The sequence below is a fragment of the Nocardiopsis sp. CNZ308 genome (assembly GCF_004217075.1).
The window spans coordinates 1,326,004-1,383,174 of record NZ_SHKJ01000001.1; the positions used below are offsets into that span (position 1 = coordinate 1,326,004).

Sequence of the window (57,171 nt, forward strand, 5' to 3'; positions counted from 1 at the left end):
CGGACCCCGCCGGACACGGCGGGGGTCCCGTTCGGCCGCGGGCCGGGGCCGACGTGGCCGCGCCAGGACATTGTCACCGCATCGGACCGCGATTTCGGTCACGTGGCGGTACCGGATACGGCTCAGGATGGCACCGCCCGCGCGGAACCCCCGCGCAGTTCACGGCGTCATAACAAGGAGAGGGACAGGCAAAGAGGAGGACAACACGCCGGGGGTTGACATCCCGCGCGCTTCGGCGAATCGGGTGACAACCTAGGGATAAGGACACCGTTGACCGGTTGGGACGGGGACGCCGATGAGCGATGACAGAGCGGGACGGCAGGGACCCGCGGAGGAGTTCCGCCGCCAGCGCTCACAGCCCCTCCCGCCCGAACGCTCCCCCAGGTCCGGCCGGGTGACCGTGCCCAGCGCCGCCACCCGTCGGCGCCGTACCGGCCTGCTGGTGATGAGCGCGCTGTCGACGCTGGTCCTGCTCGCCTCGGGCACCTCGTGGGCGCTCACCGGGTGGATGTCGGGGACCCTGAACCGGTTCGACGTGTTCGGCGGCCTGTCCGAGGAGGGCCGCCCCGAGCAGACCGGCGGCCTGACCTTCCTGGTGATCGGCTCCGACAACCGCGACGAGATGAGCGCGGAGGCCCAGGAGGACCTGAGCGTGGGCTCCACCCCGGGCCAGCGCTCCGACAGCATGATGCTGGTGCGGCTCAACCACGACCGCGACCACCTCACCGTCGTCGGCATCCCCCGGGACCTGTGGGTGGACGTCCCCGGCCAGGGCCCCGACAAGATCAACGCCGCCTACGCCCACGGCGGCCCCCAGCTGGCCGTGCGGACCGTGGAGTCGGTGACCGACGTGCGCGTCGACCACTACGTCGAGGTGGACTTCAACGGCTTCGTGGACGTCGTGGACGCCCTGGGCGGCATCGAGGTGTGCCTGCCCGAGGCGATCCACGACCCCAAGGCCCAGCTGGACATGGAGGCGGGCACGCACCGGGTGGACGGGGCCGAGGCCCTGGCCTTCTCCCGCACCCGCGCCACCTCGCGCGGCGACCTGGACCGGATCGAGCGCCAGCAGCAGGTCCTGTCCGCGATGCTCGACCAGGCGATGAGCACCGAGACGCTCTCCGACCCGGCCAAGCTGACCGACTTCCTGGACAGCGCCCTGTCGTCGGTGACCGTGGACCAGGGGCTGGACACCAGCACCATCAACGAGCTCGCGTACCAGATGCGCGACATCGACCTGGGCGAGGTCACCTTCACCCAGGTGCCCATCGCCGACATGGAGTACTGGACGCCGCGCGGCGACGTCGCCGTGCTGTGGGACGAGCCCGCCGCCCGCGAGCTGTTCGCCGCGGTCCGGGCCGACCGGCCGGTGGACGGCTCCGGGGAGGAGCGGGCCGGGTCCGAGCCGGAGCCCGGCGACATCCGGGTCCAGGTGTTCAACGGGATCGGCACCGCGGGCCTGGGCGCGCAGCTGGACGCCGAACTGGCCGCGGCCGGGTTCCAGGTGGCCTCCCCGGCACGGAACTGGAGCAGCCTCGACGTCGCCACCACCCAGGTGCGCCACGGCCCCGACGACGCGGCCGCGGCCGAGTACGTGGCCGGGATGATGCCGGGATCGCAGACGGTCGAGGACGACGCCCTGGACGGGGGGCTCCAGATCGTGATCGGGTTCGACTACACGGCGTTCGAGGCCCCGCGGACCGCGGACGCCACCCCGCGGGAGGAGCCCTCGGCCGCGGAGGAGACCGGTTCGGTCTCGACCGCGCGGGAGAACGTCTGCGAGTGACGCGAGGGAAGGAATCACCGTGCTGCACCATCTGGTAGGCCTGCTCGGCGGCGTCGCCCTGGCCCCCGTGCTGTGGGTCGCCGCGGCCTGGTCGTCCGGCCTGCTCCCCCGGTTCGCCGAGGGGGAGGTGACCGTGGCGACGGTGTCGTCGGCGGTGGTGCTGGGGGCGCTGGGGGCGGTGTGCGCCTACCTGGTGGCGTCCCGGCTGTCGCCGCTGGTGGCCGGTGCCAGCGGGGCCCTGCTCACGGCGCTGAGCCTGTGGCCGGTCGCGCACCCGGCGTCCATGGGGGCGGCGCTGTCCTGGCTGAACGAGGACAGCTTCCTCTACCCCTCGGGCGCGGGACTGGCCGTGGCGCTGCCGCTGGGGACGCTGCTGCTGTTCTCCGCGGCGATGCCCCTCCGGTGGCGTGCCGCGAACGAGGGGGCCCCGCCCTCCGAGCGCCGGGTCGTGGCCCGCGCCAGCCGGGAGGAGTACCGGCGCGGGGCGGTCGGTGACACGGTCCCGGACGCGGTCCCCGGCGTCCCGGACCCGGCGTGGCCCGCCGACGACCCCGCCGCCGGTCCCGGTGACGGGTTCGGTGACGGCCCCGGCGGTGGTCCCGACGGCTTCGAGGGCGACCCGGACAAGACGACCACGCCCTTCCGTCGCGGGGAGGACGGCTCCGGGTGGACGCCCCTGGACCGGGGCGGGCGCGGGCCGAGATTCGGTCGCCGACGCTGAACACGCCCCTGTGGCCGATACGCCGGACCCACCGGTAACCTGAGCGCCTGACTGTTCACGCGGCGTTCGGTCGTGCGCCACGCCCCGGCGCGTAAGGTGATGCATCGCGCCCCGGGCACACCCGTAGGCTGAACAATGTCCGTTTTCTGCCCTCAAGCAGGGTGTTGACCGCCTCCAGCGGGCACAACCAGCGAAACGGGAGCGGACGAAAGCGAGGAAGGACACCACCAGTGGTCGAAGCGGACCGTATGCGCGTCTCCGTCATCGGTACCGGGTACCTGGGTGCCACCACCGCGGCCTGCCTGGCCGAGATGGGGTTCGAGGTCCTGGGGCTCGACGTCGACGAGGCCAAGATCGACATGCTCCGCTCCGGCAGGGTCCCCTTCTTCGAGCCCGGGCTCGAAGAGCTGCTCACCGCGAACCTGGGAACCGGCCGCCTGCACTTCACGACCTCCTTCGCCGAGGTCGCGGAGTTCGCCGACCTGCACCTGATCTGCGTGGGCACCCCTCAGCGCGACGACTCCGGCGCGGCCGACCTGCGCTACGTCAACGCCGCGGTGGACCAGCTGGCCCCGCACCTGACCCGCCCCGCCGTGGTCGTGGGCCGCTCGACCGTTCCGGTGGGCACCGCGGCGACCCTGGCCGCCCGGCTGTCCGCGCTGGCCCCCGTGGGCGAGGAGGCCGAGCTGGGGTGGAGCCCGGAGTTCCTGCGCGAGGGCTTCGGGGTGGAGGACACCCTGCACCCGAACCGGATCGTGATCGGCACCGACTCCCCCCGGGTCGAGAAGGCCGTGCGCGCCCTGTGGCAGCGCCAGATCGACGACGGCGTCCCCTTCCTGCTGACCGACCTCCAGACCGCCGAGCTGGTCAAGGTGTCGGCCAACGCCTTCCTGGCCACGAAGATCTCCTTCATCAACGCCATGGCGGAGGTGTCGGAGGTGGCCGGGGCCGACGTCATCCAGCTGGCCGAGGCGCTGTCCTACGACGACCGCATCGGCGGCAAGTTCCTCGGCCCGGGCCTGGGCTTCGGCGGCGGCTGCCTGCCCAAGGACATCCGCGCGTTCATGGCGCGCGCCGACGAGCTGGGCGTGGAGCCCGCGCTGTCCTTCCTGCGCGAGGTGGACGCGATCAACCAGCGCCGCCGCGCGCGCACCATCGACATCGCCCGCCAGCTGATCGGCGGGAGCTTCGCCGGGCGCACGGTGACCGTGCTGGGCGCGGCGTTCAAACCCAACTCCGACGACATCCGCGACTCGCCCGCCCTGGACGTGGCCGCCACCATCGCCTCCCTGGGCGCACAGGTGACGGTGTACGACCCGCGGGCGCTGGAGCGGGCGCGCGAGGCGCACCCGGAGCTGAACTACGCCGACTCCATGCTGGCGGCGGCGCGCGGCGCCGACGTGGTGCTGCTGCTCACCGAGTGGGCGGAGTTCCGCGAGGCCAACCCGGAGGAACTGGCCGGGGTGGTGGCCCGCAAGCGCATCGTGGACGGGCGCAACGCGCTCGACCCCACCTACTGGCGCGCCTCGGGCTGGACCTACCGGGCGCTGGGCCGCCAGTAGTCCCTCCCCCTCGTCACGCACCACGGCCGGGCCCGCGCGGGCCCGGCCGTCCGCTTTTTCGGCCGGAACCCCGAGCGTGACGCGTTGACCGTGGTTGACTTCACTCCGTAGTTGCCTGTGTACGCCCGGCACCGTGCCGGGCGTCCGAGGACGGACGGAGTCCCACCCGTGAAGCTTTCCGTGACGGTCGGCACCGCGCTGGCCCTGCTCATGGCGGCCCAGCCCGCCCACGCGGTGCCCGCGCCCCCCGCGCCGTCGGCGCCGTTCGCGCCGCAGGAGGCGCGGTGCCCGGTGCTCGACCCGCCGCCGAGCGAGGAGGACCTGGAGCGGTACCTGTGCGGCGACCCCCGCCTGGGCCCCGCCGACCTGCCCGAGGACGGGCCGGTCGGCGCGCTGCTGGAGGGGTACGAGCGGCTCGGCGGCCTCTCCCCCGACGCGTTCCTGGACCGCTGGGCCACGCCCGAGGGCTGGGACTACCCCGACCACATGGGCTTCGTGGTGGAGGACGGCGAGCCGGTGACCGAGCTGCGGGTCCTGCCCGAGGGGTGGATGCTGGACCGCTTCGGGTCCCCGCGCGGCACGTTCCTGGCCCCGGCGGGGGCTCCGTACGAACGGCGCGCCCTGCCGCCGGACTCGTTGAACACGTGGCCGGACGGGCCCGAGCACAACTACAACTGCTACGAGGTGACCGAGGAGTTCACCGCGCTGGTGGGACCGATCGCCCCGCACTTCGAGCAGCCCGGCGGCGGCGAACAGGTGCTCGTCCCCGCCGAGGGGGTCGTGGAGGCGCCCGAGGCGGAGTACGCCTCGGTCAACCAGCTCATGGAGGGCGGCCACCTGGAGCAGCGCCCGGTCGGGGAGTGCGTCCTGGCCGAGGACTCCGCCGGCCGCCTCGGCACCGCGGCGGGGTGAACGGGCGCCGGTGCGCCCGAGCCCCACGGGGGCGGGCGCACCGGCCCGGCGCCGCTCGCGACCGGTGCGGCCCCTCGGTGGGAACGGCGGTCGGCGCGGAGGGAGGTCGGGGCGCAGGGCGGTCCGGTCACGGACGGGCCGGGACTCCCCCGGCCGGGGCGGGTGCGCCGGGCTCCTCGCCGTTGGCGGGGGGCGGCTTGCGCAGGGCGACGGCGACCAGGAGCGCGACCGCGGCCAGGACCCCCGCGCCGATCAGGGCGGCGGTGTTGACCCCGGCCGTGTAGGCGGCGAAGGCCGCGTCGATCAGGGCCGCGGGGTCCTGTTCCCGGGGGGCGGCGGCCAGGGCGCCGGTGACGGTCTCGGCCGCGGCCCCGTCCACCGAGGGCAGCGCGTCCGCCACGGACGTGCGGTAGACGGTGCTGGCGGCGGTGCCCAGGACCGCGATGCCCAGGGTGGCGCCGAACTCGGTGCTGGTCTCGGAGATCCCCGCGGCGGCTCCGGCGCGCTCGCGGGGGGCCGTGGCCAGGACCAGGGTGTTGGCCAGGGTTCCGACGACGCCGGTCCCGAAGGTCAGCAGGGTGTAGCCGCCGAGGAACACCGCCAGGTGCGTGTCGGTGCCCACCAGGCCCACGACCGCGAACCCCGCCGCGCTGAGGGCCAGCCCTCCCGCCATGAGCGCGCCGGGCCTGGCCCGGGGCGCGAGCGAGCCGGCCAGGACCGCGCCCAGGACGGTGCCCAGGATCGTGGGCAGCGCCCACAGGGCCGCGTGGAGCGGGCTCAGCCCGTGCACGGTCTGGAGGAAGGTGAAGGTCAGGAGCCCCATCCCCCCGGCGGCGAAGGACAGGACCAGGTTGCTGCCGATCGCGGCGGTGAACGCGGGGCGGGCGAGGAGCGAGACGTCCATCAGCGGGTGCGCGGCGCGGCGCTGGCGGAGCACGAACAGCGCCAGGAGGGCCGCTCCGGCCGCCAGGGCGGTGAGGGCGTGGAGGTCGGTCCCGTGCTCGGCCAGGCGCTTGGCGGCGTGGACCAGGCCGAGGACCGCGGCGAGCGAGAGGACCGCGCCCGGCAGGTCGAAGCCGGAGGCCTCCGGGTCGCGCGACTCGGGCACGAGCAGGGGCGCGGCGGCCACCAGCACGACCATGAACGGCAGGTTGACGAGGAAGGCCGAACCCCACCAGAAGAACTCCAGGAGCAGTCCGCCGAGGATCGGCCCGGCGACGGCGCCGCCGGTGAAGGCGACGGTCCAGGCCCCGACCGCGGCGCCGCGCTGGCGGGGGTCGGTGAACATGTCCCGGACCAGGGAGAGCGTGGAGGGCGCCAGGGTCGCCCCGGCCACGCCCAGCAGGGCCCGCCCGGCGATGAACAGCTCCGGCGAGGTCGCCAGCGCCAGCAGCGCGGACGCGGCGCCGAAGAGCACCCCGCCGGTGAGCAGCAGGCGCCTGCGGCCGATCCGGTCGCCCAGGCTTCCCATGGTGATGAGCAGTCCGGCGAGTACGAAGCCGTAGACGTCCATCATCCACAGCCACTGCGCGGACGTGGGCCGCAGCGCCTCGGCGATGGCGGGCGCGGCGACGAAGAGCACCGAGATGTCCATGGACACCAGCAGCGCCGGGATCAGCAGGAGGACCAGTCCGGCCCAGGTGCGGGCGGTGGCGCGTTGAGGGTTCATGGCCGTGATCGTACGTACGTCAAAAACAGGTGTCAATATGTACGTACGTCCAGATGCTAGGATCACGGGCATGAGCCAACGCGACGACCTGCTGGCGGGCGCCAGGAAGTGCCTGGTGGAGAAGGGCTACGGCAAGACCACGGCGCGCGACATCGCCGCCGCCTCCGGAGCGCACCTGGCCTCCATCGGGTACCACTTCGGGTCCAAGGACAACCTCATGAACACGGCCGTGATCGAGGCGACCGGGGAGTGGGGCGACACCTTCGAGGCCGCCATCAGCGCCTCACGCGCCGGGGCCCCGGCCGACAGGCTGCGGGTCCTGCTCGACGCGCTCTTTCGGACCCTGCCCGAGGAGCGCGACCTGCTCGTCGCCAGTGTCCAGGCCTACGCGCAGGCCCAGTTCGACGACGGTGTCCGCGCCGTCCTGGCCGAGGGCCTCCAGGGCGCCCGCCGGGGGCTGGCCGCGCTCCTGCTCGACCTGGAACCCGGGGAGGTCGATCCCGCCGTCGAGGCCGGTCTGGGTTCCATGGCCTACAACTTCGTCACCGGCTACGTCATCCAGTACCTCATCGACCCCGAGATGCTGCCGACAGTGGACCAGGCCGTCGAGGGCCTGCGCCTCCTCCTGCCCGCCGAGGACCGAGCGGGCACGCCAGGGCCCCGGCACCCGTGACGGGTACCGGGGCCGTTCAAGCGCGGGAGGGCTAGGGCCTGTTCTTCGAACCGGTCTCAGCTTGTGGGGGGTTCGTTCGGGCGCCCACGGGGTTCTGGAGGGGCCGGAGACGGGTTCGCTCGGTCCTCGCGAACCCGCCGTAGGCGCCACTGTGCCTGCGGCGACCCCGTTCCCGTGCTCCGGGCGCCCGGACAGACGCAGCGGAGCGGAGGTCCAAAAAACACCGCCTAGCGGCCGAAGCCGGTGGGCCTGCCCCCGTTCTCCACCTCGCGGCGCAGTCGCTCGCCCTTGGCGTGGGCCTGCTCCTTCAGCTCCTCCTGGAAGCGGGCCATGCGCTCGGTGAGCGCGGGGTCGCCCGCCGCCAGCATCCGCACCGCCAGCAGACCCGCGTTGCGGGCCGCGCCCACGGCCACGGTCGCCACCGGCACCCCGGCGGGCATCTGCACGATGGACAGCAGCGAGTCCATGCCGTCGAGGTACTTGAGCGGCACCGGGACGCCCACCACCGGCAGGGTCGTCACCGAGGCCAGCATGCCCGGCAGGTGCGCCGCCCCGCCCGCGCCGGCGATGACCACCTTCAGGCCGCGGCCGGCGGCCTCGGCTCCGTAGGAGATCATCTCGTGCGGCATGCGGTGCGCCGAGACCACGTCCGCCTCGAAGGGGACGTCGAACTCGCGCAGGGCCTCGGCCGCCTCACGCATCACCGGCCAGTCGGAGTCCGAGCCCATCACGATGCCCACCACGGGGCCCCTCGCGTCCCGCCCGTTGGCGCTGTCGGTCACTGTTCGTCTCCTCGCAGGTAGGCGGCGGCGTCTCGCGCGCGCGCCAGCAGGTCACGGTAGTCCTCACCCATCACGGTGACGTGCCCGATCTTGCGGCCCGGACGCACGTCCTTGCCGTAGAAGTGCACCTTCACCTCGGGGTCCTTCGCCATCACGTGCAGGTAGCGGCGGTAGACCTCGGGGTCCTCGCCGCCCAGCAGGTTGGCCATGACGGTGTAGGGCGCGTTGGTGCGCGGCGAGCCCAGCGGCAGGTTCAGCACGGCCCTCAGGTGCTGCTCGAACTGGGAGGTGCGCGCGCCCTCGATGCTCCAGTGGCCGGAGTTGTGCGGGCGCATGGCCAGTTCGTTGACGACCACGCCGTCGGCGGTCTCGAACAGCTCCACGGCCAGGACCCCGGTCACGTCCAGCGCCTGGGCGATCTCGATGGCCAGCTGCTGGGCGCGGGTGGCCTTGTCCTCGGACAGGCCCGGGGCGGGGGCGATCACCTCGTGGCAGATGCCGCCGCGCTGCACGGTCTCCACGACCGGGTAGACCGCGACCTGCCCGTGCGGGGACCGGGCGACCTGCACGGCCAGCTCGCGCGAGAAGTCCACCTTCTCCTCGACCAGGAGCGGCACCTCCTCGGCGGCGGCGCGGTCCACGACCCCGCGGGCCTCGTCGGCGTCACCGGCGACCCACACGCCCTTGCCGTCGTAGCCGCCGCGGGCCGCCTTGAGCACGACCGGCCACCCGGTCTCCCCGGCGAAGGCCGTGACGTGCTCCAGGGCGGTGACGGCGCGCCAGCGCGGCGAGGGCGCGTCCAGCTCGGCCATGCGGGTGCGCATGCGCAGTTTGTCCTGGGCGAAGCGCAGCGCGTCGCGGCCGGGGCGCAGCAGGCCCCCGGCCTCCTCGACCGCGCGCAGGACGGGCTCGGGCACGTGCTCGTGGTCGAAGGTGACCACGTCGTGGGCCTTGGCGAAGGCCAGGACGTCGTCGAGGCCGCGGTCGTCGCCCAGGGAGACGTCACCGCACACCAGCGCGGCGCTGTCGGTGGGGCTGGTCGCCAGGACCGAGAAGTCGACCCCCAGGGCGATGCCCGCCTGGTGGGTCATCCGGGAGAGTTGGCCCCCTCCCACCATTCCCACGCGCGGGACGGTGCGGTTACGCTCGCTCACAGTTCCTCAACTCACATGCTGCTCGTCAACCGCGGTGACGGGGCGGCCCCGCGCGGCGGGACCTGGCCGGATCGGCTCGGAACCCGCGGCCGGGGTCCTGGTGCGACCCCCGGCTAGAGTCTAGGGCGTGCGGACGCGACGGATCCGAGCCCCCTCCGCCCCTGGTCGGCGGCCCGGCCGGGACGGGCCCGCGCGGAGGCGGATCCGACCACCCCGACCACAGGACCGGAGGCGCAGAACGTGCGCGACTTCCTCTCCCGCCGTCCCGGGATCGCCAAGCTCGTCCGGGAGGTGGGCAAGTTCGGCTCCGTGGGCGCCGTGGCCTACGCGGTGCAGCTGGGGACGACCAACCTGCTGTGGAGCGCGGCCGGGGCGGGCCCGCTCACGGGGCAGGTGATCGGGACGCTGTGCTCGATCGCGGTGGCCTTCGCGGGCAACCGGTTCTGGACCTTCGGCGACCGGGCCCGGACCGGCTACGGCCGAGAGACCGCGCTGTTCCTGCTGATGAACGGCGTCGGCATGCTCCTCCAGCTGGCCTGCCTGGGGTTCTCGGTCTACGTGCTGGGGTTCGACGGCCCGCTCGCGAGCAACATCGCGGGCAACGTGGTCGGGGTGGGCCTGGGCACGCTCTTCCGGTTCTTCTCCTACCGCACGTGGGTCTTCCCCGAGCAGGGCGGCAACGCGGTCCGCGAGCCCGCGGAGGACCCCCCGGGCGAGCCGGTCGCCGGGCCCGGAGCCGACGGGCCCTAGATCGTTGATGGGAAAATGTGTCCTGGTCAGTGGTCGTAAGCGATCAACGACCGCTTGACCGGGGCACCCACCAGCCAGTTGTGCCAGATCGCCGCGTTCAGCGCCAGAACCCGCTGGCACACCCGGGCCCAGAGCCCCTCGCTGGTACGGGCGTTGTGACGCTCCAGCCCGAGCTGGTTCTTCAACGTCCAGATGATCGCCTCCACCCGCTGACGCAACCAGGCCGGGAACACCCCGGTATCGGCCTCGTCCCTGCGCGCCGGGCGCACGAGCACATGCCCCAGGTCCGCCGCGGCCTTTTCGATACCGGCCCCGGCGAAACCCTTGTCGCACACGATCGGGCACGGCCCCTGCGCGCACCGCTGGACGTGGAGCAGGTGCAGGGCCTGCTTGCGCTCGTCCAGCTCCTTGGGGTTGGCCAAAGAGAAGGAGACCACCGCCCCGTCGGTGGTGGTGATGAGCATCAGCTTGGACCCCCAGTAGAACCGGTGGTGGGAGGCGTCGCGCCCGTAGCCGCACATCTCGCCCAGGTTCGAGCGGTCCACGGTGGTGCGCGAGGCCCCGCACGGCACGGGGGTGCCGTCCATCAGCCGCAGTTTCTCGTGCCAGGTGGGGGTGTGGCGGGCCAGCCAGCCCGCGGCGGTGAACAGCAGCGGGGCCAGGTGGGTCAGGCGCCGGTTGTACTCGGACTGGTGCGGTAGGCGGCCGAAGAGGTGACCGATCCGGGTTGGTGCCAGACGCAGCCAGCGGCGCTCGTCGTCACAGCGCAGCAGTACCTGGGCGGTGGCGACGCAGATGAGTTCGGCGTCGGTGAGCAGGGGTGGGCGGCCCGGGCCGGTGCGTGAGTTGGCCGAAGGGATCACGTCATCGTCCAGATGGACGTAGAGTGCTGTCAGAAGGGCGTCAAGGTTGGTCGTCACACACCGATCCTCGACGCCCTTCGTCATGGGCGCAGGCGTTTCAGGAATTTCCCATCAACGATCTAGGGCCTGTTTTTTGAACCGGTCTCAGCTTGTGGGGGGGGTGGTTCGGGCGCCCACGGGGTTCTGGAGGTGGCGGAGGCGGGTTCGTGAGGAACGAGGGAACCCGCCGGAGACACCGAAGGTTCCCGTGCTCCGGGCGCCCGAACACGGACCGAAGCGAAGCGGAGGTCCAAAAAAACACTGCCTAGCGGGTGGCGGCCGCGCTCCTGCGCCGCACGCCGCGGCGGCCCGCCAGCCACACCACCGCCAGCACGTACAGCCCCACCTGGATCAGGGTCAGCACCAGCACCAGCGGTGTGCCCGCGCCCAGGGGCAGGCCGGCGCCGACCATGACCCCCGTGCCGATCTGCTCCATACGGCCCTCGAACACGCACAGCGTGAACTGCACGAGGCTGTTGACCACGTGCAGGCTGATCGCCGCCTCCAGGCCGCCGGTGCGCCAGGTCAGCCAGGACATGCCCAGCCCCATCACCGCGAGCGCCGCGGTCGTCCACGGGTCGCCCGGGTGCGTGGCCAGGTACAGCGCCGCGAACAGGGTTCCGCTGGCCAGGATGGCCGGGCCCGGGGAGCGCAGGACCCGCGAGACCGCCGACCGGCCGCGCCGCTCGTCGGGACGGGCGCCGAGCGCGCCCACCAGCTGCATGAGCATGCCGCGCAGGGTCAGCTCCTCGGCCGCCGACTGCAACGGCACCAGCAGCACGATGGCGGTCATCGCCGCGGCGAACACCTCGGTTCCGCCGGAGGCCTCGCGGGGCACCAGGTCGGGCTGGAGGAGTTCGGCCAGCGGCAGGAAGGCCACGACGCACAGGGCGACCGGGACGACCGCCACCGCCGTGCAGCGGACCAGCCACCCCCAGCGCAGCCGTCCCTCGACGGAGAACAGGGAGCCGGTCCGGCGCCACTGCACGACGCGGACCAGGAAGAGGACGATGGGGATGAACAGCGCCGACGACAGGAGCCCGAAGGCCATCTCGGCGATCACGCTCAGGGTCACCGAGTCCGGGGCCAGCCCGCTGCCGTTGACGATCGCCACGATCGTCACCGACAGGATGACGGCCATCCACAGGAAGAAGAGCAGCACCGCGAGGACGGCCAGGGTGAGCGGCGTGAACCACCAGCGGAAGCGGGACGTGCGGCCCAGCCTGTGGTAGGACTCGTCCGCTGGGAGTTCCGCGCGGGCGAAGTGGTTCCTGCGCACCGGCCTCGGCGGCGGCCAGGCCCACACGTCCGGGTCGGTGGCGGCCACGGCGTAGCCCCCGGGCGGCGTCGGCCTCCCCCCTCCGGGAGGATCCGCCCAGGTCTGCTCCTGCGTGTAGGCCCCGACAGTCCGCCCCTCCGGCCCCTCGGGCGCGGCGGGCCAGGACGAACCAGGCGGTGGCGGCACATTTCCCATCGTGGGCCGAGACTACTATCCGGGCATGTATTGCCAGCGTTAAGGCCACGCCGTTATCGCCTGGTCACGGCACGCACAGGGTGGTGCGCACGGCGCCGGACGACACCCTCCCCGCTCCCCTCTCCTCCGCGACATCCCTCACACCTTTCTCCCCGGCCCCTTCCGCGGTGCCCTCAACGCGCCGCCTCGGCGGCGGCGCGCGGCACGGGCCCGCGGGGACGCGGAATGCGCGGCGCGGCGCCCTCGTTGAACGAGGTGGCCCGCGGGAGCGATCCGGCAGGCCGCCGTCCCGTCCCGCTGACCTACGATTGAGCACATGTCCTCCACACCATCCACCGAGCAGGTGCACAAAGCCCTGGCCACGGTGCAAGACCCGGAGATCCACCGCCCCATCACCGATCTCGGCATGGTCAAGAGCGTCGACGTCGCCGACGACGGTGCCGTGAGCGTCGGCATCTACCTCACGGTGGCCGGATGCCCGATGAAGGGCCGTATCGAGAAGGACGTGACCGCCGCGGTGACCAAGGTCGCCGGGGTCACCTCCGTGCGCGTCGAGCTCGACGTGATGAGCGACGAGCAGCGCAAGGAACTCCAGACCAAGCTGCGCGGCGGCCAGGCGGAGAAGGAGATCCCCTTCGCCAAGCCGAACTCGCTCACCCGCGTCTTCGCCGTCGCCTCCGGCAAGGGCGGTGTCGGCAAGTCCTCCGTCACCGTGAACCTGGCCGCGGCCATGGCCGCCCAGGGCCACAAGGTCGGCGTCGTGGACGCCGACATCTACGGCCACTCGGTGCCCCGCATGCTCGGCGCGTCGGACTTCCCGACCAAGGTCGAGGACATGATCCTGCCGCCCACCGCGCATGACATCAAGGTCATCTCGGTCGGCATGTTCACGCAGGGCAACCAGCCGGTGGTGTGGCGGGGCCCGATGCTGCACCGCGCCCTCCAGCAGTTCCTGTCGGACGTGTTCTGGGGCGACCTGGACGTGCTGCTGATGGACCTGCCCCCGGGCACCGGCGACATCGCCATCTCCACCGCGCAGCTGCTGCCCAACGCCGAGCTGCTCGTGGTGACCACCCCGCAGCAGGCCGCCGCCGAGGTCGCCGAGCGCGCGGGCGCCATCACCGCCCAGACCCACCAGCGGATCGCCGGTGTGATCGAGAACATGTCGTACTACCTGCCGCCGGACGGCGGGGAGCCGATCCACCTGTTCGGCGAGGGCGGCGGGCGCACGGTCGCCGACGCCCTCACGCGGACGCTGGGCACCGACATCCCGCTGCTGGGCCAGGTGCCGCTGGACACCCGCCTGCGCGAGGGCGGCGACGAGGGCAAGCCCCTGGTGCTGACCGAGCCCGAGGCCGAGGCCAGCAAGGTGATCGCCTCGATCGCCGACACCCTGGTCGGCAAGCCCCGCGGACTGGCCGGCATGCAGCTGGGCATCTCCCCGGCGGGCCGCTAGGCGGTGCCTCCCCGGGCCCGGCCCTTCGCCGCGGCCCGTGTCCGGCACGCCCGGACGACACCTCGTACGGGGCTCGCGGCCCCGAACGGCGACGAGGCCCCCGAGCTCCGTGCTCGGGGGCCTCGCCCGTGTCCGGGGCAGTCGTGCCGGTCAGTCCGACGAGCCCAGCGTGACCGTGGCGGTCTCGCGCCGGCCGTCGCGGTCGTACTCGACCTCGACCTCGTCGCCCGGGCTGCGGCTGCGCAGCATGGCGAGCAGCTCCTGGCCCGAGTTCACCGGCCGCCCGTCCAGGGAGAGGATGACGTCGCCCGGTTCCAGCCCCGCCTGGTCGGCGGGGCCGCCGCTCTCCACCGCGCCCCCGCCGTCGGCGATGACCGCGCCCGCGACCGGGCTGTCCAGGTCGATCTCGGCCCCGATGTCGGCGTAGCTGGTCTCGCCGTACTCGACGAGGCGGTTCACGACGCGTTCGGCCTCCACCGACGGGATCGCGAAGCCCAGGCCGATGTTGCCCGTGGGCTCCCCCATGGAGCTCATGGTGACGATCATCGAGTTGACCCCGATGACCCGGCCCTCCAGGTCCACCAGCGGACCGCCGGAGTTGCCCGGGTTGATGGCGGCGTCGGTCTGGAGCGCGTAGAAGCGGCTGGCGTTCTCGCCCTCGCCGGAGCTGACCGGGCGGTTGACGGCGCTGATGATGCCCTGCGTGACGGTTCCGGACAGGCCCAGGGGCGCGCCGATGGCGATCACCTCGTCACCGACGATGACCTGCTCGGAGTCGCCGAACTGGAGCGGTTCGACGTCGATCGGGTCGTCCAGCGACAGCACCGCGAGGTCGGAGCTGGGGTCGGAGCCGACCACGGAGGCGCTGGAGAGGCTGCCGTCGCTGTACTCCACGACGATGCCGTCCGCCTCCAGACCGGCGGAGACGTGGTCGTTGGTCACCACGTAGTTCCCGTCGATGACGAACCCGGAGCCGCTGTTCGGGATGGTGGGGTCGGCGCTGTGGATGAACACCACGCTCGGGCTGACCCGCTGGGCCACACCGGCGATGGTGTCGGGGTCGCGCCGGGGGGCTTCGGGCGGCGGCTCGTTCATGACCGGGCCCTCCTCCTGCGCGGCCTCGTCACCGGAGGAGCCGTTGAGGAGGTCGCCCGCGACACCGCCGGCGCCTCCGGCGATGAGCGCGACGACGAGCATGCCCGACAGCGCCATCCACACCGGGACGCCGCGCCGGGGCCGCTTGGGCGCGGGGGGCTGCGGGGCGCTGTGGTGGCCGGTCGTGTGGGGCCCGGGGACACCGGGGGGCGCGACGCCCGGACCGGGGGCGCCGGGCTGGCCCGAGGGGGCGGCGTGCCCCGCCTGGAAGGCCGCCGCGTAGCCGCCGTGGGCGGCCGATTGACCGGTGTGGCCGGTGTGGCCGGTGTGCTGCCCGGGAGCCGAAGGAGCACCGGGGTTCATGGGATTGGCAGGACCGGAGGGACCGCCGATACCCGGGTGGCCGGGGCCGGAGGGGTTGGCGAAGCTGGCGTGGGCGGCGGGGCCGGAGGGGTTGGCGGAACCGGGGAACCCTCCCCCCACGGGGTGAGCGGAGGCCTGGTCGGGTCGGGGAGCGCCGGGCTGCTCGCCCGGTCCGGGGTCAAGGTTCATGGGGTCTCCACTGCCGGGAGGCGGGGTGGGGGCGGCCTGCGCTCCGGGGGCTCCCTGTCCGGGCTGCGGGAACGGCCCGGGGTGGCGCGGGGGCGCGGGGTCGCCCTGGTCCGCGGAGGCGTTCCGGGAGGGTGCCGGCGGCCTTCCGGCGGCCCGGGCGGGCCACCGGGGGCGCTCCGCGGGCGCCCGGTCCGGCGCGTTCGCCGGATCGGGCGCGGCGCGCTCGGGGGGTGTTCCACCGCCCGGCGGGGTCGCCCGGCCGGGCTCTCCCCCGTGTTCCGGGCGGCCGTTTTCCTCGCTCAAGACCTGCTCCGTAAGTCGCTCGGCTGTGGGACGGCACGGGACCGGCCCGGGTCCTAGAGGAACCCCAGCCGGGACAGGCCGCGGTGCACGCGGGCCCAGAAACCCGAACCCGGCCCGGGCAGCGCGGTCACGGCGGACGTGGCCAGCCCCGCGGGGGCGTCCGCGAGCACCGTGTAGACGAAGCCGTTCGCCTGCCACATGCTCTGGTACTGGCCCGCGTCACCGCCGAAGATCGTGCCGTGTTGTGGTGTGACGCCGCTTCCCCCCGTCCCGGTTCCGGCGTATCCGTTCGGTTCTGTGGGGGAATGCTTGCTGTCCAGCTTCCCACGTTGGGTGAAAACCGACACCTGGGACAGACCGTCCGAGTAGACGGCGTGCACGACGCGGTGCCCGCCGTGCTCGGTGGACCGGGCGTCGACCAGCCGCAGGTTCCAGGACAGGTACTCCGGGAGGGGCCACTCCTCCGCGCGCAGGTCCGCGCGCTCGGTCCGGGTGAGGGTGTCGCTCCAGGGGGAGTCGCCCAGCGCCTCCTCCGGCCAGTCCCCCTCCCCCAGTTCGAGCCCGGTGAGGCGGAAGCCGATCGCGTGCTCGCCGCCGGTGCCGTAGACGGTCCGGCCCAGGAGCAGGCCGGTGGCGGTGTCCACCCAGAACCGCCCGGCGACGGTGCCGTCGGCGTGCCTGGCCTCCACCAGGCGGGCCTCCCGGCCGTCCAGGCGGGTGGGGCCCGCGTCCGAGACGGCGTAGGTGTCGCCGAGCATGCTGAGCAGGCGGTCGTCCAGCGACTCCAGGGCCGAGGAGGCGTCCACCACCAGGGCGGACTCCTCGTCTCCGACGGGGGCCAGTGCGATGCCGTCGCCGGGCCTGCTCACCACGCGCACGCGCAGCGTCCGGCCCTCGGCGGACTGCCCGCCCTCCGTGTCCTCCGGTCCGGTGACCTCGCGCACGGCCGAGTAGGCGACCTCGTCCTCCGCCGCTGCGGCGCGGTGCAGCACCGACATCCCGTCGTCCTCTCCCTCGGCCGGGACGGCGGTGGGATGGGGGTGCGCGGCGGCCGTGAGCAGCAGCGCGCACAGCAGTGCCACGACGAGGATCGTGACCGGGGCGGAACGCGCGGAGGAGGGTTCCTCCGCGCTCACCGGGTGGTTTCGGCGGGGCCGTGGGGGACTTCGGCGGCGGTGGGCCGCGCGTCGACCACCGGAATGTTGCGGCTGGTCAGCGCGTGCTCGACCGCGTAGTCGGCCAGGCGGGGCTCGACCACGGGCGTCTCCTCGGCCTCACCCCCGGCCACGAACGCGCTGCCGATCAGGGCCGTGGCCACGGCGAAGCCCGCGACGGCGTAGCGGCCGCCGGGGAAGGCCGGGAACAGGTGCGTGAGGCGGTCGCCGCGGCGACGGCGCCCGGGCGCGGCGGCGCGCTCCGGCCGCGAGGGGGCCGGGCCGCCCGCGGCGGGCGGAGTACTCCCCGCGGCCGGGGGCACGGCGGCCAGGGGGCCGCCGGGGAAGCCGCCCAGGGGGCGCGAGGAGCCCAGGGGCGGACTGCTGCCGAAGCCGGTTCCGCCGACGGAGGGGCCCCGGTCCGAGGGTCCGTGGTCGCGGGACAGGCTGGTGAGCCGTCCCATGAAGTCCATGTCGGGCTCGGGCTCGCACAGGCCGTGCAGGCGGCGCTTGAGGCGGCGCATCATGTCGGCCTCGAAGCGGCACGACTCGCACTTGGCCAGGTGGATGAGGGCGCTCTCGTGGTCGACCGGGCCGAGCTCGCCGTCGACGAGCGCGGAGAGCCGCTCTCCGAGGTGGTCCATACTCACTCCGCCTCCCCGTTGATGACGTTTCCGCCGCTGCGCGCCTCGTTGTCGGCGGCCAGCGACCGCCGGTGCTCCAGGGCCCGGCGCAGCTGGGCGCGGCCCCGGTGGATCCGGCTGCGGACGGTGCCGAGCTTGACGTCGAGCGTCGCCGCGATCTCCTCGTAGGAGAGCCCCTCGATGTCGCACAGGACGACCGGGGCGCGGAACTCGGCGGGCAGCGCGTCCAGCGCGGACTGGATGTCGGCGTCGAAGTGCCGGTCGTCGTAGCGCTGCGCGGGGGAGGGCTCGCGGCCCTCCAGGCGCTCGTCGGCGTTCTCGGCCAGGCCCTCGAAGCGGATGCGGGCCCGGCGGCGGGCCATGTCGAGGAAGAGGTTGGTGGTGATGCGGTGCAGCCACCCCTCGAAGGTGCCGGGGGTGTAGTTGGCCAGCGAGCGGAAGACCCGGATGAAGACCTCCTGCGTGAGGTCCTCGGCGTCGTGCTTGTTGCCGGTCAGCCGGTAGGCGAGCCGGTACACGCGCGGGGAGTGGGTCCGCACGACCTCGTCCCAGCTCGGGGGTTCCCATGCCTCGAATTCCACGGCAGGGCCGGACTCTGGCACCGCTGCTCCCTTCATCCCGTCGATTCGCCGCCAGGTTGGTCGGGGGGAGTTTGCTTCGTGGCGATCAACGTACGTTCATCCCGTTTCAACGCCCGGGGACGTGGATTAAGTTCCCGCCACAACGCTCGGAGTTCGGTCCGGTTCAGGCTAGTCTTTTGCCAGGGACATGACCTGGCCGCGACCGACATTCTACGGTGGGTGACCACCCCCTGGTCAGAGCCCCACCAGACACGTGAACGCTGTGGGAGGCCGTTATCGCCAGCCCGGAGGAGACCGCGGCCCGGATCACCTGGGTCCGCGCCGAGCAGTCCCGGTTCGAGCAGGACGCCATGGAGGACGAGCCCCTGGCGGACGCCTACGAGGCGGGCAGCCGGTCGTCGGCCACGCCGGTGGACGCGGCGACGGGCACGGCCCTGCGCTTCCTGGCCGCCTCCATCGGCGCCCGCTCCGTGGTGGAGATCGGCACCGGGTGCGGGGCGTCGGGGATCTGGCTGCTGCGGGGGATGGCCCCGGACGGGATCCTGACCACGGTGGACACCAACGCCGCCTACCAGGACTACGCGCGCTCGGTGTACTCCCGCGCCGGTTTCGGCCCCGGGCGGGCCCGGTTGATCCGCGGGACGGCCCTGGACGTGCTGCCGAGGCTGACCGACGGCGGGTACGACCTGGTGTTCGTGGACGCCGACGCGGTGTCCTACCCCCTGTACATGGACGAGGCGCTGCGCCTGCTGCGCCGGGGCGGGATGGCGGTGTTCAACGGCGCCATGGTGGCCTCCAGCGAGCCGGACGGGCCGCTGCGCGTGCCCGACCCCCGCGAGACCGCCGTGCGCGAGGTGATCCGCCGCGTGCGGGAGGGGGAGGAGTTCATCCCGATGCTCATGCCGGTGGGCGAGGGACTGCTGGCCGCCATCCACCAGGAACCCGGCCGACGGTGATCAGCCGCGTCGACGGCACCGACCCCGCCGCCTTCGACTCCTGGTACGCGGCCGTGCGGGCGGCCTCGCTCGCCGACCGCGACCCCGGGGTGGTCCCGCTCCCCCACCCGGACTCCCTGCGCGCGGTGCTCCGCGGCCGCGGGGGCGAACGGCGGGCCCTGGCCTACGCGGCCCACGGGGAGGACGGCGGGGTGGCGGGCGCGCTCCTGCTGGAGTTCGGGGACCGGGACAACCTGCACCTGGCCGAGGTCGACGTCAACGTGCCCGTCGCGACGCGGCGCCGCGGCCACGGAACCCGCCTGTGGGAGCACGCGCAGCGCGTCCTGGCCGAGGAGGGGCGCACGACCGCGCTGGGCGAGGTCCAGCTGCCCTCGGACCGGTCCTTCGAGGACTGGCCCGGCGTCCGCTTCGCGCTCGCGCGCGGGTTCACGGCGGTCCACGAGGAGGACTACTACGTCCTGGGACTTCCGTTGGCCGCGCGGACGCGCGAGGAGGCCGGCGCCGACGTGCTCGCCCTCGGGTCCCGTTACGAGCTGCTGACCTGGACGGACACGTGCCCGGAGGAGCTGGTGGCCGACTACGCGCGGCTGCGCACGCGGATGCAGGCCGACGTCCCGCTCGGGGATGCGGCCTTCGAGCGGGGGCTCTGGGACCCCGCGCGCGTGCGTGACCAGGAGGAGCGCCGCCGCGCCCAGCGGTACCGCACGCTGGTCTGCGCGGCCCGGGCCGCCACCGGCGGCCTGGCCGGGTACAGCGAGATCGCCCTGCCCGAGGGGGAGGGCGCCGCCTACCAGGAGGACACCCTGGTGGCGCCCGAGCACCGGGGCAACCGCCTGGGCTCGGCCCTGAAGCTGCGCAACCTGGAGGTGCTGGCCGCGGAGTTCCCCGAGCGGGTCCAGGTCCGCACCTGGAACGCCCCCGGCAACGCCCCCATGCGCCGGGTCAACCTGCGCCTGGGCTTTCGCCCGGTGGAGCGCATGCACGAGTTCCAGCGCGTCCTGCCGGGATAGCCCGGCCCGCGCCCTGTCCCGCACCTTGTGAACCCCGCCCGCTCCATGGCGGGGCGGCCGTCAGGCGTCGTGCCGCCGCGGGGCGGTGATGGTGGCGTAGCGGCCTCCGCCGCGGGTGCGGGTTTCGCGTCCCTGCTCGTCGCGGGCGCGCTCAGCCGGACCGGAGGAACCGGCACCGGAAGAGCGGCCGTATGAACGCCGTCCCCGGCCGCGTCCGCGCGGCCGGGGTCTTCTCGGCTCGGCTAGCGCTCGGCGAGCCAGCGCAGCAGCGTGCGCGTGGCGAAGGCGGTGCCGCCCTTGCTGAGCAGGCCGCTCTCCTTGGTCGACCGGCCGGGACCGGCGATGTCCAGGTGGGCCCAGGGCACGCCGCCGGTGAACTCGCGCAGGAACAGGGCGGCGTCGGTGGCTCCGGCCGGGCCGAACTCGCGGCGGGTGCCGATGTTGGCCAGGTCCGCCACGCGGGACTCGGTGGTCTCGGCGTACTCCTCGGTCAGCGGCATCCGCCACAGCGGCTCGCCGGAGGCCCGGCCCGCGGTCTCGATCTCGGCGGCCAGCGCGTCGTCGGTGCTGTACAGGGCGCCCATGCCCGTACCGAGCGCGACCTTGGCCGCGCCGGTGAGCGTGGCCACGTCCACGAGCACGTCCGGGGCCAGCTCGGCGACCGCGTAGCCCATGGCGTCGGCCAGGACCAGGCGGCCCTCGGCGTCGGAGTTGAGCACCTCGACGGTCGTGCCGCCGTAGGTGGTGAGCACGTCGCCGATGCGTGTGGCGTCGCCGCCGAAGGCGTTCTCGGCCAGGGCCAGCAGGCCGGTCACCCGTACCGAGGCGCCCACGGCCGACAGCGCGGACAGCACGGCGAGCACGATCGCCGAGCCGCTCATGTCGGTCTTCATCAGCGACATGTTGTCGTTGGGCTTGAGCGAGAGGCCGCCGGTGTCGAAGGTGATGCCCTTGCCGACCAGCACCACGTGCGCGGTGGGGTTCTCGGGGGTGTAGGAGAGCTGGACCAGCCGGGAGGGGCGCGAGGATCCCCGGCCGACGGCGAGGATCGCGCCGAAGCCGTCGCGCTCCAGCTCCGCCTCGTCCCAGACCCGCACCTGGAGGCCGGAGTCCGCGGCGACCTCGCCGGCGCGCGCGGCCATCCACGCGGGGTCCTTGGTCATGGACGGGGTGTTGATGAGGTCGCGGGCCAGGGCGGTGGCCCCGGCCAGCCGGGTGCCGCGCTCCAGCGCGTCGGCGAGGTCCCCGGCGCCGGGGCCCACCACCTCGACCACCGGGGCGGGGCGCTGGTCCGCCGGGGGTTCGGCGGTCTTGAGGCTGAAGGTGTAGGAGGCCAGGAGGACGCCCTCGGCGAAGGCGGTGGCGGCGTCGCCGCCGGCACCCGGCCAGGCCAGGGCGGCCCGCTCTCTTCCCCGGGCGGCCCGGGACAGGGCTGCGCCGGCCTTCCGGAGGTCGTCGGGGGAACCCGAACCGACCCCCAGAAGGGCCAGCCGTACCAGCCCCTGGTCCCGGGGCACCGGGAACTGGGCCAGCTCACCGGGTTTCCCGGTGAGCGAGTAGTGCGCGAACAGATCGCCGAGCGGAGCCGGAAGCACCTGTGTCAGGCCGCCCTCGGCGACCCCTTCGGCCTCCGCGGGTCCGCCGTCTCCCGAGAGGACGGGAAGGACCAGCAGGTCCGCGGTGGATTCGGCGAGGCTCCCCGAACGGGGCTGGATCTCCGTGGCGAATGGCACAGGCCGCTCACAATCGTTCGCTGTCATGGGGGTCTACGACCTCGGGGGGCCGTCGGGCGTTCCGGCCCGGGTGGGGGAGGGTGAGAACGTGGTGCCGGACCTAGCCGACGACACCCTTGAGCGCGTCCCGGAGTTCGGTCGCCTCGGCCGGCGTCAGCTCGACGACCAGGCGTCCGCCCCCCTCCAGCGGGACCCGCATGATGATGCCGCGACCCTCCTTGGTGACCTCCATCGGCCCGTCGCTGGTCCTCGGCTTCATCGCCGCCATGCCATTCCCCTTTCTAGGTGTTTCCTCGCGGATGACCGGGGCCGACCCACAGCACCGACGCCGATCCGCTTGGCCCGTCTCGGCTCCGGAGCCGTAGGCCGGTTCCGCGTGACTCTCGCCCTTGTGGCTTGGGGGACGTGAATCACTCTCCGACCATTATCTCGGAGGTTGGCCCCCGTGTGTGCGCCGGTCGGCGGCCGGGCCGCCTCCGGCGGTTTCCACCAACGAGGAAACGTCGGTCAGTAAGGTTATATCGGTACTGGCCGAAACCCCGTGAGCGCACGGGGATCCGCGTAAGCCCCCGCCCGGGGGCGGTGGGCCGGACCCGAGAGTCCGGCGACACCTGGACAACATCTCCGACCTGCGCTTTCGTCCCCGCCGGGAACCCGAGTCCCGGAGGCCGCGGTCGGACGGGTCCGGAACGGCACCGCCTCCAGGCGGTCGAACCAGTGCCCGGGGCGGACGGCGATCCGGACGACCGGATCAGCTCAGGGGGCCCGTCGACGTCATCCGGGTGCCCTCGTCGGTGACCGAGGACCACTCCGCCCTCAGACCGCCGTCCGCGGCGGGCGCCAGGGTCAGCTCGGCCTCGTCGACGCAGCGGTCCTCGGGGTCGGCGGTCTCGGTGTAGGCGTAGACGCGCCGGTCGTTGTCGCCCGCGGACAGCACGAGCGTCCCCGAGCAGGCGAAGGTCGTCCAGGCGGTGCTGCCGCGCTCGGCGCCCTCCTCGATCCGCACCTCGGCGTGCCAGTCGGCGACGTGCTGGCCCTCGGTGTTCACCTGGACCATCTCGCCCGCCCAGGCTCCGACGAAGTCCTCCGCCGGGGCGACGGCCTCCTGCGCGCTCTCTTCGCCGTCGGCCAGCAGGGCCCACGCGGCGGCCCCTCCGCCGACCAGGAGGACGGCCAGCGCGGCCGCGCCCAGAACGGTGAACTGGCGGCGGCGCCTGCCGCTGTGCCGGGTCGACCTGGGCGGCGGCCACAGGGACAGCTGCACGGGGGAGGCGGCTGTCACGGAGGAAGCGGGCCCTTCGCGCCGGTCGTCGGCTCCCGACTCCAGTTCGGCTGCTGTGTCCATCCTCGCCATCCTCAACGGTGATGCACCCGCTCCGGCGGAACGGGGGGAACGCGGATACAGCGACCGAGAATAGAGCACCCGAACCCACAGGTTTCGCCCGATAACCGCGCGGGGACTGTGATGCACGGCATAGAGGAAGGCGAACGCCAGGTCAGGGCGGTACCGTCAAACGTGACACGCGCCACAGCTTTGGGTGCGGGGGTCAGCGCTCGTCGCCGCGCGACGGGGAGGAGTCGGAGGCGTCCACGGCCCCGGATCCTCCCGCCGCCTCGGTGCGCTCCCCGGCTCCGGCGGCCGTCGGGTCCCCGGGCGTCCCGGCCCTGTCGGAGCCCTCGGTGTCCTCCCCGGTCTCCCGCTCGTCCGGGGTCTGGGGGGTGTCCTCGGCCTCGGCGCCCTCGATGGCCTCGGTGGGCGCGGTGGCCCCTGTGACACCCATGGGCGCGGTGGTCCCCGTGGCACCGGCGGACGCGGAACCCCCGGCGGCGGAGTCCGCCGGTCCGGTCGCGGTCCCGGGCCGGAAGGCACCGCTCCCGAAGCCCGCGACCGTGGTGCTCCCGACCGCGGCGGGGCCGCGCGCGCCCTGCTCGGGGGCGTAGGCGTCGCCGGGCAGGTGCGCCCCGGGGATCGGGCCGGTGCCCTCCGGAACGTAGGACGGGTCCAGGCGCGACAGGCGCCACTCCAGGTCCCCGATGCGCTCCTCACGCTCGCGCAGCGTGGCGGTGAGGCGCAGCAGCAGCTCGTCCACGGCGCGCACGTGGTAGCCCCACATGGCCAGGGGCAGCATCAGGCGGCCCAGGTCGAACGCCTTGACGGGCCGGTCTTCGGGCAGTGCGAGCGGGGGGTAGTCGGCCTCGAAGCGGGCGAGCTGGCCGCCCTTGCCCAGCACGATGCAGACGACGCCCACGAGGACGGCGAGCGCGGCGGCGGCGACGAGGACCATGATGAGAACAGGCACGGACACGATCGTGCCACACGCCGCCCGGGCCGGGTACGGCCCTCGCGCTCGGCCGGGGCCGCACCCGCGCCGCCAGCGCCGGAACGGCGCACGGCCCGTACGCCGTGCGCCGCTCCCCCGTCGTCCCCCTACTGCTCCGGGCCGGGCTGCTCCTCCGACTGCACGTGCTGGCGGTGGATGTCCAGGTGGGACTTGCGGATGATGTCGACCACCTCGTCGAGGTCGTCGGTCACCTGGACCAGCTCCATGTCGTGCGACTTGATGAGCTGGTTCTCCAGCAGGCTGGAGCGGATCCAGTCCCGCATCCCGCCCCAGAACTCGGTGCCGACCAGCACGATCGGGAAGCGGGTGACCTTGTTGGTCTGCACGAGGGTGGCCGCCTCGAACAGCTCGTCCAGGGTGCCGAAGCCCCCGGGCAGGACCACGAACGCCTGGGAGTACTTCACGAACATCGTCTTGCGGACGAAGAAGTACCGGAAGGTCACCCCGATGTCGACGTAGTCGTTGAGCGACTGCTCGAACGGCAGCTCGATGCCGAGCCCGACCGACAGCCCGCCCGCCTGCTGGGCGCCCTTGTTGACCGCCTCCATCATCCCCGGTCCGCCGCCGGTGATGGTGGCGTACCCGGCCTCCGCCAGCTTGGCGCCCATCTGGACGCCGATGTCGTAGTAGCGGTTGCCGGGGCGCAGGCGGGCCGAGCCGAACACGCTCACCGCCGAGGGCAGCTCCGAGAGCAGGCCGAAGCCCTCCACGAACTCCGACTGGATGCGCAGCACCCGCCACGGGTCGGTGTGCACCCAGTCCGTGGGGCCCCGCTGGTCGAGGAGGCGCTGGTCGGTGGTGGTGTTGGGGATGGAGTCGCCCCGGTAGGTGAGGGGCCCTGCGCGTCGTACGGTCTCTTCTTCTTCCGTCATGACGTAAAGCTATCCGCGTGGAACCGGCTCACACCTGAACCACACGTTTCACGGGGGTGGCCACGAACGGCCTTTTCGCCGCCCCGGCCGGTGTCGGGACTGGTCAGGGATCCGTCGGCCGGGGCGCGGCGGGGGCTCAGCGGGTGCCCGACAACCAGGCCACCATGCGCTCCTCGGCCTCGTGGATGCGGGGGATCTCGGCGTACTCGTCCTTGGTGTGGGCGAGCGTCGGGTCGCCGGGGCCGTAGTTGACGGCGGGCACGCCCAGCTCGGAGAAGCGGGAGACGTCGGTCCAGCCGAGCTTGGCGCGGGCGCTGCCCTCCCCCACCGCGGTGACGAACGCCGCGGCCGAGGGCTCGTCCAGCCCGGGCCGGGCGGGGGCGGCGGCGTCCACCACCGCGACCTCGAACCCGGCGAAGACCTCGCGCAGGTGCGCCTCGGCGTCGGCGACGGACAGGTCGGGGGCGAAGCGGTAGTTGACCCGGACCACGCACTCGTCGGGGATGACGTTGCCAGCGACCCCGCCCTCGATGGCCACGGCGTTGAGGCCCTCGTGGAAGCGCAGCCCCTCCACCTCGGGTTCGCGCGGGGTGTAGGCGCGCAGGACGTCCAGGACTGCTCCGGCGCCGTGGATGGCGTTCACGCCCATCCAGGAGCGGGCGCTGTGGGCGCGCTTGCCGCGGGTGGTGACCTCCACGCGCATGGTGCCCTGGCAGCCGCCCTCGATGACGCCGTCGGTGGGCTCCATGAGGACCGCGAAGTCCCCCGCCAACCACTCGGGGCGGTTGCGGGCCAGGCGGAGCAGGCCGTTGCGGGAGGCGTCGACCTCCTCGTTGTCGTAGAAGACGTAGGTGACGTCGTGCACCGGCTCGGCGACCAGGGCGGCCAGCCTGAGCTGGACGGCGACACCGGCCTTCATGTCCGAGGTGCCGCACCCGTAGAGGCGGTCGCCGACGACTCGGGAGGGCACGTTGTCCACGATGGGGACGGTGTCGATGTGCCCGGCGATGACGACGCGGCGGGGGCGGCCCAGGTCCGTGCGGGCGACCACGGCGTCGCCGTCGCGGCTGACGCGCAGGTGGGGCAGGGCCGACAGGGCGCCCTCGACCGCGTCGGCGAGGACCTTCTCGTCACCGCTCTCGGATCGGATGTCCACGAGGGCGGCGGTCAGGGCCGCGGCGTCCGAGGTCAGGTCAAGCATGTGTCGCCCCGTTTCGGTGAGGTTGGGAAGCCGTCGGGCCGGGGGATCCGTACCCCCGCTTGGGAATAGCCGTACCCCCAGTCTGGGGTAACCGGGGGTACGGCGGGAACTCGCCCTGACGAACGGCCGGGGCGCCCTCCCCGTGCGGAAGGGCGCCCCGGTCGGGTGCGGACGGGTCAGGCGTTGACGCCGTGCTCGCGGAGCAGGTCGTTGAGCGCGAGCTTGTCGTGCTCCTCGCCCTCCTTCAGGCGCCTGAGCACGAGCAGCACCGGCATGCCGAAGTCGCCGCCGGGGAAGCTCTTGGCGCGGTTGGCGGTGACGCACACCGACCAGGCCGGGGCCTCGCCGCGCGGGAGCTCCTCGCCGGTCTCGGCGTCGAACACGCGGGTGGAGGAGGTGAGGATGGTGCCCGCGCCGAGCTTGGCGCCCTTGCGCACGCGGGCGCCCTCGACGACCATGCTGCGGGAGCCGAGGAAGGCGTCGTCCTCGATGACCACCGGGGAGGCCTGCGGCGGTTCGAGGACGCCGCCGACGCCGACGCCGCCGGACAGGTGGACGTTCTCGCCGACCTGGGCGCAGGAGCCGACCGTGGCCCAGGTGTCGACCATCGTGCCGGAACCGACGTGGGCGCCGATGTTGGTGAAGGACGGCATCAGCACGACACCGGGGGCGAGGTAGGAGCCCCAGCGGGCGATCGCCCCGGCGACGACGCGGACGCCGTCGAAGCGGGTCTTGAGCGGCATGCGGTCGTGGTGGTAGAAGTCGCCGACGTGCGACTCCTTCATCTCCAGGACCTTGAAGCCGAGGAGGATGGAGCGCTTGGCGCGCTCGTCGACGACGACCTCGTCGGTGGAGGGGTCGACGAAGGCCACGCGGGCCTTGCCCTCGTCGATCTGGTCGATCGCGCCGATGATGGTCTCACGGGCCTCGGTGTGGCCGGGCGTGAGCTCGGCGCGGCTCTCCCAGAGTTCGTCGATGCGGTCGGGCAGCGGGCTGGAGTACGAGCTGGTCATGTGCACACACGTTAGCCGCTCGCTCCGGGTGCGGGGGCACCCCCTCCCCGAGGCGGCCGTCACCTTCGCGCACGACCCGACGCCCGCCTCGGCGGCGGCTACAATGCGGCCGTGGCGCCGCGTGCGCCCCCGCGCGACGCCCCCTGCGGGTGCGGAGCGCCCACCTGTCGCCGACCCTTGGTTCGCCCGTGCCCAGTAAGCGCCGGAGGCTCTCCGCCTTCGTCAAGATCCTGCTCTCCCTGGTCCTCGTCTGCGGCTCGCTCGTCGCCGGGGCCTACTACGTGCTGACCACGTTCGAGCCGATCGACACCACTCCCCCGCCCGAACCCGGCTGCCGCCTGACGATGGCCGACGGCCGGTACTCGTTGGAGAACGCCCAGGCCGCGAGCGCGGCCACGGTGGGAGGCGTGGCGTTCGGCCAGGACCTGCCCCCGGAGGCCGTGACGATCGCCTTCGCGACGGTGTGGCAGGAGTCGGCGTTCTACAACGTGGAGTACGGCGACCGGGACTCCCTGGGACTGTTCCAGCAGCGGCCCTCGCAGGAGTGGGGCGACCCGGATCAGATCCTGGACCCGGTGTACGCCAGCAGCTCGTTCTACGAGGAGCTGGTGGAGGTGGAGGGGTGGAAGTCCATCCCGGTCTACGAGGCGGCCCAGGCGGTGCAGCGCAGCGCCGACGGCTACGCCTACGACCAGCACGAGCGCCTGTCCACGCGGATGGCCGAGGTCTTCACCGGCGCGCAGGGGGCCGCGCTGACGTGCTGGTACGGCGCCGAGGGGCTGGCGGACCTGCGGTCGGGCGAGGCGGACCCGGACGCGGCCCTGGAGGAGATGGAGCGGGTGTTCGGCACCGCCCCGGCGGACCTGCCGCTGGACGGGGACGAGGAGCCGCGGACCGGCGACCTGGGCTGGGCGATGGCCCTGTGGGCGGTGGCCCACGCCGAGGAGTACGGGCTGACGTCGGTGTCCTACGACGGGCAGCGGTGGCGGGCCTCGGACGGCACGGGCGACTCCGAGGACTGGGCGGCGGCCGACGGGGGCGACACCGGGGGCGGCCTGGTCCTGGAGTGATCCGGGCCGGTCTGCGGACCAATTCGGGTGGTGGGCCGGTCCGGGTGGCGGACCGGTTCAGGCGCTGGGCCGGTTCAGGTGCTGGGCCGCGGCACGGTCCCGCGCGCCGGTCGCCCGGCGGCTCGGGCGGACGCGGGCACGCCGCACGGCACCGGGACGGGTAGGCCCCCGATACGACAAGGGGACCACACCCCGGCACCCGGCGGCCACCGCCTCCGTCCGCCTGTGGACGACCGGCGGCGGGCCCGCCGTCCGAGCGGCCCCGGCTCAGGCCAGGCGCTCGGCCGCGGCCTCGACCCGCTCGTCGGTGGCGGTGAACGCCACGCGCACGTGCCCGGCGCCCGCCGGGCCGTAGAAGTTCCCGGGAGCGACCAGCACGCCGCGTTCGGCCAGGTGGGCCACCGCGCCCCAAGCGTCGTGGTCGGGGTGGCCGGCCCACAGGTACAGCCCGGCGTCGGAGTGCTCGATGCGCCAGCCCGCGCCCTCCAGGGCCTCGCGCAGCCTGGCGCGGCGGGACCGGTAGCGCTCCTTCTGCTCGGTGGCGTGCGCGTCGTCGTCCAGGGCGGCGCCCATGGCCGCCTGGACGGGCGCGGGGACGATCATCCCGGCGTGCTTGCGCACCGCCAGCAGCTCCTCGACCAGCGCGGGGTCCCCGGTGACGAAGGCCGCGCGGTACCCGGCCAGGTTGGAGCGCTTGGACAGCGAGTGCACGGCCAGCAGGTTGTCGTGGGAGCCGCCGCACACGTCCGGGTGCAGGATGGACACCGGTTCGGCTCCGTCCCAGCCCAGGTCGAGGTAGCACTCGTCGGAGGCCACGATCGCGCCGCGCTCGCGGGCCCACTCCACCACCTTGCGCAGGTGCGCGGTGCCCAGGACCCGGCCGGTCGGGTTGCTCGGCGAGTTCACCCACACCAGTCCGACGGGTGCGGGGCCGAGGGAGGTCAGGCCGTCGGAGGCCACCGGGGTGGCCCCGGCCACGCGCGCGCCGATGTCGTAGGTGGGGTAGGCCAGCTCGGGGTGGACGACCGTGTCGCCCGCGCCGAGGCCCAGGAGCGTGGGCAGCCAGGCCACGAGCTCCTTGGAGCCCACGGTGGGCAGGACGGCGCCCTCCGCGACGCGCACGCCGTGGCGGCGCTCCAGCCAGCCCGCGACGGAGGCGCGCAGCGCGGGCGTGCCCCAGGTCTGGGGGTAGCCGGGCGCGTCGGCCGCGTCGGCGAGGGCCTTGCGCAGCAGGGCGGGCACCGGGTCCACGGGGGTGCCGACGGACAGGTCGACGATGCCGTCGGGGTGCTCGGCGGCCCTGCGCTTGTACGGCGCCAGCCGGTCCCACGGGAAGGTCGGGAGCCGCTTCGCCACGGGTCGCCGCTCGGCCATCGCACTTACTCCATCCAGGTCGGGTCTGTTGCCACAGGTCACACGGGCCACACGTCACACAGGAATCGCGCCGACCCCCGCCACGGGGGTCGGCGCGACACGTCGTCCGCGCCGGGCCGGTCGGACCCGCGCACCCTCTGCGCCATAGGGGTGCCGCGGGCGTCCCTCCCGGCCTCGGGAGCGCCGGAACCCGCCCGGCGCGCCGCCGGGCTACTCGGCCTGCGGCGGCAGCTTGGCCACGAGCGGGTGGTCGCGGTCGATCTTGCCGACCTTGGAGGCGCCGCCCGGGGAGCCCAGGTCGTCGAAGAAGTCGACGTTGGCCTTGTAGAAGTCGGACCACTGCTCGGGGAGGTCGTCCTCGTAGTAGATGGCCTCCACCGGGCAGACAGGCTCACACGCACCGCAGTCAACGCACTCGTCCGGGTGGATATAGAGCATGCGGTCGCCCTCGTAGATGCAGTCCACGGGGCACTCGTCAATGCACGCCTTGTCCAGTACATCAACACAGGGCTGCGCGATGACGTAGGTCACGTCGTACTCCTTGTCTCACCCCCGCGTCCCACGGGGGAGGCGGGGATCTTCGCAGACTCCGGGCCGGGACCGGCGTGCGGGCGCCCTAGCCCCTGTTCCCGGGCTCTGCAAGCAATTGGCACAGATGTCGTACTCCTAGTATGACGGCGGAGAACACCCAGCGCACAATCGGGGGGCATTTCCTTGCACATGGGAGGACGTCTGGTCCACAGGATCTCTCCCGCCGACATCGGTCGGCGCGTCTCCGTACGAATACGCCTCCCCGAGGGCGGGTTCACCGATATCGTCGGTGTCGTGGAGTCCTGGGACGACGGTGTCCTCACCGTGCGCCGCCGTGACGGCTCCGCGGTGGAGGTCGCCGAGCCGACGATCGCGGCGAGCCGGGTCGTTCCCCCCGTACCCCCTCGCCGCCGCGGCGGGAACCCGCCGCGAACGCCCTGAACCCCGTGCGTTCCGGGTTCCACGGAGTGAGGCGGCGTCCGCCCGGCGGACGTCGCCGGGCGCGCAGGTCGCGCCTGGACAGTGGCATTCTTCGGGCCCTGCGGGGTAGAAAACGCACAGTTCCGCAGCGGGCCCAGCCAGTCCGCCAAGGAACCGACAACGAAGCATCGCGCCCCCCGGCGGCACATCCACGCGGAACGGGCGCCGGTACGCGGGGAGGTGGTGAGCGCCCGTCATGCGCGAAGCAGTAGCGTCCGCCCTCGCCGAGCTGGCACGCCGGGACGAGCGGGCGGCCGACATGGCCCGGTCGGCCCTGGACACGCTGGCTCCGGAGCAGGAGATCGAGAGGCTCAACCAGCACGCCGTCCAGCGGTTCTGCTGGTTCGAGCTACCGGTCCGCTTCCACGACCGCGCCGAGGACCGGCTGTTCGCGGTCCGCGCCCTGGGCAACCTCTTCGCCCTCCTCCAGCTGCACCGGTACGCGCAGATCTGCTCGGCGCCGGAGACCGCGGCCCTGCTCACCGTCTACGAGGGCGACCACGCCGCGGGCCTGGCGATGTACGAGCGGCTCATGTGGGAGTCGGGCGTGGAGCCGCCGGACCTGCCCGAGCTGACCTGGGGGACGGCGGTCGGCGACGCCGAGATCCTGGCCCGCGACGAGACCGCGTCGGCGCTGGAGCTGGCGATCACCCTGGGCGACGTGCGCCCCGGCAAGCGCGGGTGGCGGCCCGCCCAGGAGCGGTTCGCCCGGTCGTTCCTCACGCAGCCGGACAACCGGGGCCTGAGCCACCTGGACCGGATCCGCGAGGAGCGGGTGCGGGCCTGGTTGAGCTCGTCCGCGCACCCGCACCGCCAGCGCCTGTGGCCGCTGGTGGGCCAGATCATCGCGGGCGCCGACGTGCCGCGCGGGGCCGAGGCCGCGATGGCGCCGCTCCAGCGGCTGCTGGACCTGGCCTCGGAGGGGATCGCGCTCACCCAGATCGGCTACATCTCGCCGAGCGTGGTGCGCCAGATGTGCGAGGACTTCGGGTGGCGGACCACCCCCGAGCCGCCGCGCAGCGAGACCGACGCCACCCAGCTCATCGCCCTGCACCAGGCGCTGCGGGGGATGCGCGCGGTGCGCCGGTCGGGCCGCCGCCTGGTCCTGACGCGGCGCGGGCGCCAGCTGCGGGAGGACCCCGAGGCGCTGTGGCAGGCGGCCACCGAGACCCTGTGCCGCACCGGGGGCCTGGACCAGGCCGCGGCGGAGACCCTGCTGGGCATGCTGCTGGCGCGCACCCCGCAGGGCAGCGGTTCGCACGCGCGCCGCGGCGAGTCGGACGTGGAGGCGGCCGAGAGGGCGCTGACCGAGTCGGGATGGGTGCCGGTGGAGCCCCCGGCGCCCTCGGGCAGGCACGCCGCGTCGCACCGGCGCACCGCGGAGGCCGCCTCGGACCAGGTGCGCGCGCTGGTGATGGCGGTGAGCTGGCTGCTGGAGACCCTGGGCCTGCTCACCGACGACGACGGCGCCGGGCGCCGGGAGCTGACCGCGCCGGGGCGGGCGTTCGCGATCGCCTGCCTGCACCAGTCGGCGGTGGCGCCCCGGGCCGTGGTCTGACCGGCGGGCCGTGGCCTGACCGGCGAGCCGTCTCCTGGCGCGGCCCTCATCGGCCACCCGCTGCGAAGGGGTGCGGACCAGGGCCTAACCTGGAGCGCGAACCATCCGAGACCAGCAGGAGCACCATGCCCGCGCCCGAGCCGCCGCGCAAGGCGGAGACGACCGACGTGCCCGAGGCCGGCGGGGCAGTCGCCGACCCGTGGGAGCAGATGCCCGAGGACGCCCTCAACCGGCCGGACCTGGGGGAGGACACCGGGGGCCCCGGCGGGGCCGGGGACTCCGGGACCGGCGTCCGACCTCGGGGCGCCGCGGGGACGAAGGACGCGGGGCCCCCGTCCGCGCGTCCGGACGCCTCCGGGGACGCCGACCCGGACGCCGCCTCCCAGGGCGGCCCCGACGCCGCGCGCCCCGGGAGCTGGGCGGACTTCCTGCCCAGCCCGGTGTTCGTGCTGCTGCTGGGCCTGGCGGGGTTCGCGGGCTGGCTGTCGTGGACCGCCGCGGAGCTGGAGTGGGCCGCCGAGGGCACCAGCGTCACCCCGTTGGTCCCGCCGCTGTTCATCCTGCTCTGCTGGATCGTCTCCCTGGCCGTGCACGAGTTCGCGCACGCGCTCGCCGCCTACCTGGCCGGTGACCGCTCCCTGCGCGGCAGCGCCTACCTGCGGCTCAACCCGTTCGCCTACCGGCATGCGTTCGCCGGGCTGGTCCTGCCCTCGGTTTACCTGGGCCTGGGCGCCTTCGGCATGACCGGTCCGCCCGCCTACGTGGACTGGGACCGCATCCCGTCCCGGGGCCGCCGCGTCCTGGTGGCGCTCGCCGGACCGCTGGCCAGCCTCCTGGTGGCCGCCGCGTTCGCGGCCACCGTGTCCGTCCTGGTGCCCCCGGGCAACGACACCACCAACTGGGCGATCTCGGCGATGGCCTTCCTGTGCTTCGCGAACCTGACGGCCGCACTGATCAACCTGCTGCCCGTTCCCGGCTTGGACGGCTTCGAGGTGCTGGCCGCCTGGACGCGCGGAAAGTGGGTCACCGCGGCCCGCGCCAACGCGCTGTTCGGCTCGGTGGCCGTGTTCGCGGTCCTGTGGTTCCCGGGCCTGAACGACCTGCTGGTGAACGCGGTGTACGGCCTGTTCGACCTGGTGCTGCCCAACCCGGTGTTCCGCGGCATCGCCTTCTACGGCGAGCTGCTCCTCCAGTTCTGGGCCTGACCGGAACCGGGGCCACGGAGGCCCGTGAGGCGCACGCCTCACGGGCCTCCGCCTTTGGCGGCCGCGTCCCTAGCCCTCGCGCCAGGGACGCGCCTTCGCGGAGGGCCGCGCCCGCCGGTAGCCCCCGGCGGCGGGCGGCGCGTCGGCTCCGGGCGCCCCGGTCCCCGGAGAGCCGGGCGGCGGGGAGAACGACCAGCTGCGGATCACGGCGAACACCAGCGCGAGCATCACCCCGAAGAGGTACGCGTTGTGCATGATGTGGTTCGTGAGCACGATGTCGCCGCCGGGCATGTAGCCGATCACGCCGATCAGCGCGGCCAGGTAGCCGAGCGCGAAGGCCGCCGCCCCGGAGGTGCGGCGGCTGCCCCACGCGCACAGGCGGCACGCGGCGTACAGCAGCGCCAGGAAGGCCAGCAGTCCGACCGCGCTCACGGCCTGGACCGTCGCTCCCTCGCCCCAGTAGAGGGTCAGCCAGCCCGCGCCGGTGGTGGCGAGCGTGCTCGCCACGGCGCCGAGCAGCAGCAGGACCACGAGGGTCGTCCCGGTCAGCACCGGCGACAGGAACCCGGCGGAGGTCTCGCCCTCGGCGGGCGCGGCGGTCTCAGGTGTGGTGGTCACAGCGACGAGGGTAGACGCTCGCTCCCACCGGTCGCGGTCACAGCCCCGCGAACAGGTCGGTCTCGTACTCCCCGTGCCGGATGCGCGGCGTCTGCCCCGCCAGCAGGGTGAAGTACTCCACGGCGTCGATCTCCTGCGCGATGCCGTTGGACAGGGCGAAGCGCTCGCCCTCCACCGTGATCTGCGTGGCGTGGGCGCGCATCGCGAGCGCCTTGGCCGCCCAGTGGTCGGTGGCGTCCACGCGGGTGGTCACCGCCGTCTCGGGGGTGCCCCGGGCGATGTCGGACACCCGGGCGGGCGGGGTGAAGGAGCCGGACTCCTCACTCAGCCGCGCGATGGACTCCTCGATGCGCGAGACCGGCTGGGCGATCGCGTAGAGCTTGCGGACCTGCCAGGGCGTGCCGGGCATGGCCCGCTCCCCCGCCCGGAGGAAGGCCCGGCGCGCGACCCTGTGCGCCTGGATGTGGTCGGGGTGCCCGTAGCCGCCGTGCTCGTCGTAGCTGACCAGCACGTGCGGGCGGACCTCGCGGATGACCTGCGCCAGGAGCGTGGCGGCCTCCTCCACGTCCGCGCCCCAGAACGCCCGGGGGTGCTCGTTGGTCGGCGCGCCCATCATCCCCGAGTCCCGGTAGCGGCCGGGGCCGCCCAGGAAACGGTGGTCGCGCACGCCGAGCGCCAGACAGGCCTTGTCCAGTTCGCCGATCCGGTGCTCGCCGAGGGTGCCCTCGCGGTCGGAGGTCAGGTGCGCGAGCTCGTCGGGGATGACCTCGCCCTCCTCCCCCAGTGTGCAGGTCACCAGGGTCACACCGGCCCCCTCGGCCGCGTACTTGGCCAGGGTGGCTCCGGTGACGATGCTCTCGTCGTCGGGGTGCGCGTGCACCATCATCAGTCGCCTGTCAGTCACGTAGCGAACGATACCGGTCGCATCCGCGCGCCACCTCCCGCGTCGCACGCTCCACGGGGGCGCCGGGCCGCCGTCCGGCTCCCCGTGCGGGTGCGGCATGGGACACAATCGGCCTATGAGCTTTCCTCGCCAACAGGCCCGCACGCAGCGCTTCTCGATCGGTGTCCCCCGCGCGTTCCAGATCTCACCGGACGGACGGCGCGTCGCCTTCCTCCGGGGGCGCGACGGGGTGGACAAGGCCACCTGCCTGTGGGTGCACGACACGGAAGGGGCGGGAACGGACACGGTGGTCGCCGACCCCCGCTCCCTGGGCGCCGACGACGAGAACCTTCCGCCCGAGGAGCGGGCCCGCCGCGAGCGGCTGCGCGAGAGCGGCGGCGGGATCGTGTCGTACTCGGTGGACGAGGCGTTCACCCGCGCGGTGTTCACCCTGTCCGGACGGCTGTTCTACGTCGACCTGGTCGGCGACGACACCGCTCCGCGCGAGCTGCCCGCCGCCACCCCCGTCGTGGATCCGCGCATCAGCCCGGCGGGTGACCGGGTCGCCTACGTCAGCGGCGGCGCGGTGCGCGTCCTGGACATCGCCGCCGCCGAACCGGACCACGGCGACCGCCCGGTGGTCGAACCGGACGGCCCCGACGTCACGTGGGGCCTGGCCGAGCTGGTGGCCGCCGAGGAGATGGGGCGCTACCGGGGCTTCTGGTGGGCGCCGGACGGCTCCGCGCTCGCCGTCGCGCGCGTGGACGAGTCCGGGGTGAACACCTGGTACGTCTCCGACCCCGGCAACCCCGCCCAGGAGCCGACGGCCCTGCGCTACCCGCCCGCGGGCGGCGCCAACGCCGACGTGCGCCTGGCCGTGTTCCGGGTCGGCCCGCGCGGGGAAGGGCGGCCCGAACCGGTCTGGGTCGAGTGGGACCGCGAGGCCCTGCCCTACCTGGCCACGGTCGGCTGGACGACCGGGCCGGACGGCACGCCGACCGTGGTGTTCACCGCGCAGAGCCGAGACCAGCGCACGCTGACCCTGTTCAGCGCCGATCCCGCGACCGGCCTGGTGGTGGAGTCGCGCACCGAGTCCGACGGCGTGTGGGTCGAGCTGATGCCGGGCGTGCCCGCCTTCACCGGCGCGGGCGACCTGGTGTGGATCGGCCGCGAGGCCGGGGGCGAGCGCCGGGTCTACGTCGGCGACGCCCCGGTCAGCCCCCCGGACGTGTACGTGCGCGGCGTGGTGGACGTGGACGGCGACCGGGTCCTGTACTCGGGGTCGCCCGCCGGAAGCCCCGGGGACGTGTCGCTGTGGCTGGTCGAACTGGGCACGGGCCTGGCCGCGCCGGTGGAGGTGCCCGGGCACGGGTGCAGCAGGTCCGCGGACTCGGGCGCGCACAGCGGCCTGCGCTCGGGGCGGCTGCGCGGCGACACGCTCGTGGTGCAGCACCGGTCGATGGACTTCCCGGGCGCGCACACGGTGGTGCTGCGCGGCGCCGGTACCGAGACGCGCCGGTCCTGCTCGGAGATCGAGAGCCTGGCCGAGGCCCCGGACCTGCCGGAGCCGCGCGTGGAGTTCTGGCGCGCCGGTGAGCGCCGTATTCCGAGCGCCCTGGTGCTGCCGTCCTGGTACCGGGAGGGGCTGCGCCCGCTGCCGGTGCTGATGGCGCCCTACGGCGGCCCGCACGCCCAGCGGGTGCTCAACGCGCGCGGGGCGTACCTGACCGCCCAGTGGTACGCCGAACAGGGGTTCGCGGTGCTGATCGCGGACGGCCGGGGCACGCCGGGCCTCGGGGTGGAGTGGGAGCAGAGCGTCCACCTCGACCTGGCCGCGCCGGTCCTGGAGGACCAGGTGGCGGCGCTGGAGGACGCGGCGGAGCGGTTCGACTTCCTGGACGTGTCGCGGGTGGGCATCCACGGCTGGTCGTTCGGCGGGTACCTGGCGGCACTGGCGGTGCTGCGCCGCCCGGACGTGTTCCACGCGGCGGTGGCGGGCGCGCCGGTCATCGACTGGGAGCTGTACGACACCCACTACACCGAGCGCTACCTGGGCACGCCCGGGGGCGAACCGGAGGCCTACGGGCGCAGCTCGCTGCTGGCGGAGGCGGCCAAGCTGGAGCGCCCGCTGATGATGATCCACGGCCTGGCGGACGACAACGTGGCCTTCGCGCACACGCAGCGGATGTCGTCGGCGCTGATGGCGGCGGGGCGCCCGCACACGGTGCTGCCGCTGTCGGGGGTGACGCACTCGCCCTCGGACCCGACGGTCGCGGAGAACCTGATGCTGCTCCAGGTGGAGTTCCTCAAGGAGAACCTGCGCGGCGAGGGGTAGCGCCCGTCCCGACCCGGTGCCGCGCGCGAGGGCGCGGCACCGGGTCCGGGTCCAGGCGGCCCGGCCGTCCTCAAGGGCGGCCCCGGGGCCCTCGCGGACGCCCGCGCGCGGCGCTCAGCCGGTCCCGGTCTGCGGGGCCGCCTCCTCGCGGCTGGCGGCGATCTCCGACTCATCGGGGACCTCGATCTCCACGGGGCCGTTGAACTGGAAGAAGCCGATGATCGTGGACTCACCGTCCATGTGGGTGCCGTGGATCCCCTCGCCCTCCCAGGAGTCGTAGGCCTGGAAGTGCTGCGGGTAACCGTCGTCGCCGATCCACAGGTCGAAGGTGACCTCCCGGTCCCCGGTCCGGCCCTCGACGCGCTCGTCGGGCTCCGCGGGGTAGCTGCCGGTGTAGTGGTGTCCCACGCGCCCGGCCAGGTCCATGCCCTCGGCCATGTCCTCGGGGTAGTCGGTGACGGGGGGCGCCGACTCCCCCTGGTAACTGACCTGGCTCCCCTCGCCGAGGACGACCCGGAGCGACTCCACGGTGGACGTCCAGGCCGCCCGGGGTTCGTCCTCCAGTTCCTCCGGCGCGGGACGGTAGTAGCTCCCCTCGACCACCCCGACCAGGTTGGAGTCCGTGCGGGCCAGGACGTCGTCGGGCCCCTCGCCGATCTCCAGGGTGCGGTAGGTGGCCGGTCCTTGGTAGCTGACCTGGAGGTACCTGGGTTCGGGGTCCTCGGTGTAGGAGTGGTTGACGGGGTACCCCATCCCCGTCTCGGCGTCCCTCGACGTGGAGTAGGCCGCGAAGCTCGACGCGCCGAGGGCCAGCCCGACGGCCTCGTCCACCACCGCTTCGGTGTCCTCGGGATCGGTCAGCACGGCGGGTTCCCCGCCGTCCGCCGCGCCCTCGCCGGTGCCCGCGTCGCCCCCGGCCGCGGTCCCCCCGTCGGCGGTTCCCCCGTCGGCGGTCTCCTGACCGTCCTGGGGGCGCACGACCAGCCAGGTTCCGACCAGCGCGGCGACCAGGACGGCCGCGGCGGCGGCGAGCAGCGGCCGGCCGGAGCGGCGCACCCGGCGGGGCGCGGGCGCCTCCACGCCCCGCCACTCGGTGGCGAGCAGGCCGGGGACGACCTCGGTGACCGGGTCGCCCTGGAGCGGCTGGACCCGGGTGGCGTTCCAGCCGGAGGTGAGCCCGGCGACCACCTCGGCCGCCGTGGGCCTGCGCCCGGGGTCCTTGTCGAACGCCCGCCGCACCGGGTCCAGGAGTTCGGGCGGCACCCCGTCCAGGTCCGGCTCGCCGTTGCGGACCCGGTGGGAGACCACCTCGGCGGACTCCCGGCCGAAGGGGTCGCGGCCGGTGGCGGCGAAGGCGACCAGGCCCGCCCAGGCGAACATGTCGGAGCGGTCGCTGGCGGCCCGCCCCTCGTACTGCTCCGGCGCCACCCATCCCGGGGTGCCGAACAGGCCGCCGGTGCGGGTGAGCGCGGTGCCCTCCACCGCGCGGGCGATCCCGAAGTCGAGCACCTTCGGGCCGCTCGGGGCCAGGATGACGTTGCCGGGTTTGAGGTCGCGGTGCACCACGCCCGCCGCGTGGATGGCGGTGAGCGCCTCGGCGAGGCCGACGGCCAGGGCCAGCAGGACGCCCCCGGAGAGCGGCCCGTGCCGCCGCACGTGCTGGCGCAGGGTCAGTCCGGGCACGTACTCGGTGGCCAGCCACGGCGTGTCCGCCCGCGTGTCGGCGTCCAGGAACGCGGGCGCGCAGGCCGCGCGCACCCGCCTGACCATCTCCACCTCGCGGGCGAACCGGGCCCTGAAGTCGGGGTCGGCGGCGAAGTGGGCGTGGACGACCTTGACCGCGGCGCAGCCGCCGCCCGCGTCCAGGCCCGCGTAGACGGCCCCCATGCCGCCCGCCCCGACGCGGCCGACCACGCTGTAGCCGCCGATGCGCTCGGGGTCGGCCCCGGTGGGCGGTTCCACGCCGGGGGGAAGGCGCTTCCGGTCGAAGGCGGGAGTGGTCGCTGTGGTCAACGTGGGCCCTTCCTGGGGGTCGGGGGTCGAAGGCGGTGGGCGCGGCTCAGGAGAACGGGTCGGACTCCTGGTACACGCAGCTGTTGACGGGGACGCCGTCCACAGGGGTGGCGTCGTGCGGGGCGAGTCCCGGCGAGTCGGTGAAGCCGGGGAAGGTCTGCTCGCCGCCCGGGTTCGGTGCCACGTGGCAGAAGCCGCCGGGGTAGCCGGGGGCGATCCGCTGCTCCTCGTCCAGGGCGTCGGCGGGCAGGTAGTAGAAGACGCCGATGGTGACGGCGCCGACGATCGTCACGGTGAACTCGGCCACGGGGTCGTCCGGGTCGAGTTCGGCGAGCACGCCCCGGCTGCCGGGCCGGGAGAAGTCGAGGTGGTCCTGCTCGGGGGTGATCTGCCCCACCCAGGCGAAGTCGTCGTTGTGGACGCTCAGGCGGCCGAAGTCGGGGAGGTACTCGGCGGTGGCCGTGACGGTGATCGAGTTCGTGAAGCGCTCGCCGCGGGTGAGGGTCAGCCGCAGCTGGTCCAGCGCCTCGCCCTCCCCTCCCGCGGGTTCGAGCGTGCGGACCAGTCGGGCGCTGTCGCCGGGGACGGGCTCCACGGCCACGGTCCCGGTGGCGTACAGGTCCCGGTACTCGGCGGGGACGTCCTCCCCCGCGCCGCCCCGTCCCGCGCCGTCGCCGGTGTCCGAGGCGGGGGTGCCGCCGCCCGGCGCCGCGGGCCCCTCCTCCCCCGCCCCGGAGAGGGCGGTCAGCCCCGTCCCGGCCAGCACGGCGAGCGCGAGTCCGGCCGCGCCGACCGCCAGGGGCCGCTGGTTGCGGCGCGCCCAGGAGCGCCGGGGCGGGGCGTGGAAGCGCCAGAGGTCGGTCCGTCCGTCGTCGGGGGCGACGGCGCCGGTCCAGGCCCGGGCCACGAGCCGGGGAAGGTCCGCGCCGGTGTCCGTACCGGGGCCGGTGGCAGCGCCCCCGGGAGCGCCCGCCGGAGGAACGTCGGCCGCGGGAACGCCCGCCGGGGCCCCCGCCGCGGAGGGGCCCGCCCCGTCCGGGGCGGCGCGCAGCAGCGCGGCCGTCTCCCGCAGCGCGGCGGCAGCGTCCGGCCGCCGCGCGGGGTCCTTGTCCAGGGCCCGCTCCACCAGCGCGCGCAGGGCCCCGGGAAGGCCCTCCAGGTCAGGCGGCTCCGACAGCACGCGCGGCACCAGGGTGTCGGTGCCGCCCGCGCCGAACGGGTTGCGCCCGGTGGCGGCGAAGGCCGTCAGCCCGCCCCAGGCGAACATGTCGGAGCGGTCGGTGGCCTCACCGCCCGCGTACTGCTCCGGGGAGGTCCAGCCCGGCGTGCCGACCAGTCCGCCGGTCCGGGTGAGCGCGGTGCCGTCGACCGTCCGCGCGATACCGAAGTCCAGCACCCTCGGACCGGCCGGGGACAGGATCACGTTGCCGGGCTTGAGGTCGCGGTGCACCACGCCCGCGCCGTGGATCGCGGTCAGGGCCTCGGCCACGCCCAGCGCGAACGCGGTGAGGGCCGCTCCGGTGAGCGGTCCGCGGGCCCGCACACGGGCGTCCAGGGTCGGTCCGGGGACGTACTCGGTGGCCAGCCAGGGGACCTCGGCACGGGTGTCGGCGCCCAGGAAGCCGGGCAGGCAGGCCGCGCGCACCCGGCGTACCAGGGCGACCTCCCGGGCGAAGCGCTCCCGGAACTCACCGTCGCCCGCGTAGACCCGGTGCACGCACTTGACCGCCACCCGCCGGTCGGCGTCGTCCAGCGCCGCGTAGACCACGCCCATGCCGCCCGAACCGATCCGGCCCACCACCCGGAAGGGGCCGATGCGCCGGGGCTCGTCGGAGGCGAGCGGTAGCACGCCGGGAGGCAGGGGAGGCGGCGCGGAACCGGGGTGCATGGGCGAGGGGGCAGCGCTCATGTGGCGTGGACGACCTTCTGTTGTCGGGGGTTCGGGTGGGACCGCGGGGGCACGAACGGCGCCGGAGACCGGAGCGGCAGGCGATCACCAACCTAGGACACGGCCGCGACGGTCGTGGTTCTCGTCCGCTCCACCCGATCCACCGGATCCTCGACCGCCGCCGGACCGACCGGGACCGGAGCCCGCGCTCCACCGACACGGCGCACCGCCCGCGCCCCACACCCCGCACCGGCCCGCGACGTGCTCCGCCGACACGTCGCGACGCCGCGCCCGCCCCGCCCGGCCGTCCCCGCGGCCCGGGCATAGCCTGGCCGTATGCGTTCCTCCACCGCTCCGCGCGCCCTCGCCGCGCTGCTGGCCGACCTGGTCTGCGTGCTGGCCTTCGTCGTGATCGGCAGGACCGACCACGGGACCGGCACGGCCCTGGCCGAGATCGCCTGGACCGCGTGGCCCTTCGCCGCCGGGACCGTCCTGGGCTGGGCGGTCACCCGCGCCTGGACCGCCCCTGTCCGGATCTGGCCGACGGGCGTGTTCGTGTGGGCCGTGACCGTGGTCGGGGGGATGGCGGTGCGCGTGTTCCTCGGGGAGGGCGCCCCGACCAGCTTCGTCATCGTCACCTCCCTGTTCCTCGCCGCGACCATGCTCGGCTGGCGCGGGGTGGCGCTTCTCATCGCGAGGAGGAGACAGCGCCGCGCCTGAGGCGGAAGACTGGGTCGCGGAACGCAACCTCCCTCACGAAGGAGCCCCCGTGGCCGATCCCGTCACCCTCGCCATCGCCGCCGCCGTCGTCACCGGCGCGGTCGGCAAGATCACCGAGGCGGCGACCGAAGGCACCGTCGCCGCCTTCAAGTCCCTGCGCAAGGCGGTCTTCGCGCGCTTTCGCTCCGACCCCGAATCCCAGCAGGTCCTGGACGACGCCCTCCTGGAGCCGGAGGACCCCGAGGCGCTGGCCGCCGTCGCCGAGCGCCTGGAGCGGGCGGAGGGCGAGGACCCCGCCGTGCGCGCGCTGATGGGGGAACTGCGCCGCGAGTTCGTCCAGGAGGGCGACGGGGCCGTGCACAACAGCATCCAGGGGGACGTCAGCGGCCAGGCGCGCGTGTTCCAGGGCCGCGACTTCCACGGGGACATCCACCTGTAAGAGGTCGCACCGCGGAGCGTTCGTAAGCTGGAACGGATGAACGAGCACCCCGCACCCCAGTTCCCTCCCTCCGGCGCCGTCCGCGGTCCCGCCTCCCGCGAGCCCGCGGACGGAGCCGGCGAGGACGAGGCGCGCGAGGTGGGCGTGGGCCCGTGGGAGGGCCCCTGGCCCGAGGGCGACCACTACGATCCCGAGCTGCTGGCGGGCGGCGACCGCCGCAACGTCGTGGACCGCTACCGGTACTGGCGGCGCGAGGCGATCGTGGCCGACCTCGACACCGTGCGCCACCCCTTCCACGTCGCCGTGGAGAACTGGACGCACGACTTCAACATCGGCTCGGTCGTGCGCACCGCCAACGCGTTCGGGTGCGCGGCCGTGCACATCGTGGGCCGCCGCCGCTGGAACAAGCGCGGCGCGATGGTGACCGACCGCTACCAGCACGTCCACCACCACCCCGACACCGAGGCGCTGGTGGCGTGGGCCGAGGAGCGCGGCCTGGCGCTGCTCGGCGTGGACAACCTGCCGGGTTCGGTGCCGCTGGAGACCTACCCGCTGCCCAGGAACGCCGTGCTGGTGTTCGGGCAGGAGGGCCCGGGGCTCTCCGAGGAGGTCCGGCGGGTGTGCCGGGCGGTGCTGTCGATCTCCCAGTTCGGTTCGACCCGGTCGATCAACGCCGGGGCCGCGGCCGCGATCGCCATGCACGCCTGGGTGCGGGCCCACGTGTTCGACCAGCCGGTCCCGGCCGCCTTCCCCGCGGACGCCCCGACCCCCACCACGGCGCTGTCGTGATGGTTCCGTGATCTACCATGGTCGAAAGGCCCCTATCAGAGAGATTTCGGGATGAGTCCAACCGTCACAGCAGCCTCCCGTACCGCCACGATCGACGACGTCGCCGGTGTCGCGCGCGTTCTGGCCAGGTCAGCGCAGGAGGACCCGCTCTTCCGGTGGCTGTTCCCCGACGACGAGATGCGGATGGCCCGGACCCGCCGCTTCTTCGCCCTGACCGCGGGCTTCGGCTACGTCCCCTCGGGCGGCACACGGGTCGCCGAGACCAGGGACGGCGGCGAGGACGCGCCGGTGGTGCGCGGCGCGGCGCTGTGGGCTCCGCCCACCGCCAACCCCGAGGGTCAGCTGGTGTCACTGCGCACCTGGCCGCACTGGGGCCCCCTGATCGGCCGCACCCGGCTGGCCGCGTTCGTGCGCGTGTTCGCCGAGTGGAAGCTGGCCGCACCCCAGGAGCCCCACCTGTACCTGGCGGCGCTGGGTGTGGACCCGGCCGTCGCCGGCACCGGCGTCGGCGGCGGGCTGCTCACCTCGGGTCTGGACCGCGCCGACTCCGAGGGGCTGCCGGTGTTCACCCAGACGCTCAACCCCAAGACCGTCGGCTTCTACGAGCGGTTCGGGTTCCGGCTGGTCCGGGAGGCGCAGAGCCCCGAGGCGGGAACCAACTACTTCCTGCTGCGCGAACCCTCCTGAGGCCCCGCGGACCCGCTGCCCCCTCCCGGGGGCCGTCCCTCCCGGGGAGCCGTCCTTTCCCGGGAAAACGCCCCACCCGCGACGGTCGCGCGCCCTACCATGAGCGGTGATCGGAGCCCCAGGCACAGGGGGACCCCGGCCCCAGGGAAGAGGCAGCGCCCGTGACCCTCACAGCGGTACAGCCGGTCCGCACCGCGACCATGAACGACGTGCCCGCCGTGGCCCGGGTTCTGGGCCGCGCCCTCTACCACGACCCGCTCTTCCGATGGCTCTTCCCGGACGACGACCTGCGCATGGCGCAGAACTTCCGCGCGTGCGCGCTGCTGGCCGGGTTCGGGCACGTCCCCGGCGGCCACGCCACCGTGGCGGAGTCCCCGGAGGGCCCCGCGCGCGTCCCGGTGGTGCGGGGCGCGGCCCTGTGGACCCCGCCCGACGCGGGTCGGGAGGGGGCCGCGGTCCCGCTGCGGTCGCTGCCGCACTGGTTCAGCCTGGTGGGGCTGTCCCGGCTGCCGGAGCTGACCTGGTACAACGGCGAGGTCAGGGCGTCCGTGCCGGAGGGGCCGCACTGGTACCTGTGCGTGCTGGGCGCCGACCCCGCGGCGGACGGGACCGACACGGGGGCGCGGCTGCTGCGCGAGGGCCTGGCCCGGGCCGACGCGGACGGCGTGCCGGTCTACCTGGAGACGGCGGACCCGGCGAACATCGGCTACTACGAGGACTACGACTTCCGGGTGGTGCGGGCGGTCCACCCCCCGGCGGCCCCCTCGACCTACTGCATGCTGCGCCCCGCCGCCTCCTGAGGCCCGCCCGTCCGGCGGCTCCGCCGCCCCGGGCGTTCCGGCGCCCGCGGAGCCCTGGCGCCTTCGGAACCGGCCGGGGGCGGGCCGTGGGCGGCCCCGGGACGCAACCCGGACGGATCGGGGCCTTCTGATCCACCGCACCCCCTGACAGGATGGGCGCGTGGACATCCGAGGAATCTCCCACCACACCGACGGCGTGTCCGAGGACGCGGCGGCGCGCGACATGCGCGTCATCCGCGAGGACCTGCACTGCACCTCGGTGATGCTGATCGGCGCCGACACCGGACGGCAGCGGGCCGCCGCCCGCGCCGCCCTGGAGGCGGGCCTGGACGTGTGGGTGCGCCCGCAGCCGGAGAACCCGCCGGTCGCGGAGCGGCTGGAGCACCTGGCCGCCACCGCCCGCATGGCCGAGGAACTGCGCCTGGAGCACCCGGAGCGCGTGACCCTCATGGTCGGCACCGAGTTCTCGCTGACCTCCCCCGGCCTGCTTCCCGGGGCGGGTGAGTTCGCCCGGCTCCAGTTCATCACCCGCCCGTGGCTGCGCCGCCCCTTCGAGCGGAGGATGCGGCGCAGGCTCGCCTCGCTGCTCTCCGCGGCCCTGGACGTGGCCCGCGAGCACTTCGGGGGGCCGGTGACCTACGGGGCCGGGGCCTGGGAGGAGGTGGACTGGTCGGGCTTCGACCTGGCCGGGGTGAACCTGTACCGGGCCGGGACCGACGCCGACGCCTACGAACGGCGTCTGGACGCCCTCCGGGACGGCTGCGGCAAGCCCCTGGTGATCACCGAGTTCGGCTGCGGCGCCCACGACGGGGCCGACCTGCGGGGGGCCGCGTCCTTCCTCGCGGTGAACTGGTTCGCCGACCCGCCGCGCCTGCGCCGGGGCACCGCGCGCAACGAGGCCGTGCAGGCCGGATACCTGGACGCGCTGCTGGGGCTGTACCGGGAGCGGGGGGTGCACGGCGCGTTCGTGTTCACGTTCGCCATGCCGGGCTTCCCGCACAGCGAGGACCCCGTGTACGACCTGGACGCGGCCGGGTTCGGCGTGGTGCGCACGGCCGGGGACGACCCGTCGTCCTGGGAGCCCAAGGAGGCCTTCCACACGGTCGCGCGGCGCTATCGCACCTGAGGCGGCGGCCGCCGTCCCGTGGCGAGCCACGGTGCTCCCGAGGCCCGGCGCGACCCGCAGGTGACGTCGGGTTCTCCTGGGAGGACGTCCGGAGCGTGGACACCTGGCGGACGTCCCCGAGATCGCCGACCGGCTCAGAGAACTCATGCCGCCCGCTGAGTGACCCCGGGAAACGGCGGCCCTCACGCTGTCGGCCGCGCCCGGAGGCGTCGGTCTCCGCGTTTTCCCCACGCCCGGACCCGGCAGCCGCTACCTTCGTGCCATGGACATGCATCTGCACCTGCACGACGGCCTCCACGCCCTGATCAGGGAGGTCGCGGAGCAGGACGGCGTCAGCGTCGAGGCCGCGGTGGTCACCGCCGTCGAGGACTTCGTCGCGAGCCGCCAGACACACAGGATCCCGAAGCAGTCCCGGGAGGCGGTGGAGCAGGACGCCCAACCGCCCCACCGCCCGGCGGAGTGACCTCCGCGAACGGCGACGGGCCGCGCCCCCGAAGGAGCACGGCCCGTGCGGTGCGACAGGGGTCGGCGGTCAGCCGACGCCCTTGCTGAGCGAGCCCAGCAGGTCGCGGTTGAGCTGCGAGATCGTGTCCAGCGGGATGCCCTTCGGGCAGACCGCGGCGCACTCACCGATGTTGGTGCAGCCGCCGAAGTCCTCCTCGTCCTGCTGGTTGATCATCTTCACCACGCGCGAGGCCCGCTCGGGCTGTCCCTGCGGGAGCATGCCCAGGTGCGTGACCTTCGCGGCGGTGAACAGCATGCTGGAGGCGTTCGGGCAGGCCGCCACGCACGCGCCGCAGCCGATGCAGGTCGCGGCGTCGAACGCGCGGTCCGCGTCCGGCTTCGGGATCGGGTTGGCGTGGGCGTCGGGCGCGGTACCCGTCGGGGCGCTGATGTAGCCGCCCGCCTGGATGATGCGGTCGAACGCGCCGCGGTCCACGACCAGGTCCCTGACGACCGGGAACGCCTTGGCCCGCCACGGCTCCACCGTGATGGTGTCGCCGTCGTTGAAGCTGCGCATGTGCAGCTGGCAGGTCGTGGTGCGCTCGGGGCCGTGCGCCTCACCGTCGATCACGACACCGCAGGCACCGCAGATGCCCTCACGGCAGTCGTGGTCGAAGGCGACCGGGTCCTCGTTCTCCAGCGTGAGCTTCTCGTTGAGGACGTCGAGCATCTCCAGGAACGACATGTCCGGGGAGACGTCGGTGAGCTTGTACGTGGCCAGCCGACCCTCGTCGCCCGGCCCCTTCTGACGCCATACGCGCAGGGTGATGTTCACTTGTAGCTCCGCTGCTTCATCTCGACGTACTCGTACTCCAGGGCTTCCTTGTGGAGCACGGGCTTGCTGTCATCGCCGCCGAACGCCCAGGCGGCCACGTAGGCGAACTCGTCGTCGTGACGCAGCGCCTCGCCGTCCTCGGTCTGGCTCTCGGCGCGGAAGTGGCCGCCGCAGGACTCGCGGCGGTGCAGGGCGTCGATGCACATGAGCTCGCCCAGCTCCAGGAAGTCGGCCACGCGGTTGGCCTTCTCCAGGGCCTGGTTGAACTCCTCGTTGGTCCCCAGCACCTTGACATCGCGCCAGAACTCGGCGCGCAGCGCCCGGATGAGCTCGATGGCCTTGGTCAGGCCCTCCTCGCTGCGCTCCATGCCGCAGTACTCCCACATGATGTGGCCGAGCTCCTTGTGGAAGGAGTCGACGGTGCGGGAGCCCTGGACGGAGAGCAGCTTGTCGATGCGGGAGGTCACCTGCTCCTTGGCCGCCACGGCCTCGGGGTGCGACTCGTCGAGGGCCTCGAACGGGCCCGACGACAGGTAGTCGTTGATGGTGTTGGGCAGGACGAAGTAGCCGTCCGCCAGCCCCTGCATCAGCGCGCTCGCGCCCAGGCGGTTGGCGCCGTGGTCGGAGAAGTTGGCCTCACCGGTTACGAACAGGCCCGGGATGGAGCTCTGGAGGTCGTAGTCGACCCACAGTCCGCCCATGGTGTAGTGCACGGCCGGGTAGATGCGCATCGGAACCTCGTACGGGTTCTCGCCGGTGATGCGCTGGTACATGTCGAACAGGTTGCCGTACTTGGCCTCGACGGCGTCCTGCCCCATGCGCGCGATGGCGTCGGCGAAGTCCAGGTAGACGCCCAGACCGCCGGGGCCCACGCCGCGGCCCTCGTCGCAGACGTTCTTGGCGGCGCGGGAGGCGATGTCGCGCGGCACCAGGTTGCCGAAGGCCGGGTAGATGCGCTCCAGGTAGTAGTCGCGCTCCTCCTCCGGGATCTGGCGCGGGTCACGGGTGTCCCCGTGCGCCTTGGGCACCCAGATGCGGCCGTCGTTGCGCAGCGACTCGCTCATCAGGGTCAGCTTGGACTGGTAGTCGCCGCTGACCGGGATGCAGGTCGGGTGGATCTGCGTGTAGCACGGGTTGGCGAAGAGCGCGCCCTTGCGGTGCGCGCGCCAGGTCGCGGTGACGTTCGAGCCCATCGCGTTGGTCGACAGGAAGAACACGTTGCCGTAGCCGCCGGTGGCCAGCACCACGGCGTCGGCGAAGTGCGTTTCGATCTCACCGGTGACCATGTCGCGGACGATGACGCCGCGCGCGCGGCCGTCCACGACGATGACTTCCAGCATCTCGTGGCGGGTGTGCATCTTGACGCTGCCCGCCGCGATCTGGCGCTCCAGGGCCTGGTAGGCGCCGATGAGCAGCTGCTGACCCGTCTGGCCGCGCGCGTAGAACGTACGCGAGACCTGCACGCCGCCGAAGGAGCGGTTGTCGAGCAGGCCGCCGTACTCGCGGGCGAAGGGCACGCCCTGGGCGACGCACTGGTCGATGATCTCGACGCTGGTCTGGGCCAGGCGGTAGACGTTCGACTCGCGGGAGCGGAAGTCGCCGCCCTTGACGGTGTCGTAGAACAGCCGGTAGATGCTGTCGCCGTCGTTGCGGTAGTTCTTGGCGGCGTTGATGCCGCCCTGGGCCGCGATGGAGTGCGCGCGGCGCGGGCTGTCCTGGTAGCAGAACGAGGTGACCTTGTAGCCCGCCTCGCCCAGGGTCGCGGCCGCGGAGGCGCCGGCCAGGCCGGTGCCCACCATGATCACCGAGAGCTTGCGCCGGTTCGCGGGGTTGACCAGCTTGGCCGAGAAGCGCCGCTTGTCCCAGCGCTCGTTGATCGGGCCCTCGGGGGCCTTCTCGTCCCGGATCGGCTCGCCGACGCGGTAGAAGTCGTTGTCAGACAATTAACCCACCAGTCCAAAGGTGACCGCCAGAGGCGGGAGCAGGAAGCCGACCGTCACGATCAGCGACAGACCCACGGCGACCGCGTTGAGCTTGCCCTGACGGCTGGCCTGGTTGGCGCCGAGGGTGGCCAGGGCGCTCCAGATGCCGTGCCGCAGGTGCAGGCCCACGGCGATCACGGACAGGATGTAGAACAGGGTCACGTACCAGAACTCGGGCTGGAACCCGTTCACGAGCCGCTCGTAGGGGCTGTCGGACGCGCCGCCGGGGGCGATGGTGTTCGTGGTCAGGTGCAGGATGTGGAAGACCACGAACAGCGCGACCAGGATGCCGCCGTAGCGCATGGTGTAGGAGGCGTAGCTGCGGGCCACCCTCTTCTTCACCTGGTAGCGCTGGGCCGCCGGACGCGCTCTGCGGGCGCGGGCCCACAGCGTCACCGCCGCGTAGATGTGGATCAGGACGCTCGCCAGCAGGACGATGCGGAAGATCCACAGGAATCCGCTCTCGGGCAGCAGCGGGTAGCCCAGCTCCCGGAGGCTGTGGGCGTAGCCGTCGAAGGCCTCCTGGCCCGAGAACACTTTCAGGTTGCCGTACATGTGCGCGATCAAATACAGCACGAGGATCGCCCCGGTGATCGCCATCGCTGCCTTGAGCGCCACCGTGGACCCGTAGGCCGTAGACCGCTTCTTGGTCAAGGTACTGTTCGCCACAGCCTGTCACTGTAAGTTCTGGTTAAGTCGGCGTCCAAGTCATCAGGACGCTGGAGTCGATAGACGTAGGCTATGGAACATGCAGTTCCAGCAGCTGGCCTACTTCGTCGCGGTGGCCCGCACACGCCATTTCACCCGCGCAGCAGAGCTTTCGCGCGTCGCGCAGCCCAGTCTGAGCAAGCAGATCCGCAGCCTCGAACAGGAGCTGGGCGCGCCGTTATTCAGTCGTGCCCGGGGAAACATCACACTCACACCGGCCGGCGAGGCGCTGCTTCCGCTCGCCCAGCGCATGCTCGCCGACCTGGAGACGGCCCGGCGCGAGGTCGCCGAACTGGCCGGGGTGCGCCGGGGCCGCGTGCGGCTCGGCGCGACCCCGTCGCTGTGCGCGGGGCTGCTGGCCGACGTGCTCGCGGACTTCCATACCCGCTTCCCCGGCATCGAACTCCAGGTGGAGGAGAGCGGCTCGCGCGACCTCATCCGCGACCTGGGGCGGGGCGAGCTGGACCTGGCGCTGATCATCTTGCCGCTGCACAGCAGCGACCCCGACTTCTCCACGACGCCGATCCTGCGGGAGAACCTGGTGGTGGCGAGTCCGATGTCGGGCCCCTCCCCCAACGGGCGGGCCTCGATCCGCATCACCGAGCTGCGGGGCCGCCCGCTGGTGATGTTCCGGCGCGGCTACGACGTGCGCGAGGCGACGCTGCGCGCGTGCCGGGCGTCCGGGTTCGAGCCCGAGCTGGCCGTGGAGGGCGGGGAGATGGACGCCGTGCTGCGGTTCGTGGAGGCGGGCATGGGGCTGGCGGTGGTGCCGAGCATGGTGCTGCGCAACCGGCAGAGCCTGCGCGGAACCCCGCTGGCCCGGCCGCGCCTGCTGCGGACGGTGGCGCTGGCGCGGCGCCGGGACGTGGAGCCCTCGCACTCGGCGGAGGCGTTCCGCCGCCACCTCAACGGCTACCTGCTGGGCATGTCGCCGCAGGACCTGGGCCCGGACCTGGAGGTCCTGCTCTCGCGCGGGGACGAGGCGGACTGACCCGCCGGGCCCCTCCCCGGAGGACGAGTCGTCCTGCCCCGTCGGACCCCTCCCCGGAGGCCTCGCCCAGAAGCTCGCCCAGGAGGGTGACCGCGCCCCTTCGCCACGGGCCGGGGCCACTGGCGTCACACCAGCGACGCTTCCGGCCGGTCCGAACCCGGCACCCGGCACCCGGCACCCGGCACCCGGCGGCGGACACTGCACAACCGCCCCCGCTCCCGCACCCGCGCCCTCCGCGCGCCTGCTGGAGCGCCCCGCCCCGGGGCGACCGCTGCCGGATTCCGGCGGCCAACTCCTTTACCACACGCCACCGGTGCCCCTGAAACAACGGGATCGCCATAAGGGATTTATGGCTCCTCAACCTGGCAAAACACACCAAACAAGCCCTCAGAAGTGGCGCATTTCACATAGCTTTCCCCGACGCCTCCTGCCCTCTGGGACGTGACCGTGATCACAACGTCCTAACGTTGCGTTGCGGGACGGTTCGCCACGGCTCCTCCCCGCGGCCGTCCGGCGCGGCGGTCGCGGCCGAAGCAGGCGGGTACCGCGCCCCGCCCGACCGGGACCTTCCCACAGGAGGTGCAAGACAACGGTGACAGCGACCGAGAACGCAGGCCCCGGGGGCGGCCGGGCACGCATCCCCCAACGAACCCTGCGCACCGACAACTGGTGGCTCGGCCCCCTCCTCACCGCGCTGGGGCTGGCCACCTTCGTCGTCTACGCGACCCTGCGGGTGTTCCAGCAGGACCACTACTGGGTCCAGGAACACCACTACCTGACCCCGTTCTACTCGCCGTGCATCGCGCAGCAGTGCGCGCCCGACGCGGCCCTGTTCGGACGCCTGCCGGTGGAGTTCCCGCCGCTCATCCCCTACGCCCTGGTCAGCCTGCCGATCCTGCTGCTGTTCCGGCTGACCTGCTACTACTACCGCAAGGCCTACTACCGCTCGTTCTGGTTCTCGCCCCCGGCGTGCGCCGTGCGCGAGCCCCACGGCGCCTACACCGGCGAGACCCGCCCGCTGATGCTGGTCCAGAACGGCCACCGCTACTTCTTCTACGCGGCCTTCGTCATCACGCTCATCAACACGTGGGACATGCTGATCGCCTTCTTCCACGGCACCGAGGGCGGCTTCGGCGTCGGGTTGGGCAACCTGATCATGCTCCTCAACGTGCTCATGCTGTGGGGCTACACGCTCAGCTGCCACTCGTGCCGCCACATCTTCGGCGGACGGCTGCGCAGCTTCGGCAGGCACCCCGTCCGCTACTGGATGTGGGGCCGCCTGTCCGTGCTCAACCACCGGCACATGTACTTCGGCTGGCTGAGCATCGCGACCCTGATCCTCACGGACGCCTACATCGCCCTGATCGCCAGCGGCGCCATCAACGACCTGCGCATCCTCAACTGAGCCAAGGGGAAGGAAGGCACGACCAGATGCCCCCCACAGCAGAACCCGGGATCACCCGGTACGCCTACGACGTCGTGGTGATCGGGGCGGGCGGAGCCGGGCTGCGGGCCGCGATCGCCGCCCGCGAGCAGGGCAAGCGCACCGCGGTCATCTCCAAGTCGCTGTTCGGCAAGGCCCACACCGTGATGGCCGAGGGCGGCGCGGCGGCCGCCCTGGGCAACGCCAACCCCGACGACGGGTGGCGCGTGCACTTTCGCGACACCGTCCGAGGCGGCAAGTTCCTCAACGATCCGCGCATGGCCGAACTGCACGCCCGCGAGGCGCCCGAGCGCATCCTCGAACTGGAGTACTGGGGCGCGCTCTTCGACCGCACGGCCGAGGGAAAGATCAGCCAGCGCAACTTCGGCGGCCACGAGTACCCGAGGCTGGCGCACGTGGGCGACCGCACCGGCCTGGAGATGATCCGCACCCTCCAGCAGCGGGTCGTCGCGCTCCAGCAGCAGGACGCCGCGGAGCTGGGCGACCCCGAGGCGCGCATCCGCGTGTTCGCCGAGACCGCGATCACCCGGCTCATCACCGAGGACGACGCACCCGGCACCGGTGCCGGTACCGGTACCGGTACCGGTGCGACGGCAGTGGACGCGGCCGCGTGGGCGGAGGGCGGCGCGGGCGGGGCCACCGCCGTGGCCCCGGGCGCGGGCGGGGACGCGGGCGTGGACCCGGCCGGGGACGGAAGGACGCCGGGCCGGATCGTCGGCGCGTTCGGCTACCGCCGGGTGGACGGCGGGTTCGTCCTGTTCGAGGCGCCCTCGGTGGTCCTGGCCACCGGCGGCATCGGCAAGGCCTTCCGCACCACCTCCAACTCCTGGGAGTACACCGGCGACGGCCACGCGCTGGCGCTGCGGGCCGGGGCCTCCCTGATCAACATGGAGTTCGTCCAGTTCCACCCCACCGGGATGGTCTGGCCGCCGTCGGTGAAGGGCATCCTCGTCACCGAGTCGGTGCGCGGGGACGGCGGCGTGCTGCGCAACTCCGAGGGCAGGCGGTTCATGTTCGACTACGTGCCGGACGTGTTCCGCTCCCAGTACGCCGAGAGCGAGGAGGAGGCCGACGGCTGGTACGACGACCCCGCCAAGCACCGCAGGCCGCCGGAGCTGCTGCCCCGCGACGAGGTCGCGCGGGCGATCAACACCGAGGTCAAGGAGGGGCGGGGCTCGCCGCACGGCGGCGTGTTCCTGGACGTGTCCACGCGCCTGCCCGCCGAGGAGATCGTCAAGCGGCTGCCGTCCATGCACCACCAGTTCAAGGAGCTGGCGGACGTGGACATCACCGCCGAGCCCATGGAGGTGGGCCCCACCTGCCACTACGTGATGGGCGGGGTACGGGTGGACGCCGACACCGCCGCCTCCGACGTGCCCGGGCTGTTCGCGGCCGGTGAGGTGGCGGGCGGCATGCACGGCTCCAACCGGCTGGGCGGCAACTCCCTGTCGGACCTGCTGGTGTTCGGGCGCCGGGCCGGGCTGGGCGCGGCGGCCTACGTGGACGGGCTCGGCGACCGGCCCGCACCGGCCGGTCTCCTGGACCGGGCGGCGGAGGAGGCGTCCTCGTACGCGCTGCACTTCCTCGAACCGGGCGGCGGCGAGAACCCGTACACGCTGCACGCCGAACTCCAGGAGACCATGAACGACCTGGTGGGCATCATCCGCAGGGGCCCGGAGATGGAGCGGGCCCTGGAGCGGCTGGAGGAGCTGGCGGAGCGGTCGCGCACGGTCAGCGCGCCGGGCGACCGGGTCTACAACCCGGGCTGGCACCTGGCGCTGGCCCTGCCCAACATGGTCCTGGTCTCGCGCGCGGTGGCCGCGGCCGCCCTGGAGCGCACGGAGTCGCGCGGCGGGCACACCCGCGAGGACTTCCCCGGCATGTCGGCCGGGTGGCGGCGGGTGAACCTGGCGGTGCGGGCCGACCGCTCCGACCGGGTGTCGCTGTCGCGGCTCGCGCTCGCCGACATCCCGGCCGGGCTGCTCGCCCTCTTCGAACGCGACGAGCTGGCCAAGTACCTGACGGAGGAGGAGCTGCCCGCGGCGGGCGCGGCGGGGGCGGCGGACGGCGCGGCCGAGGAGGGCCAGTCATGAGCGAGCGTGTGTTCCGGGTGTGGCGGGGTTCGGGCGAGGGCGGGCTCGCCGAGTACCGGGTCGAGGTCAACGAGGGCGAGGTGGTGCTCGACGTGCTGCACCGCCTCCAGGCCACGCAGACCCCGGACCTGGCGGTGCGGTGGAACTGCAAGGCGGGCAAGTGCGGTTCGTGCTCGGTGGAGATCAACGGCCGTCCCCGGCTGTCGTGCATGACGCGGATGAGCGTGTTCGAGGACGACGAGGTGGTGACGGTGACGCCGATGCGCGCCTTCCCGGTGGTCCGGGACCTGGTGTGCGACGTGTCGTACAACTACCAGAAGGCGCGGGAGATCCCCTCGTTCACCCCGGATCCGGCCAAGGCTCCGGGTGACTTCCGGATGAGCCAGGAGGACGTGGAACGCCAGCAGGAGTTCCGCAAGTGCATCGAGTGCTTCCTGTGCAACAACACCTGCCACGTGATCCGCGACCACGAGGAGAACAAGGAGCACTTCTCGGGGCCGCGCTACCTCATGCGGGTGGCGGAGCTGGAGATGCACCCCGAGGACACCGCCGACCGCAGGCTCATCGCCCAGGAGGAGTTCGGGCTGGGGTACTGCAACATCACCAAGTGCTGCACTGAGGTATGCCCGGAGAACATCCGCATCACCGACAACGCGCTGATCCCGCTCAAGGAGCGGGTGGTGGACCGCAAGTACGACCCGCTGGTGTGGCTGGGGTCCAAGATCGGCGTGCGGCCCAAGGACACCCCGCCGGTGCCCAACGTCGGTCGGTACTCGGACCTGACCTGATCTGACCTGGTCTGAGGCCGGTCCCGTCCGCCGACCCGGGGGTGCGTTCCCGGGTCGGCGAACGGGTGGGCGGACGGGGCGCTCCGCTGTACGCCCCGTCCGGGTCGGCGGACAGGGCGCGAACCCGAACCGGCCCCGCCGCATCCCCTGGCCGTTTCGGCTGGAGGGTTGTCGGGGCGCGGGCCGGGATCCTCCCCCGTCTGGGCGGCGTTCACGCCGTCGCGCCCTGCCGCTGCTGGAGCAGGAGGCGGATGCGGGAGGTCAGTTCGTCCCACTCGCCGGACTGAGCGGGTGCGGGCGCTGGTCGCGGGGGCCCGACGACGCCGAACCGGGGCACGGGGCCGCCGAGCAGGTCACCGCCGGGGTCCTCCCGCCACTGCCGGACGATGGCGGCGGCGCGTATTCGGGCCTGCTCGAACGCGCGGCGCACCTCCTCGGTCTCGGTCTCACCGGGGTTGGGAGCGGAGCCGGGCCCGCCGGGTGCGGGGGTTCGGGGCGCGGGTTCGCGGGGTTCTGGCTTGCGGGGTGCGGGAACCCGGGTCTCGGCGGCGCGGAGGCTTTCGTGGGCGGTGAAGTAGGGGCGCACGAGGGCGACTTCCTCTGCGTCGATCTGTTCGCTGGGCGGCCTGAGTCGCGGCGCGGGAACCCTGGTGCGCGCGGGCGTTTGGCGAGGCCCGGGAGACGCGGGAGGTTCGGGAGCCGCGCGACGTGAGGGGACCCGGTTCCGGCTGGCCTGCACGGGAGCAGGGGGCCGCGAGGGAGCGTAGCGGCGGACGCGGGTGGAGCGTCGTCGGCGGCCGACGACGGTGGAGTGGCGTCGGCGGCCGACGACGGTGGAGTGGCGTCCGCACGGGGAGGAGAAGAACGCGATCAGCGGGCCGAGGGCACGGCTGAGAAGCGCAGCGCTAAACTGGCGCATGCTGGCAATTCCTTGGGTTAAAGGTACTTAGTTGCTGGCCACGACCCCGGGCGGTGGGAAACCGTCGCGGGGTCTTTCGGCGTCTGGAGTTGTGTGTTCGGGTAGAAGATTAGGGCACACCGCGCGCGATGGCGAACTTTTCTTCGAACCCGGTTTGAAAAAACCGCCCGGTCGAACATAAGCCCAGATCAGAGCGCGCGCCGGAAAAGGACAGGTGAGTTTTCACCCTCCACCAGACTTATCCTATTCGCCCGAATTGGAATCATTTGTGAGCGCTATGGCGGGTATGAAGAAGGGCAGCGCCTCACGTGGAGGCACTGCCCTTGGTCAGGTGGCCGCTAGCCGTGGAGCTTGAGGGAGTCCAGGAGCGCCGTCCACTCGCTGGCGGCGAACTCCAGCTGCCCCAGCTCGCGGTTCTGGGTGTCGCGTACGTCCGCGCCTCCCGGGTGCTCGCGCGCCTCGACACAGTTCGAATGGTTGGGGCTGTAGCTGCTCTTGTGCCAGTCGTTCATACCAGTTCCCTGAGTGCGTCAAGTGAGTGTCTGGCAGGGAGCGCCACCGCCAGCGCATCCGTCATGAGTGCGTGCAACCGCTCATGGGAGTGGGCCGCATGGATGACGTTACCGTCTGGGTTGTCGCTCGTGATCACCAGTTCGCCGGAGTGCAGCCGGAACGCCATCATGGTTGAAGGAGGCTCAACCAGAATCGAACCCTCCGGAACCAGGTGCACCACCACCCGCCCCGAGCCGATCAGGTCCAGCAGACGGGCGGCCTGCTCCCGTCGTATCGTCTCTTCCATCCCGGTCAGCGCCGTCACCGGGAACACCGCCGTCACCCGGAGTCCGGGCAACTGGTCGAGCCGTTCCGTGCGGAGCTTAGTGAGCCCGGCTATCTCCTCGTCCGTGGCCAACGACAATCCGGTCCGGAACACAGCAGTCGCGTACGACGGGCTCTGGAGGTATCCCGGGACGATGACGGGCGACACGACCTGAACGGTGCGCGCTTCCGCGTCGATGTTCGCGAGCGAGCGCGCCCACTCCGGCAGTGCCGTGCCCGCAGTAGCCTGACGCCACGCGGCCAGCAGTTTTCCGCCCGCTCCCAGCGCGTCGTCCAGTTTTTCCGCCATCGGCAGTTGAGGCAGTGCGTGCCCATTC

Annotated in this window: 52 protein-coding genes and 1 pseudogene (1 of these 53 only partly in view); 25 read left to right on the forward strand and 28 right to left on the reverse strand. The window is 73.3% G+C overall.

All coding sequences use genetic code 11. From position 1 onward, the window contains the following. Positions 1-295 precede the first annotated feature (295 nt). The 4 genes from EV372_RS05640 (at position 296) to EV372_RS05655 (ending at position 4,981) form a co-directional block, all read left to right on the forward strand. The gene (locus EV372_RS05640) at positions 296-1,786 is read left to right on the forward strand and encodes an LCP family protein (RefSeq protein WP_130395128.1); all 1,491 of its coding nucleotides are present in this window, start codon (positions 296-298) and stop codon (positions 1,784-1,786) included. Positions 1,787-1,805: 19 nt separating this feature from the next. After that, entirely contained in the window at positions 1,806-2,507 is a 702-nt protein-coding gene (locus EV372_RS05645) for a YIP1 family protein (RefSeq protein ID WP_130395129.1), read from the forward strand. A 230-nt stretch (positions 2,508-2,737) separates the two neighbouring features. After that, positions 2,738-4,069, forward strand: coding sequence for a UDP-glucose dehydrogenase family protein (locus tag EV372_RS05650; RefSeq protein WP_130395130.1), 1,332 nt, complete (start codon positions 2,738-2,740; stop codon positions 4,067-4,069). 168 nt (positions 4,070-4,237) lie between these two features. After that, positions 4,238-4,981 (forward strand): TNT domain-containing protein, encoded by a 744-nt coding sequence (locus tag EV372_RS05655; protein ID WP_130395131.1) that lies wholly within the window; start codon positions 4,238-4,240, stop codon positions 4,979-4,981. A gap of 127 nt (positions 4,982-5,108) precedes the next feature. Here EV372_RS05655 and EV372_RS05660 read toward each other — a convergent pair whose 3' ends face one another. Continuing rightward, positions 5,109-6,650 carry an MFS transporter gene (locus EV372_RS05660; RefSeq protein WP_130395132.1) on the reverse strand — a complete coding sequence of 514 codons (1,542 nt, stop codon included), beginning with the start codon at positions 6,648-6,650 and terminating at the stop codon, positions 5,109-5,111. Between the two features lie 70 nt (positions 6,651-6,720). On the opposite strand from EV372_RS05660, the gene EV372_RS05665 reads away from it, so the two are divergent. Beyond that, the gene (locus tag EV372_RS05665; RefSeq protein WP_130395133.1) at positions 6,721-7,323 is read left to right on the forward strand and encodes a TetR/AcrR family transcriptional regulator; all 603 of its coding nucleotides are present in this window, start codon (positions 6,721-6,723) and stop codon (positions 7,321-7,323) included. Between the two features lie 227 nt (positions 7,324-7,550). Here EV372_RS05665 and purE read toward each other — a convergent pair whose 3' ends face one another. Together purE and EV372_RS05675 are read right to left on the reverse strand one after the other, a co-directional pair. After that, on the reverse strand, positions 7,551-8,105 hold the full coding sequence (gene purE / locus EV372_RS05670) for a 5-(carboxyamino)imidazole ribonucleotide mutase (protein ID WP_372497229.1): 555 nt from the start codon (positions 8,103-8,105) through the stop codon (positions 7,551-7,553). Further along, entirely contained in the window at positions 8,102-9,259 is a 1,158-nt protein-coding gene (locus EV372_RS05675; protein WP_130395134.1) for a 5-(carboxyamino)imidazole ribonucleotide synthase, read from the reverse strand. The genes purE and EV372_RS05675 overlap by 4 nt, the downstream gene beginning before the upstream one ends. Before the next feature lie 240 nt (positions 9,260-9,499). Here EV372_RS05675 and EV372_RS05680 point away from each other — a divergent pair, with 240 nt between their 5' ends. Further along, complete coding sequence (locus EV372_RS05680; RefSeq protein WP_130395135.1) at positions 9,500-10,009, forward strand: GtrA family protein; 510 nt, start codon at positions 9,500-9,502, stop codon at positions 10,007-10,009. A gap of 26 nt (positions 10,010-10,035) precedes the next feature. On the opposite strand, the gene EV372_RS05685 is transcribed toward EV372_RS05680, so the two are convergent. Both EV372_RS05685 and EV372_RS05690 read right to left on the reverse strand, forming a co-directional pair. Continuing rightward, positions 10,036-10,929 (reverse strand): transposase, encoded by an 894-nt coding sequence (locus EV372_RS05685; RefSeq protein ID WP_130395136.1) that lies wholly within the window; start codon positions 10,927-10,929, stop codon positions 10,036-10,038. A 247-nt stretch (positions 10,930-11,176) separates the two neighbouring features. Further along, positions 11,177-12,238, reverse strand: a complete 1,062-nt coding sequence (locus EV372_RS05690; protein WP_197044364.1) for a CPBP family intramembrane glutamic endopeptidase — start codon at positions 12,236-12,238, stop codon at positions 11,177-11,179. 463 nt (positions 12,239-12,701) lie between these two features. Here EV372_RS05690 and EV372_RS05695 point away from each other — a divergent pair, with 463 nt between their 5' ends. Further along, positions 12,702-13,841: an Mrp/NBP35 family ATP-binding protein gene (locus EV372_RS05695; protein ID WP_130395137.1), complete on the forward strand. Its 1,140-nt coding sequence runs from the start codon at positions 12,702-12,704 to the stop codon at positions 13,839-13,841. 150 nt (positions 13,842-13,991) lie between these two features. Here EV372_RS05695 and EV372_RS05700 read toward each other — a convergent pair whose 3' ends face one another. The 4 genes from EV372_RS05700 to sigE all read right to left on the reverse strand — a co-directional run bounded on the left by EV372_RS05700 (position 13,992) and on the right by sigE (position 18,206). Next, a complete protein-coding gene (locus EV372_RS05700) occupies positions 13,992-15,299 on the reverse strand; it encodes a S1C family serine protease (protein ID WP_372497329.1) in 1,308 nt (435 codons plus the stop codon). A gap of 545 nt (positions 15,300-15,844) precedes the next feature. Next, positions 15,845-16,927 (reverse strand): LolA-like protein, encoded by a 1,083-nt coding sequence (locus EV372_RS05705; RefSeq protein WP_130395138.1) that lies wholly within the window; start codon positions 16,925-16,927, stop codon positions 15,845-15,847. Further along, positions 16,924-17,589: an anti-sigma factor family protein gene (locus EV372_RS05710; RefSeq protein WP_130395139.1), complete on the reverse strand. Its 666-nt coding sequence runs from the start codon at positions 17,587-17,589 to the stop codon at positions 16,924-16,926. The genes EV372_RS05705 and EV372_RS05710 overlap by 4 nt, the downstream gene beginning before the upstream one ends. A 2-nt stretch (positions 17,590-17,591) precedes the next feature. Then, positions 17,592-18,206 (reverse strand): RNA polymerase sigma factor SigE, encoded by a 615-nt coding sequence (sigE, locus tag EV372_RS05715; RefSeq protein ID WP_165435966.1) that lies wholly within the window; start codon positions 18,204-18,206, stop codon positions 17,592-17,594. Positions 18,207-18,520: 314 nt separating this feature from the next. On the opposite strand from sigE, the gene EV372_RS05720 reads away from it, so the two are divergent. Together EV372_RS05720 and EV372_RS05725 are read left to right on the forward strand one after the other, a co-directional pair. Beyond that, positions 18,521-19,126 (forward strand): O-methyltransferase, encoded by a 606-nt coding sequence (locus EV372_RS05720; RefSeq protein WP_130395140.1) that lies wholly within the window; start codon positions 18,521-18,523, stop codon positions 19,124-19,126. After that, the gene (locus EV372_RS05725) at positions 19,123-20,136 is read left to right on the forward strand and encodes a GNAT family N-acetyltransferase (RefSeq protein WP_130395141.1); all 1,014 of its coding nucleotides are present in this window, start codon (positions 19,123-19,125) and stop codon (positions 20,134-20,136) included. Before EV372_RS05720 ends, EV372_RS05725 begins: the two co-directional genes overlap by 4 nt. Positions 20,137-20,378: 242 nt before the next feature. Here the strand turns inward: EV372_RS05725 and EV372_RS05730 are convergent, their stop codons facing one another. The 7 genes and pseudogenes from EV372_RS05730 to EV372_RS05760 all read right to left on the reverse strand — a co-directional run bounded on the left by EV372_RS05730 (position 20,379) and on the right by EV372_RS05760 (position 27,297). Beyond that, complete coding sequence (locus tag EV372_RS05730; RefSeq protein ID WP_130395142.1) at positions 20,379-21,869, reverse strand: leucyl aminopeptidase; 1,491 nt, start codon at positions 21,867-21,869, stop codon at positions 20,379-20,381. 100 nt (positions 21,870-21,969) lie between these two features. Next, positions 21,970-22,137, reverse strand: coding sequence for a DUF3117 domain-containing protein (locus tag EV372_RS05735; protein ID WP_013154899.1), 168 nt, complete (start codon positions 22,135-22,137; stop codon positions 21,970-21,972). Between the two features lie 483 nt (positions 22,138-22,620). Next, complete coding sequence (locus EV372_RS05740) at positions 22,621-23,214, reverse strand: hypothetical protein (RefSeq protein ID WP_130395143.1); 594 nt, start codon at positions 23,212-23,214, stop codon at positions 22,621-22,623. Positions 23,215-23,812: 598 nt separating this feature from the next. Continuing rightward, positions 23,813-24,169 (reverse strand): annotated as a pseudogene (locus tag EV372_RS05745) (hypothetical protein); the annotation flags it as partial. 128 nt (positions 24,170-24,297) lie between these two features. Beyond that, positions 24,298-25,083 (reverse strand): LOG family protein, encoded by a 786-nt coding sequence (locus tag EV372_RS05750; RefSeq protein ID WP_013154902.1) that lies wholly within the window; start codon positions 25,081-25,083, stop codon positions 24,298-24,300. A gap of 136 nt (positions 25,084-25,219) precedes the next feature. After that, positions 25,220-26,284: a succinyl-diaminopimelate desuccinylase gene (gene dapE, locus EV372_RS05755; RefSeq protein WP_130395144.1), complete on the reverse strand. Its 1,065-nt coding sequence runs from the start codon at positions 26,282-26,284 to the stop codon at positions 25,220-25,222. 176 nt (positions 26,285-26,460) lie between these two features. Continuing rightward, positions 26,461-27,297 (reverse strand): 2,3,4,5-tetrahydropyridine-2,6-dicarboxylate N-succinyltransferase, encoded by an 837-nt coding sequence (locus EV372_RS05760; protein WP_013154904.1) that lies wholly within the window; start codon positions 27,295-27,297, stop codon positions 26,461-26,463. Positions 27,298-27,485: 188 nt separating this feature from the next. Between EV372_RS05760 and EV372_RS05765 the strand changes: the two genes are divergently transcribed. Beyond that, positions 27,486-28,367, forward strand: coding sequence for a hypothetical protein (locus EV372_RS05765; protein WP_130395145.1), 882 nt, complete (start codon positions 27,486-27,488; stop codon positions 28,365-28,367). A gap of 267 nt (positions 28,368-28,634) precedes the next feature. Here EV372_RS05765 and dapC read toward each other — a convergent pair whose 3' ends face one another. Then, positions 28,635-29,741, reverse strand: a complete 1,107-nt coding sequence (gene dapC, locus EV372_RS05770; protein ID WP_130395146.1) for a succinyldiaminopimelate transaminase — start codon at positions 29,739-29,741, stop codon at positions 28,635-28,637. A 210-nt stretch (positions 29,742-29,951) separates the two neighbouring features. Next, positions 29,952-30,272, reverse strand: coding sequence for a ferredoxin (gene fdxA / locus EV372_RS05775; RefSeq protein WP_013154907.1), 321 nt, complete (start codon positions 30,270-30,272; stop codon positions 29,952-29,954). 183 nt (positions 30,273-30,455) lie between these two features. On the opposite strand from fdxA, the gene EV372_RS05780 reads away from it, so the two are divergent. The 3 genes from EV372_RS05780 (at position 30,456) to EV372_RS05790 (ending at position 33,515) form a co-directional block, all read left to right on the forward strand. Further along, positions 30,456-30,713 (forward strand): putative acetyltransferase, encoded by a 258-nt coding sequence (locus EV372_RS05780; RefSeq protein WP_081461760.1) that lies wholly within the window; start codon positions 30,456-30,458, stop codon positions 30,711-30,713. 235 nt (positions 30,714-30,948) lie between these two features. Next, positions 30,949-32,310 carry a hypothetical protein gene (locus tag EV372_RS05785; RefSeq protein WP_130395147.1) on the forward strand — a complete coding sequence of 454 codons (1,362 nt, stop codon included), beginning with the start codon at positions 30,949-30,951 and terminating at the stop codon, positions 32,308-32,310. 125 nt (positions 32,311-32,435) lie between these two features. After that, positions 32,436-33,515, forward strand: a complete 1,080-nt coding sequence (locus tag EV372_RS05790; RefSeq protein WP_130395148.1) for a site-2 protease family protein — start codon at positions 32,436-32,438, stop codon at positions 33,513-33,515. Between the two features lie 69 nt (positions 33,516-33,584). Here the strand turns inward: EV372_RS05790 and EV372_RS05795 are convergent, their stop codons facing one another. Further along, the gene (locus tag EV372_RS05795; protein WP_130395149.1) at positions 33,585-34,133 is read right to left on the reverse strand and encodes a hypothetical protein; all 549 of its coding nucleotides are present in this window, start codon (positions 34,131-34,133) and stop codon (positions 33,585-33,587) included. Between the two features lie 37 nt (positions 34,134-34,170). Further along, positions 34,171-35,037 (reverse strand): N-acetyl-1-D-myo-inositol-2-amino-2-deoxy-alpha-D-glucopyranoside deacetylase, encoded by an 867-nt coding sequence (gene mshB, locus EV372_RS05800; protein WP_197044365.1) that lies wholly within the window; start codon positions 35,035-35,037, stop codon positions 34,171-34,173. A gap of 115 nt (positions 35,038-35,152) precedes the next feature. Here mshB and EV372_RS05805 point away from each other — a divergent pair, with 115 nt between their 5' ends. Next, positions 35,153-37,351: a S9 family peptidase gene (locus tag EV372_RS05805; protein WP_130395150.1), complete on the forward strand. Its 2,199-nt coding sequence runs from the start codon at positions 35,153-35,155 to the stop codon at positions 37,349-37,351. Positions 37,352-37,465: 114 nt separating this feature from the next. On the opposite strand, the gene EV372_RS05810 is transcribed toward EV372_RS05805, so the two are convergent. Then, positions 37,466-39,364, reverse strand: coding sequence for a serine/threonine-protein kinase (locus EV372_RS05810; RefSeq protein WP_130395151.1), 1,899 nt, complete (start codon positions 39,362-39,364; stop codon positions 37,466-37,468). 46 nt (positions 39,365-39,410) lie between these two features. Next, positions 39,411-41,252 (reverse strand): serine/threonine-protein kinase, encoded by a 1,842-nt coding sequence (locus tag EV372_RS05815; RefSeq protein ID WP_130398779.1) that lies wholly within the window; start codon positions 41,250-41,252, stop codon positions 39,411-39,413. 336 nt (positions 41,253-41,588) lie between these two features. Here EV372_RS05815 and EV372_RS05820 point away from each other — a divergent pair, with 336 nt between their 5' ends. From EV372_RS05820 to EV372_RS05850, 7 genes are all read left to right on the forward strand, one after another. Further along, positions 41,589-41,972, forward strand: a complete 384-nt coding sequence (locus EV372_RS05820) for a DUF3054 domain-containing protein (protein WP_130395152.1) — start codon at positions 41,589-41,591, stop codon at positions 41,970-41,972. Positions 41,973-42,021: 49 nt separating this feature from the next. After that, the gene (locus tag EV372_RS05825) at positions 42,022-42,411 is read left to right on the forward strand and encodes a hypothetical protein (protein ID WP_130395153.1); all 390 of its coding nucleotides are present in this window, start codon (positions 42,022-42,024) and stop codon (positions 42,409-42,411) included. Positions 42,412-42,447: 36 nt separating this feature from the next. Next, positions 42,448-43,200, forward strand: coding sequence for a TrmH family RNA methyltransferase (locus EV372_RS05830; protein ID WP_130395154.1), 753 nt, complete (start codon positions 42,448-42,450; stop codon positions 43,198-43,200). 51 nt (positions 43,201-43,251) lie between these two features. Next, positions 43,252-43,887 (forward strand): GNAT family N-acetyltransferase, encoded by a 636-nt coding sequence (locus EV372_RS05835; protein WP_130395155.1) that lies wholly within the window; start codon positions 43,252-43,254, stop codon positions 43,885-43,887. A gap of 161 nt (positions 43,888-44,048) precedes the next feature. Continuing rightward, on the forward strand, positions 44,049-44,687 hold the full coding sequence (locus tag EV372_RS05840) for an N-acetyltransferase (RefSeq protein WP_130395156.1): 639 nt from the start codon (positions 44,049-44,051) through the stop codon (positions 44,685-44,687). Positions 44,688-44,847: 160 nt separating this feature from the next. Then, entirely contained in the window at positions 44,848-45,813 is a 966-nt protein-coding gene (locus EV372_RS05845) for a glycoside hydrolase family 113 protein (protein WP_130395157.1), read from the forward strand. 262 nt (positions 45,814-46,075) lie between these two features. Continuing rightward, the gene (locus EV372_RS05850) at positions 46,076-46,276 is read left to right on the forward strand and encodes a CopG family transcriptional regulator (RefSeq protein WP_130395158.1); all 201 of its coding nucleotides are present in this window, start codon (positions 46,076-46,078) and stop codon (positions 46,274-46,276) included. A 69-nt stretch (positions 46,277-46,345) separates the two neighbouring features. Here EV372_RS05850 and EV372_RS05855 read toward each other — a convergent pair whose 3' ends face one another. From EV372_RS05855 to EV372_RS05865, 3 genes are read right to left on the reverse strand one after another with little or no spacing between them, the layout of a single operon-like run. Beyond that, positions 46,346-47,092 (reverse strand): succinate dehydrogenase/fumarate reductase iron-sulfur subunit, encoded by a 747-nt coding sequence (locus EV372_RS05855; protein WP_130395159.1) that lies wholly within the window; start codon positions 47,090-47,092, stop codon positions 46,346-46,348. Continuing rightward, positions 47,089-49,035: a fumarate reductase/succinate dehydrogenase flavoprotein subunit gene (locus EV372_RS05860; protein WP_130395160.1), complete on the reverse strand. Its 1,947-nt coding sequence runs from the start codon at positions 49,033-49,035 to the stop codon at positions 47,089-47,091. Before EV372_RS05860 ends, EV372_RS05855 begins: the two co-directional genes overlap by 4 nt. Beyond that, entirely contained in the window at positions 49,036-49,692 is a 657-nt protein-coding gene (locus tag EV372_RS05865; RefSeq protein ID WP_130398780.1) for a succinate dehydrogenase cytochrome b subunit, read from the reverse strand. It abuts the gene before it with no gap. Positions 49,693-49,822: 130 nt separating this feature from the next. Here EV372_RS05865 and EV372_RS05870 point away from each other — a divergent pair, with 130 nt between their 5' ends. The 4 genes from EV372_RS05870 (at position 49,823) to EV372_RS05885 (ending at position 55,098) form a co-directional block, all read left to right on the forward strand. Next, entirely contained in the window at positions 49,823-50,773 is a 951-nt protein-coding gene (locus EV372_RS05870) for a LysR family transcriptional regulator (protein ID WP_130395161.1), read from the forward strand. 592 nt (positions 50,774-51,365) lie between these two features. Beyond that, entirely contained in the window at positions 51,366-52,178 is an 813-nt protein-coding gene (locus tag EV372_RS05875) for a hypothetical protein (protein ID WP_130395162.1), read from the forward strand. A 26-nt stretch (positions 52,179-52,204) separates the two neighbouring features. Beyond that, a complete protein-coding gene (locus EV372_RS05880; RefSeq protein ID WP_130395163.1) occupies positions 52,205-54,310 on the forward strand; it encodes a fumarate reductase/succinate dehydrogenase flavoprotein subunit in 2,106 nt (701 codons plus the stop codon). After that, positions 54,307-55,098 carry a succinate dehydrogenase/fumarate reductase iron-sulfur subunit gene (locus EV372_RS05885; protein ID WP_130395164.1) on the forward strand — a complete coding sequence of 264 codons (792 nt, stop codon included), beginning with the start codon at positions 54,307-54,309 and terminating at the stop codon, positions 55,096-55,098. The genes EV372_RS05880 and EV372_RS05885 overlap by 4 nt, the downstream gene beginning before the upstream one ends. A 211-nt stretch (positions 55,099-55,309) precedes the next feature. Here the strand turns inward: EV372_RS05885 and EV372_RS29325 are convergent, their stop codons facing one another. From EV372_RS29325 to EV372_RS05900, 3 genes are all read right to left on the reverse strand, one after another. Beyond that, on the reverse strand, positions 55,310-55,684 hold the full coding sequence (locus tag EV372_RS29325) for a hypothetical protein (protein WP_486484097.1): 375 nt from the start codon (positions 55,682-55,684) through the stop codon (positions 55,310-55,312). A gap of 671 nt (positions 55,685-56,355) precedes the next feature. Further along, positions 56,356-56,529 (reverse strand): DUF397 domain-containing protein, encoded by a 174-nt coding sequence (locus EV372_RS05895; protein WP_130395166.1) that lies wholly within the window; start codon positions 56,527-56,529, stop codon positions 56,356-56,358. Then, on the reverse strand, positions 56,526-57,171 hold the 3' portion of the coding sequence (locus EV372_RS05900; RefSeq protein ID WP_130395167.1) for a helix-turn-helix domain-containing protein. The gene runs 116 nt beyond the window's last position; the window shows 646 of its 762 coding nt (coding positions 117-762); the start codon falls outside the window, past its right edge — the gene reads right to left on this strand; the stop codon is at positions 56,526-56,528. The genes EV372_RS05895 and EV372_RS05900 overlap by 4 nt, the downstream gene beginning before the upstream one ends.

Coding starts and splice junctions, on each gene's coding strand:
- EV372_RS05720 (WP_130395140.1), top strand. CDS start 18,521: ATGGAGGACGAGCCCCTGGCGGACGCCTACGAGGCGGGCAGCCGGTCG.
- dapC (WP_130395146.1), bottom strand. CDS start 29,741: ATGGCCGAGCGGCGACCCGTGGCGAAGCGGCTCCCGACCTTCCCGTGG.
- EV372_RS05640 (WP_130395128.1), top strand. CDS start 296: ATGAGCGATGACAGAGCGGGACGGCAGGGACCCGCGGAGGAGTTCCGC.
- EV372_RS05820 (WP_130395152.1), top strand. CDS start 41,589: ATGCGTTCCTCCACCGCTCCGCGCGCCCTCGCCGCGCTGCTGGCCGAC.
- EV372_RS05735 (WP_013154899.1), bottom strand. CDS start 22,137: ATGGCGGCGATGAAGCCGAGGACCAGCGACGGGCCGATGGAGGTCACC.
- EV372_RS05785 (WP_130395147.1), top strand. CDS start 30,949: ATGCGCGAAGCAGTAGCGTCCGCCCTCGCCGAGCTGGCACGCCGGGAC.
- EV372_RS05710 (WP_130395139.1), bottom strand. CDS start 17,589: ATGGACCACCTCGGAGAGCGGCTCTCCGCGCTCGTCGACGGCGAGCTC.
- EV372_RS05870 (WP_130395161.1), top strand. CDS start 49,823: ATGCAGTTCCAGCAGCTGGCCTACTTCGTCGCGGTGGCCCGCACACGC.
- EV372_RS05895 (WP_130395166.1), bottom strand. CDS start 56,529: ATGAACGACTGGCACAAGAGCAGCTACAGCCCCAACCATTCGAACTGT.
- EV372_RS05880 (WP_130395163.1), top strand. CDS start 52,205: ATGCCCCCCACAGCAGAACCCGGGATCACCCGGTACGCCTACGACGTC.
- EV372_RS05790 (WP_130395148.1), top strand. CDS start 32,436: ATGCCCGCGCCCGAGCCGCCGCGCAAGGCGGAGACGACCGACGTGCCC.
- EV372_RS05695 (WP_130395137.1), top strand. CDS start 12,702: ATGTCCTCCACACCATCCACCGAGCAGGTGCACAAAGCCCTGGCCACG.
- sigE (WP_165435966.1), bottom strand. CDS start 18,206: ATGAAGGGAGCAGCGGTGCCAGAGTCCGGCCCTGCCGTGGAATTCGAG.
- EV372_RS05850 (WP_130395158.1), top strand. CDS start 46,076: ATGGACATGCATCTGCACCTGCACGACGGCCTCCACGCCCTGATCAGG.
- EV372_RS05750 (WP_013154902.1), bottom strand. CDS start 25,083: ATGACGGAAGAAGAAGAGACCGTACGACGCGCAGGGCCCCTCACCTAC.
- EV372_RS05815 (WP_130398779.1), bottom strand. CDS start 41,252: ATGCACCCCGGTTCCGCGCCGCCTCCCCTGCCTCCCGGCGTGCTACCG.
- EV372_RS05830 (WP_130395154.1), top strand. CDS start 42,448: ATGAACGAGCACCCCGCACCCCAGTTCCCTCCCTCCGGCGCCGTCCGC.
- EV372_RS05885 (WP_130395164.1), top strand. CDS start 54,307: ATGAGCGAGCGTGTGTTCCGGGTGTGGCGGGGTTCGGGCGAGGGCGGG.
- EV372_RS05700 (WP_372497329.1), bottom strand. CDS start 15,299: ATGAACCCCGGTGCTCCTTCGGCTCCCGGGCAGCACACCGGCCACACC.
- dapE (WP_130395144.1), bottom strand. CDS start 26,284: ATGCTTGACCTGACCTCGGACGCCGCGGCCCTGACCGCCGCCCTCGTG.
- EV372_RS05805 (WP_130395150.1), top strand. CDS start 35,153: ATGAGCTTTCCTCGCCAACAGGCCCGCACGCAGCGCTTCTCGATCGGT.
- EV372_RS05760 (WP_013154904.1), bottom strand. CDS start 27,297: ATGACCAGCTCGTACTCCAGCCCGCTGCCCGACCGCATCGACGAACTC.
- EV372_RS05740 (WP_130395143.1), bottom strand. CDS start 23,214: ATGGACACAGCAGCCGAACTGGAGTCGGGAGCCGACGACCGGCGCGAA.
- EV372_RS05660 (WP_130395132.1), bottom strand. CDS start 6,650: ATGAACCCTCAACGCGCCACCGCCCGCACCTGGGCCGGACTGGTCCTC.
- EV372_RS05665 (WP_130395133.1), top strand. CDS start 6,721: ATGAGCCAACGCGACGACCTGCTGGCGGGCGCCAGGAAGTGCCTGGTG.
- EV372_RS05835 (WP_130395155.1), top strand. CDS start 43,252: ATGAGTCCAACCGTCACAGCAGCCTCCCGTACCGCCACGATCGACGAC.